Raw genomic sequence first — 57,671 nt, 5'->3', positions numbered from 1 at the left:
TATGGCTCCATACGTTTCACTTATACATGGCGTAGACAGCCTTAAGCTGCTTACCGAGATAAACCGACAAGCTGCGCGTTATCGTAAAACTATTAACTGCCTGCTACAAATACATATAGCGGAAGAAGAAACCAAGTTTGGATTAAGTGAAGAAGAACTAAACATACTATTGACTTCAGATGAGTTTAAGCAAATGCAAAACATTTGCATTAAAGGCATTATGGGTATGGCTACTTTTACCGAAGATGAAGCCCAGATAAAAAAAGAATTCACACATCTGAAAACAATTTTTAACCATCTGAGTGAGCAACCTCAAACTACAAACTTTAAACCTGAAACCCTATCTATGGGAATGAGTGGCGATTATAAAATAGCTGTAGATTGTGGCAGTACTATGGTACGTATTGGCAGTAGTATATTTGGCAGCAGATAATTTTTGTATATTTGCATATAGCGGCTCTTCCCATCCGGTAAACTTTAAACTTAAAACCTGACACTAATTTTTTGTACGCAATACTCGACATAGAAACTACAGGAGGCCAGTTTAACGAAGAAGGTATTACTGAAATTGCCATATACCGATTTGATGGCCATGAGGTAACCGACCAGTTTATAAGCCTTGTAAATCCGGAAAAACCCATACAGCCTTTTGTGGTAAAACTCACCGGCATTAACAATGCCATGCTGCGTAGTGCTCCTAAGTTTTATGAGGTAGCAAAGCGTATTATAGAAATTACCGAAGGTTGTATATTGGTAGCGCATAATGCTCAGTTTGATTACCGTGTACTGCGCACCGAATTTAAAAACCTGGGGTATAATTTTGAAAAGCAAACCCTTTGCACAGTAGAGCTCAGCCAAAAGCTTTTGCCTGAACAACCATCGCACAGCCTTGGTAAACTGGTACGTTCGCTGGGTATACCCATGAGCGACCGCCACCGTGCTACCGGCGACGCTCTTGCCACTGTGCAGCTTTTTAAGCTATTGTTGCAAAAAGATACTGAAAAGGAGATTGTAAAAGGCCTGATTAAAACAGAAGGGCAAAAAGGGATTTCCCCGCGCCTGCTGGATATTATAGAAGGTCTTCCGGCAATAACCGGTTTGTACTACATTTACAAAGAAGACGGCACGCTTATATACATAGGCAAAAGCCGCAACATTCGTAAACGGGTTAACCAGCACTTTACCGGTAGTACTAAAAAATCAAAACGCATACAGCGCGACGCTTTTACGGTTACTTACGAGGAAACCGGCAGCGAACTTATTGCCCTGCTAAAGGAATGTCAGGAAATTAAGGTAAATAAACCTATCCTTAACCGTGCCCAGAAGAAAACGGTATATCCATTCTCTTTGTATACTGAAAAAGATAAAGATGGCTATTTAGCCCTTAAAATACTGAAGACAGACGGCCGTAAAAAAGAAATTATATCTTTTACAGGAGCGCTGGAAGCTAAGAGTGCGCTGTTCAGGATAACCGATAAGTATAAACTGTGCCAAAAAATAAACGGCATGGATCCGTCAGTTAAGCAGGCATGTTTCCCTTATGAAATGGGCGGATGCAATGGCGCCTGCATACACAAGGAAACCCCGCAGGAATACAATGCTCGTGTAGAAGACTTTATAAAGGCAAACAGCTTTTTAAACCAAAGCATAATCATTATAGATCGCGGCCGCGCTATAGACGAGCGTAGCGCAGTGCTTATAGAAAATGGCGTTTACAAGGGGTATGCATTTTTTAACCTGAATTACCAGGTAAATAAAATAGACATCCTAAAAAATATACTCATCCCCATGGAGAACAACCGGGATGTAAAAAAGATTATCCAGGACTACATCCGCAAAAAGAAAGCGCTTAAAACCATCCGTTTTTAACTAATGCCCCATACCCATACAAAATATCTTATCACGGTTGTAGGGCCTACCGCCATTGGAAAAACCGCCATGGCCATACAACTGGCACAGCATTATAACTGCGAAATTATATCGGCAGACAGCAGGCAGTTTTTTAAAGAAATGGCTATTGGTACTGCAGTGCCGTCATCAGAAGAACTTGCCGCGGCAAAACATCACTTTATACAGAACATAAGCATTTTTGACGATTATACGGTAGGCGACTTTGAGCGTGATGCTATAGCGAAGCTAAACGAACTGTTTAAAACCAACGATTATACCGTAATGGTAGGTGGTTCAGGACTGTATATAGATGCGGTTTTAAAAGGGTTTGATGATTTCCCTGATATAGGCCCTGATGTACGCGAACAAATAAGATCGCGCTATGAGGCAGAAGGCATTACCTACCTTCAGGAAGCATTAAAACGCCTTGACCCTGTACATTATGAAAATGTAGCAAAAGAAAACCCACAGCGTATGATGCGGGCCCTTGAGGTGTGTATTGGCAGTGGTAAGCCATACTCATCGTTTCTCAACGTAAAAAAGAACAGCAGGTCATTTACCCCTGTAATCATTGGGCTGGAAGCCGAAAGGGAGCTTATGTACAGCCGCATTAACCAGCGTGTAGACATAATGGTTCAACAGGGCCTTATTGAAGAAGCAAGAACGCTTTATCCTAACAAGCAACTTAACGCGTTGCAGACTGTAGGCTACCGCGAGCTATTTTCTTATTTTGATGGGGAATGGACGCAGGATTTTGCCATTGAGGAAATTAAAAAGAATACACGCCGCTTTGCAAAAAGACAAATGACTTGGTTTAAGCGCACTAAAGGTACCGCCTGGTTTGATTTTACTACACCGGCTTCAGATATTATTAATTACATAGACAACACTACAAAATGCCTATAGCACCTGATTTTACTTCGGTTTACAGCCACGACTGGGATATTAACTTTATTCAGTGTACTCCAAACGGGCTACTGAAACATACTGAACTCTGCAATATACTACAGCTAACCGCCGGTTACCATGCCGAAAAAGGCGGCCTTAGCTTTGCAGATATGCAGGAGCATCATCAGGCATGGGTACTAAGCCGTATGCGGGTTGAGGTAAATGAACTACCCCGCTGGCGCGACGTTGTTACTGTAAAAACGTGGATATACGATTTGCAGGGTTCGCGCTCCATACGCGCGCTGGAACTGTGGCGCGGTGATAAAAAACTCGCTGGCTCTGTTACGTACTGGGCTGTTTTTAATACCAAAACACGCCGTGCAGAAGCCTTGGCACTACCACACGAGCACTTCGAAAAATACCCTGACAGGGAAGCTACCACAACGTCATTTAAAAAAGTAGATTTAAATAGGGAAACAAACACTGCAGCCACGCGAACAACAGTACTGAGCGACCTTGATATTGTAAATCACGTAAATAACGTTAAATACCTGGAATGGTGCCTTGACACCATAAACCCTAAACCCTTGCTAAAACAGCAACTCGCCAGTTTTGATATGAACTTTTTGCGTGAACTGCAACTTAGCGAAACGGTAGATATAAAGACCAATGAGTATGAAAACCAAACGTTTTTTACCATAGACAAAGCCGATAAGCCCATATTTGCATTGGAACTTAACTGGAAATAATCAGTAAAGCAGTTGCACCTCTTTAATGCCATACTCGGCAAGGCTGTCATCTTCAAGCAATACCTGCAGCATACCGGAGTCGGTAACTTTTTGTATGATGCCCATAAAACGGCGCTCTCCTTTTTCAAAAGGCATAGGAACTCCTTTTTTAAACAAAAGTGTATGGTAACGCTCCCATAGCAATTCAGGATTACTTTGCAGTATTAGCAGGTTGCTTTGCAGCGCATCCAGTATGGTATTCAGCACTTCATCTTTATCAAACTCTCGTTGGGTTTCCGCATACATTGATGTCGCTTTTGGCAGGCCTGTAAAATCAGCTTGGTTCACATTAAGCCCTATACCTATAATGGCATAAAAACTGCCATCGCTCTTTATGCTGTTCTCTATCAGTATACCCCCCATTTTTTTATTACCTGCCAAAATGTCGTTAGGCCACTTTATGCTTACTGATGGTATCCCGGTTGCTATTACAGCCTGCGCGACAGATAGTGCCACCGCCACATTCAGCGTAAAAATGCCCGAAACATTAAATGTCTCCTGTTTCAGTAAAACACTAAACGTTAGGTTTTTGCCTGATTCCACCTTCCATTCAGCTCCCATTTGCCCCCTACCCTGCGTTTGGTGCTCTGCCACAACCACGGTAAAGTTTTCGGCATTTGTGTTTAGTACTAATTGCTTTAAGTAGTCGTTAGTAGAGTTTATGGCACTGAGTTTGATAATATTCATACGTAAAAAATACAAGAGGTTTAAGTTTTTCTCGTATATTTAAATTCAAAAGTAAATACAAAAAATGATAACTTTGCGTAACATATAACTTTTTAGATGGCGAAAAAAAATATTAGTAATGATGATCTGCTTGCCAATATCATCAAAGGGATTGAAGAAGTAAAAGGGAATGATATTGATATTCTGGATTTGAGGGAATTAGATAACACCGTGTGCGACTATTTTGTAATATGCAATGGTAACAGTAACACACAGGTAAACGCTATAGTAAATTCTGTTCAAAAAATAGTTTCTAAAGAACTGAAAGATAAGCCTTGGCATGTAGAAGGTACAGAAAACGGCGAATGGGTTCTTATGGATTATGTGAATATTGTTGTGCACGTTTTCCAGAAACACGTAAGGGAATACTACAATATAGAAAGCCTTTGGGGCGACGCCCGCATAACTTCTATTGCAACAAACTACTAAAAGAAGAAAGCAAATTTCATGTCAAACGATAATAAAACCAACAAGTTCAAGGTAAGCCCATGGGTAATTTACGTGGGTATAGCCTTGCTTTTCGTGGGGATAAATTACTTTTCGGGTACCACAACCTGGAGTGACCCTAAACAAACCACGATTTCAAATTTCTATAAGTACTTAGATAAAGGAGAGGTTCAAAAAGTAGTATATAACAAAACTACAACCGAAATTTTCCTGAAAGACAGCGCACTTACGGCAGACCCCGAGCACAAAAACGTACAGAAGGATATGTTCCAAAAGCCTAACAAAGGCCCGCACTACGTGGTAAACGTAGGTAGCGATAACGAACTTTTCCTTAAAAAACTGGACGATGCCAGCAAAGCAGGCAAGCTTGGAGAATATACCTCTCAGCCCGACAGTATGTGGGGTGAGTTGTTTATGGGAATCATTTTACCAATACTAATATTTGTAGTACTGTGGTTATTCCTAATGCGCAGGATGACCGGTGGCGCGCCGGGCGGCGGAGGCCAGATTTTTAATATCGGTAAAAGCCGTGCACGCCTGTTCGACGAAAAGAACGATGTTAAGGTAACCTTTAAAGATGTTGCCGGCCTTGAGGGTGCAAAAGAGGAAATCCAGGAAATTGTTGAATTCCTTAAAAACCCAGAAAAATATACCAATATTGGTGGTAAGATACCAAAGGGCGCACTTCTTGTAGGGCCTCCGGGAACCGGTAAAACACTACTTGCCAAGGCTGTAGCAGGCGAAGCTCGCGTGCCGTTCTTCTCGCTTTCGGGTTCAGACTTCGTGGAGATGTTTGTGGGTGTGGGTGCCAGCCGTGTACGCGACCTGTTTAAACAAGCAAAAGAAAAATCGCCTGCGATTATATTTATAGACGAAATAGACGCTGTGGGCCGTGCCCGTGGAAAAAACAACTTCTCAGGCTCTAACGATGAACGCGAGAATACACTTAACCAGCTCCTTACAGAAATGGATGGTTTTGGAACTAACACTAACGTGATAGTACTTGCCGCTACAAACCGTGCAGACGTACTGGATAAAGCGCTTATGCGTGCCGGTCGTTTTGACAGGCAGATTTATGTAGACCTTCCGGATATTCGTGAGCGTAGGGAAATTTTTGAAGTACACCTTAAGCCGCTTAAGAAATCTGAAGACCTTGACACGGAATTCCTGGCAAAACAAACGCCTGGATTCTCAGGTGCTGATATAGCTAACGTATGTAACGAAGCTGCACTGGTTGCTGCACGTAAAGACAAAAAAGCGGTAGATAAACAAGATTTCCTAGACGCGGTAGACCGTATTGTAGGTGGACTTGAAAAGAAAAACAAGATTGTTTCTACCGAAGAAAAACGTGCCATAGCCATACACGAGGCAGGCCATGCTACGGTAAGCTGGATGCTGGAACACGCGGCTCCACTTGTAAAAGTAACTATTGTGCCACGTGGGCAAAGCCTGGGTGCAGCATGGTACCTGCCGGAAGAGCGCCTTATTGTAAGGCCAGACCAAATGAAAGATGAAATGTGTGCCACTATGGGCGGACGTGCTGCTGAAAAGGTGATTTTTGACACCATTAGTACCGGCGCACTAAGCGACCTTGAAAAAGTTACACGCCAGGCACGCGCTATGGTAACAATATACGGCCTTAACGATAAGCTGGGTAATATTACATACTATGACAGCACAGGGCAAAGCGATTACAACTTCTCTAAACCTTATTCTGAAGAAACAGCAAAGGTTATTGACAGTGAAATATCTGCTCTTATAGAGGAACAGTATCAAAGAGCCATACAAATACTACAGGATAATAAGGATAAAATGCTAAAACTGGCTGATATACTTATAGAACGTGAGGTAATATTTAAAGACGACCTTGAAGATATTTTTGGCAAGCGCCCATTTGAAAGAGGTACCTCTGAAGTGGTAGAAGAAGCATAAAATATCAAAAACATAATAAATCAGTAAAAATCTTAATTCAACGTAAAAATTGAATTAAGATTTTTTTATCTTTGAACCTATAGCATAAACGGGGAATTTTAGAGAGGATGAGCCTATTCAGAAAAATATTTGGCACGGGAGATGTTTCGGGAGAAGAAAAGCAAGGAGATACAAGTCCGTTTTTACCGGAGAAACAACTTCCTGTTGACGAAATGTTTACCTTTAATTTTAAAAAAAACGGAGGCAAGTTTGTGTACTGCGACAGTACTACAGACCTGCACGAACAGTTTTTAAATATACTTGAAGAAAATGACTGGTTTGAGTGTGAAGCAATGACGTTTGAACCGGCATTATACCCGCTACTCGACGAAAATAAGCTGGTTTACAGGAATGCCACCAACCCGAAATTTTTAATTTCGACCTGCGAAAGCCTTGTGGCCGATGAAGGTTCTATCCTTTTTTCGTCTAACCAGTTTAAACATTTTAAACCAAGCGAGCTACCAGATAATATGGTAGTATATGCCACTACGAGCCAAATACTATCGAGCAAGAGCGATTGTTTGCGCCACATAAAAAAACGATACGATAAGGAGTACCCTACTAACATTACTGCATTAAAATACTTTGAAAAATCTAAAGACGAAGACTTTTTACACTACGGCAGTGTACCAAAGAACTTGTATTTATTGCTGTTAGAAGACCTGTAATGATGAGTGAAAGCCTTACCCGTTCTATATCTGGGATTGTATACATAGCGCTTTTACTGGGTGCCACCTTACTTTCAAGCATTTCATTTAAAATATTGTTTGTGGTTTTTATGTTTATTGCCGTGCACGAATACTGCAGGCTGGCAAAACTTAAAACCACTGTCCCCTTTATTATAACCCTTACGGGTTTTGTGCTTTTTGGCATTGTTACCACATCTGCGATTTACGAAAACTTACTACTTAACGCCGCTGCATTATTTGTATCGGGAGGCCTGGTTGTACGCCTGTTTGGTAAGTCACGAGTTGTAGTTTCAGACGACAATACTAAAATTGTTCAACTTATAGGTTATGTGATTATCCCATTCTTACTCATAATAAAACTACCATTTTTAGGGAGCGATTACAACCCTTATGTAATAGTAGGCATGTTTGTTATGATATGGGCTAATGATACCTTTGCTTATATTGTAGGCAAATCAATTGGTAAGAACAAATTATTTGAGCGTATTTCACCAAAAAAAACTATAGAAGGCTTTATAGGCGGCGTACTATTTACTGTTGCCGGCGCATACATATTAGGCTTATATTTTACCTTCCTTACACCGCTACAGTGGATGGGCTTTGCTGCAATAGTGGCTGTATTTGGTACACTGGGAGACCTGGTAGAATCTCAACTAAAGCGTAAAGCCGGGGTAAAAGACAGTGGAAACATTATGCCCGGTCATGGCGGAATTTTAGACCGCCTGGACAGTGTTATATTTGCCGTACCTTTCTTATTTTTGTATTATCAAATCATACTATATGTTTCATAAAGAAGGAGCTAAAATTATCTTTATTGCGCTTTTTACTACAACGGTAATCGCGCTTTTGTCAGAAAAATTTATAGCAGACGACACGCTAAAACTAATCATTCAGCTTATTGCGGTAGGGTTTCTTATCCTGGTGCTACAATTTTTCCGTAACCCAAGAAGACATGTTATAGCTACAGACCATAACATTATAGCCCCGGTAGACGGCAAAGTGGTAGTTATAGAAGAGGTTTACGAGCCTGAGTATTTTAAAGAAAAAAGGCTTCAGGTTTCTATTTTTATGTCGCCCATAAACGTACACGTAACACGCTATGCGGTAAATGGTTTGGTCAAATTCAGTAAATACCACCCGGGTAAATACCTTGTGGCGTGGCACCCTAAAGCCAGCGAAGAAAACGAGCGTACTACCGTAGTTATAGAAAACAATCTTTTTGGAGAGATCCTTTACAGGCAAATAGCCGGTGCCCTTGCCCGCCGTATCGTTAACTACGCGCAGGAAGGCATGCAGGTAATTCAGGGTACCGATGCAGGTTTTATAAAATTTGGTTCGCGCGTAGATATATTCCTCCCGCTTGGCACAGAGGTAAACGTTAAACTTAACCAAAAAGCCATAGGAGGTAAAACGATTATCGCAACAAAAGCGTAACTTATGCCCGATAAAGATTTAGATAAACTCTTTGAGGAAGCGTATGAAAGGGCGTGTAATATAACAGGCCCTCTACCCCCTGACGTAATGCTGCGCATATACGCATATTATAAACAAGCCACGGTGGGTATGAATATGCCAAACCACTATAATACGCACAACCTGCGCGATGCGTTTAAAATGAACGCCTGGATACAGGTAAGCCACCTGAGCCGGGAAGAAGCGCAGCAATTGTACATAGAAACAATAAACTCAATTATTCCATAAAATCGAAAATATGAAAAAGATAAGCATTTTTGTATCAGCATTAGCGCTTACTGCATCGTTGTATTCGTGCAAAGAAAAAAGCAACCTGGAACCTGTAGTTTCGGTTCCTGAAGCTCAAAAACAACAAGCAGCACCGATGGGAAATCCTGACGACGTAAAAGCAGAAGACCCTACAGGACGTTTTCAGATAGCTAAACTGGGCTACAAATATGATGACCTGGCACCAAACGTTGATGCCAGGACTATGGAGATACACTACTCTAAGCATTATAAAAAATATACTGACGAGCTAAACAAGGCCATAAAAGGTACACCTCTTAACACCAAAACTATTGAGGAAATTCTTACCACCCTTAGTGCAGACAACAAAGCTGTAAGAAATAATGGTGGTGGCTATTATAACCACACCCTGTTTTGGGAGATCATGGCTCCGAAGGCCGGTGGTGAACCTACAGGTGCTTTAGCAGAAGCCATTAAGGCAGACTTCGGTAGCTTTGATGCATTTAAAACCCAATTTACAGAGGCTGCAACCAAGCAGTTTGGTTCAGGATGGGCATGGCTGGTAGTTACTAAAGAAGGTAAACTTGCAGTTACCAGCACTGCAAACCAAGACAACCCACTTATGCCGGGGCAAGCTGTACCGGGCAAACCAATTCTGGGTCTTGATGTATGGGAGCATGCGTACTACCTTCAGTATCAAAACAAACGCCCTGATTACATTAATAATTTTTACAACGTTATTAACTGGAACGCTGTAAGCAAAAAATATGAGCAGGCACTTCCAAAATAATAAGTTGAACATAATAATATCAAAAAATCCGCAAATGCGGATTTTTTTGTTTTTATCCCGTTTTGGTAAGTTAAAAAATTTGAAGACTTTTGAACTTTAATACGTAACACAAACCAATGAAATATTTAACAATAGTTATAGCCTGTTTACTCGCTGTTTCCTGCAAACAAGATAAAAAAGAAACGATAAAACCGCCATATGAAAAAACCGACTGGGCATTTTACAAACTGAATGGCGACGTTCAACAAATAAGCACTGTTTCTGAAAAGGTAGACGGGCCGACTCCTGCCTATGGTACAGAATACAGTACGGACACCAATGTTTCGATGACGTTTAATGAATACGGTGATTTGATCTCTGAAAAGAAAACCGGCGGAACTGCTCTATTGGAAGATAATGTATTTGAGGGAAGAAACATCTTGTTATCTAAAAAACAGTATACTAGTGGAAAAATAGCCATTATACTGGAAAATCAATGGGATGCCGCGAAGAAAAATATAACCGCTGTGATTAAGCACAATCCTGATGGTAGCCCAATAGACCAGGTTAAAAACACCTACATAAAAGGTAAGCTAACCGAAACAGTACACCTAAACAACCAGGGTAGCGTAATCAGTAAGAATACTTTTAAATACGATAAAAAAGGGAACCTGATTCAAGAGGAAATTTATCCCGATGGGAACGTGTTGAAATTCAGTGTAAAGTATGAATACGACAGCGAAAGCAGAAAAGTAAGTGAAACACGATACAGTGCTGGTATGCTGGTGTACAAAACAGTTTTTACCTACCAGAACAATTTACTTAAAACTAAGGTAACCACAGACAGCAAAGGCAAAGATGAGTACAAAGAGGAATTTCAATATGATGCGAAAGGAAGAGTAGCCTTACACAAAACTATAGAAGTACCACTAAACTCGACGACAATAGAAAACTATACGTATGATAATGCAGGGAATACGCTGAGCTGGAGTACCGTCATAAAAGGAGAGCCGTCTATAAGTACCGAAAACACTTACGATACCAACAATAATCTTATGGGCATAAAAACCATGAGTGATAGTAAAGTAGTTGAAAGCCGTGATTACCGCTACACCTACGATACCCACAAAAACTGGATACAAAAACAGGTGAGCATAAATGGTAAGCCAACTTATAACGTTACCCGTACAATAACATATTACTCTAAATAAGCACCTGATAGAAATACAGATGAAAAAACACATAAGCCGGAATATATTCCGGCTTATGTGTTTTACTCTATATATATAACAACTTTACTCTTCGGCGGTATGAGATTTGGCATAAGTACGCCATTTGTCTATACAATCAACCATATCCTGAGGAATTTCGCTGTCAAAACGCATAAACTCTTTTGTTACAGGATGCTCAAACCCCAGTGTTTTGGCATGTAGTGCCTGACGTGGCAACGCCTTAAAACAGTTGTCTATAAACTGTTTGTATTTAGTAAACGTCGTCCCTTTTAATATAATATCGCCACCGTAGCGGGCATCGTTAAAAAGGGTGTGGCCTATGTACTTCATGTGTACGCGAATCTGGTGGGTACGGCCGGTCTCAAGCCTGCAGCTTACCAGCGTTACATAACCAAAACGCTCTAACACTTTATAATGCGTTACCGCATGCTTACCCTGGCTGCCATCGGCATACACTGCCATTTGCATACGGTCTTTAGGGTGGCGGTCTATATTGCCTTCTATAGTCCCCTCATCTTCTACAATATTACCCCAAACCAGTGCTACATATTCACGCTCGCTTGTTTTATCGGCAAACTGTTTTGTAAGGTGCGCCATAGCCATTTCAGTTTTAGCTATTACTAAAAGTCCGGACGTGTCTTTATCTATACGGTGTACAAGGCCAGGGCGTTCGCTGCTGTTCATGGGCAGGTTCTCAAAGTGGTACGCCAGTGCATTAACCAGTGTACCGCTGTAATTACCGTGCCCCGGGTGTACAACCATGCCCGGCTCTTTATTTACAATTAGCAACTGGTCATCTTCGTATACAATATCAAGCGGAATATTCTCAGGTTCAAGAAGATATTCGTAAGGCGGATGCTCCATAAGCACACGCACCACATCGTTTGATTTTACTTTGGCATTGCTTTTTACAGCAACATCATTAATATAAATATTCCCAGCTTCGGCTGCCTTTTGTATTTTGTTTCGGGTAGCATTTTCTACCAGATTCATCAAAAACTTATCTACCCTAAGCGGTTGCTGTCCTTTACCTGCCTCAAACCGAAAATGCTCGTACAACTCATCATTTTCAGCATCGATATCTACAATCGGCTTTGTGCTCATCTCTGTCATTTACTCCTTTACTATTCTCTTCCCGTGGTATCTACATCGGTGCTGTCTGTATCGGTAAAGCTTTCTTTACCATCGCCAAGCACAAGGTCAATTTTACTGGCTTTAAGCACTTTAGAGCCCGGCTTCACAGTCTTGCCGTTTACCTGCATTTCAAGCACTACGTCTTTTGCCATATACGGCTTATATATTTTTTCACCTTCTTCAAAACCGGCAGTTTTAAGCATAGGTACCGCCTGTCGATACGATTTCTGGATAAGATCCGGCAGTTTTACCGTGCCGTATCCGCCCGCATTTACCTTAACGTACACTTTACGGTTGTGTTTTACGTTTACCCTAGGCAACGGATCCTGCTCTGTAATGGTATAAGGCGGGAATGACGGATTAAAATCTACCGTGTCCAGCACTACAGCCTCAAGGTCTAATTCGTCCAGTTTTTCCTGGGCTTTTTCAACTGTTGTCTTTCTAAGGTCCGGTACAGGTATTTCTTCACCATGGTTGGTAAAAAAGTCGAGCCAATGCAGCAATACAAATATTACAACTACTATTATGCCCAGCGCTATGGCTACTTGTTTAAAAAAAACCGGACTTTTAAGAAAATTCTTTACACTCATGAATGGATAGATTTTTGCAAAGATACAAATTTATAGCGCATGCACTATATTTTTGGCGGTGTATAGCACCGGTTTAAAACGCAGGATTACTTAAATAGTATGTTTTTAAAATGTTTTTATGCCAAATAATAATACTTTTGTGTAGGCGTAACCGTTGTAGCTACGCCATAAACCTTTTTAATTGTTAAGATGAACGTAGCAGTAGTAATGGGCGGATATTCAGACGAGTCTGTCATATCCATTCGTAGTGGCCAACTGATTTTGAACAACCTGGACCGTAGTAAGTATACGCCTTTTGAAGTACATATTTTACCCGAAGGATGGCACGTGGTTATTGATGGTAAAAAATATCCCGTAACTAAAGCCGACTTTAGCTTTGAAAAAGAGGGTATTAAAACCAATTTTGATGTGGTCATTAATACCATACACGGCACCCCGGGAGAGGATGGTCAAATGCAGGCGTACTGGCAACTGCTGGGCATACCGTACACAGGATGTGGATTTTACCAAAGCGCGCTTACATTTAACAAAAGGGATACATTAAGTGTACTAAATAAATTTGGCATACCACGCGCTGCGAGTATTTACCTTAGCAAAGGCGACCCTGTAAACGCACAGGAAATAGCGGATAATCTTGGGCTTCCGTTTATGGTAAAGCCAAATCAAAGCGGTAGTAGCCTGGGTATAAGCAAAGTAAATAGCCTGGAAGAATTTGACAAAGCACTGGAATTTGCCTTCGCTGAAGACAACGACATACTAATAGAAAGTTTCCTTAAAGGCATGGAGGTATCTGTTGGCGTACTTAATTATAAGGGTCAAACCACGGTACTGGGTATAACTGAAATAGTTTCTCATAACGACTTCTTTGATTACGAAGCTAAGTATCAAGGGAAAAGCGATGAAATTACACCTGCCCGCCTTGATGAAGAAACGGAGAAAAAAGTACGCGAAGTAGCTATTAAAGCGTACGAAGCACTTGGTATGAGTGGCTTTACAAGATCTGAATATATAATAGTAAATGGTGAGCCACATTTTATAGAAATGAATACCAACCCAGGGTTGTCACCCGCCAGCATATTTCCGCAACAGGCTGGTGTAGCTGGTGTTGCAATGAGTGACCTGTTTGAAAACGAGATTGAACTGGCCTTGAAAAGAAAGGTGCTTTTTAAAAATTAGTAATCAATTTAATCACTAAATTTACTATTATGATTGATTATAGAAACTACATATCAATAGATTCAAATGTTCGATTTGGGAAGCCAGCCATTACAGGTACGCGAATAACCGTGTATGATGTGTTAAGCTGGTTTGCAAATGGTATGAGCGTTAACGAAATCATAGAGGATTTCCCAGAATTAAGCGAGATACAAATAAAAGCTTGTTTAGCGTATGCTGCAGATAAAGAGCATAAACTTAATATTGCTTCATGAAACTATTGTTAGACCAAAATATTTCTTTTAGGCTTGTTTCAAAAATACATGATAGTTTTCCTGAAGCGGCACAGGTAAGACAGTTAGGAAGAGAAGGCTACAGCGATATTGATATATGGAATTACGCCAAAAAACACTCATATACTATAGTAACTTTCGATGCAGATTTCTATGATATAAGTAGTTTAAAAGGACATCCGCCCAAAATAATATGGCTCAGAACGGGTAATACAACGACAAACTTCTTAGCAAACTTACTGATCTCAAAATCAAACATTATACAGTCTTTTATCGAATCAGAAGCATACAAAGAATCTGCCTGCCTTGAAATAAATTAACAACCGAAACAACACATGAAAATAGCTGTATTTCCCGGATCTTTTGACCCAATAACCCTTGGGCATGAGGACATTATAAAACGTGGCAGCACACTTTTTGATAAGATAATAGTGGCAATAGGCGTAAACGGAGAAAAAAAGTATATGTTTCCACTGGAAGAGCGTAAGCGTTTTATTGAAGAGGCTTTTAAAGACAGCCCCAACATTGAAGTAGTTACATACGAGGGACTTACGATAGATTTCTGTAAAAAAATCGGCGCTAAATTTATACTCAGAGGCTTGCGCAACCCCGCTGATTTTGAGTTTGAAAAAGCTATAGCGCATACAAACCGTAAACTCAGTAAAATAGAAACCGTATTCCTGCTTACCGCTGCAAACACCTCATACATAAGCTCCAGCATCGTTAGAGATGTACTTAGAAACGGGGGCGACTATACTAAATTAGTACCGGATTCGGTGCGTGTGAAATAAGACTATTTTAATGAAGAACATACTGGTATGGCTGCTGTTTCCGGCAGCCTTATTTGCTCAGAATAAGACCACCTACCCTACTCCTTTTGAGTTGGGAAATGGCAACCAAACCGCTACCTATCAAGAAACTATAAGTTATTATCAAAAACTGGGTAGGGATTTTGAAACCGTACAGGTGATCACGCTGGGTCAGGATGATAACGGCTTGCCTTTTCATGTGGTGCTTTATAGTGCCGATAAAAACTTTGACCTTACCACTGCCAGAAAAAACAAGGCGATACTGTTAATTAACAACGGAATACATCCCGGAGAACCCGACGGCATAGACGCCACGATGATGCTCTACCGCGACCTGGCAACAGGTAAGATAACGGTACCTAAAAACACTGTAATCGCTAACATTGCCGTGTACAATGTTAGTGGTATGCTAAACCGTAACAGCCACAGCCGCGCTAACCAAAATGGGCCTGAAAGCTACGGGTTTAGGGGCAATGCGCGTAATTACGACCTTAACCGTGACTTTGTAAAGTGCGATACTAAGAATGCCCGCAGTTTCGCGGAAATCTTCCATAAAGTAAAACCGGATGTTTTTATAGATAATCATGTGAGTAATGGTGCTGATTATCAGTATACTTTAACGTATATCGCCACGAACCATCAAAAACTGGGTGGCAGGCTTGGCATGTACTTTAAAAACGAAATGATGCCGTCGATACTTGACGCATTGAAGGCAAAAAACATAGAATCAACACCTTACGTTAACGTGCATGATGACGTGCCGGATAACGGTTTCAGTCAGTTTATGGATTATCCACGATACTCTACGGGTTATGCAAGCATGTTTAACGTACCCGGCTCAATGCCTGAAACACACATGCTTAAGCCTTATAAAGACCGGGTAAAAGTAACCTACGAATACATGCTGGAAACCCTTAAATACGTAGACGCAAATTACACTACTATTAAAGAGCAACGCCTTGCCAGCAGGGATAATTATTTACCGGGACATAAATACACATTACTCTGGGAAACAGATAGTTCAGCTGTGTCATTGCTACCGTTTATGGGATACAAGGGCGACTATAAAACCAGTTTGGTTACGGGTGAAAAACGCCTGTACTATGACCGTGCAAAACCATACAAAAAGCTAATAAAATACTACCAGGAATATAGCCCCAAACTGGAAGTAACCATACCCAAAGCATACATTATTCCGAGATGCTGGTGGATAGTCATAGATCTACTGAAAATCAACAACATACAATTACAGGAATTACAAAAAGACACAGAATTTGAAGTTGAAAGCTATACCATAGACCGTTATGAAACAACAAGTTACCCTTATGAGGGCCACTACCCCCACAGCAACACCCAGGTAAATGTAAGTACAGAGAAGGTAACGTTTCAAAAAGGTGATTTTATGATAGATACACAGCAGCCGGGCGTAAAATACTTACTGGAAACACTTGAACCCCAAGGGAATGACTCGTTTTTTAACTGGAATTTCTTTGACTCAATCCTCCAGCAGAAGGAATACTATTCAGCTTATGTGTTTGAAGATACCGCAGCTAAGTTACTGAAAGACAACCCTAAACTTAAAGCCGAGTTCGAAGCCAAAAAGTCGGCAGATCCTAAATTTGCAACCGATGCTAATGCCCAACTCGATTGGGTGTATTATCATAGCGAATATTATGAAAAATCTCACAAAAAATATCCCGTTTACCGCTTGATGAAATAATACACTTTTGTAAAATTTTTCGTATATAGTAGCTTAGCAAGGCACTATTGTTCCGCTTTTGGTATGCTTTTTTTCGACTTTTTCACTGTATAGCGTCACTACAGAAGCTATTTAAAGGCATTCAACCCGCTTAATATTCTACATTCTGTTCATATTTTGCAAAAATTGTAAATGTATAGGGTTTACACTTTACTGAACGAATGATTGCAGTACAATGCAAAAATATCATGGCTACCTTTGCAGTGTTAAAATAATTTCACCCTATCGTCGTTCTAAAACCAAACCACAAACCAAATGAAAAATTTTCAAATCAATCCCCGGTTATTTGCACTACTGGCACTGAGCTTTGTGCTGGCTACCATTGTGGGTACAGTAAGCCATGAATTAGGCCATTTCGCAATAGCCAAATATTACGGGGCCCGCCCTACGCTGCATTATGCCTCAGTATCGCACGATGAACCTCCAGAAGCGCTAATCGCACTCAATCAGCGTCACGATAGAGATAAGGCAAAAATAGATTCGCCAAATCCTTCACCTGAAAAAGAAGCTTATCTAGCTTACCGCAAAAAACTTGCACATAAAAACAACACAATCAAACTATTTATAAATTTAGGAGGCCCACTGCAAACCATGCTCACGGGTTCATTTGGCGGACTGATGCTTTGGCGCCGTCGAAAAAAAATAGCTACACTTGGTATGCGGGCTGCCGATTGGTTTTGGGTCATCCTGGCGTTTTTCTGGTCGAGGCAACTGGCCAATTTTCTCATTGCACTTAAGATATTCTTTATCCGGCACCGCATCCCCGGCGGCGACGAAACAAGAATAAGCCGGTATTTTGGTTGGCATCCACTAACCGTTAATACAATCACAGGCACTGCTGCAGCGGCTGTATTACTATGGGTGGTCTTTATCATCATACCTAAAACACAACGTTTTAATTTCATTCTCGCAGGATTATGCGGTAGTGCCCTGGGCTGGCTCGTATGGATGGAATGGATGGGCCCGGTATTGTTACCTTAATCGTACCATAAAAGCTGGGTACGTACTTTTCATACTTCCGTTGGTTAACAAGAGTAACATTACAGAAAAAAAACTTGATGTTAAGCAGATTTTTTGTTTGGCAAAAAACTTTCACGAGTATTGCTTTACAAAATTTAGCAAGACTAACAACAATTAAAAATTCACAAACACTTAATTTTTAATGGCTTAAAATTTTAATTAAAAACACTACATCGTTGTAGAAAAGTTTGGCACGGCAATTGTAATACTCTTATCAAAGGCAAAAAAACAAAAGCCGATTGCGAAAGCCGAAAAGCACAGAGTAGGCACAAACTTTTAAATTTTTAGGTCATGAAAAACTTTACTCTTTTAGTTGCCGGATTACTTTTAACTGGTAGCCTGGCCTCAGCCTCAGAAGCTAATGTATCATCTGTAGCTGCATATCACACCCCTATAGACTACCGCAACGCGGAACCAGTTATATTTATGGAACGTGGTATAGAATTTATGGTTTTCCCTAACGGTGAAATGGATTTTAATACACAGCCTGCAAGCAGCGGAAGCTACTATTATAAAAATGCCAATGTTGCCGGACGCAGAAACGATACTTACGGTGCCGCTTATGCAAACGGTGGTGTTCGTGTAGAACATGATTATAATGGCCGTGTACGCCGCGTGGGTAACGTGTACATAAACTACGATTACAACGGACGTGTAAAAAGGATAGGTAGTGTGTACATGAGCTACAACCGCTACGCCCTTGCCCAGATAGGTATGCTTACCCTGTTTTACGACCGCTACGGCAGGATAGTAGATGCCCGCGGTTTTGTAAACAATGCCAGCAGGGATTACTACTATGATGCTTGTGGTAATGGTGGTAACAACTACGATGGCGATAACTATAACGGCTACGACAACGATGGCTATTATAACAACGGTGGTTCGGGTAGTTATTATAACAATAACGGTGGTAACAACGACAACACCTACTACCGTAAGGCAAAAGAAACAGACAAGCGTGAGGAGAAACCTGCGCAATCACAAAATAAATAATAGTTTAGGTTAATTGAGTTAGTTATTTAAAACCCCGAAAGCCCAGTGTTTTCGGGGTTTTATGTATTATGTAGGTATTTTCCTGAAAACAATACCCTTAAAACGTATTGTTGTTTTAAAAATAAAGCTTACATTTGTGCTTTGGCACGCAAGTTGCTAAAAGTTTATTATATAAATCTCAAATTAATTTTTGAGGTTTGTTAATAATTGGTTGGTTGGTTTGTTAAGTCCCGCTCATTCCGCTCGGAATAGCGGGGCTTGCTTTTTTACCCCCCCTGCTACTACACCACTACCCTGCTGTAACACCCTCTTTACAATCAATTACAAAATAATTACACTGTGTTGTTTTTACTTTAAAACCCGTTATTCGGTCGTACTATTTTGATGAAGATTCTCGCAATTATAAGCGGTGTAGCGCTTTGGCAAGTTTGTAATTTTTATAACTTAGCCATTAAATCCAAAAACATCTCATTTTATGCGAAATCGTTTTATTGTTGCAGCCATATTAATGGCGGTACCAGCTTTGGCGCAAAAGTACAAAGACGCTAAAGCCCCGGTAGAAGACCGGGTAAATGCACTCTTAAAGGAAATGACCCTGGAGGAGAAAATAGACTACATAGGCGGTTATGAAGATTTTTACATCCGCCCGATAGACCGCCTTGGGCTTCCTAAAATTAAAATGACCGATGGTCCTGTAGGTACACGCAATTACGGCCATACTACCGCTTACCCTGCCAGCGTGCTAACCGCTGCGAGTTGGGATAAAGCCCTGGCTTACAAACTTGGCGAGGCACTGGGTAAAGATGCCCGCGAACGTGGCGTACATATACTGCTGGCTCCCGGGGTAAATATTTACAGGGCGCCTATGAACGGGCGTAACTTTGAATACCTGGGTGAAGACCCGTTTCTTGCCGGGGAACTTGCCGTAGCTTATATAAAAGGCGTGCAGAAAAAAGGCGTGGTAGCTACCGTAAAGCACTTTGCTGCCAACAACCAGGAATGGGACCGCAACAATGTAAGCAGTGACATGGACGAGCGTACCCTGCGCGAAATATACCTTCCGGCTTTTAAAGCAGCCGTACAAAAAGGTAAGGTAGGCGCCGTTATGGACAGCTATAACCTTATTAATGGCGTACATGCCACACAGCAAAACCATCTTAACAACGAAATACTTAAAAACGAGTGGAAGTTTGATGGTATACTGATGAGCGACTGGGTGGCTACTTATGATGGTGTAGCTGCTGCCAAGGGCGGCCTGGACCTGGAAATGCCAAGCGGTGCGTTTATGAATCGTAAAAACCTTTTCCCTGCCATTAAAAACGGTTCGTTAAGTGAGGAAGTTATAAACGACAAAGTAAGGCGCATACTGCGTGTAATATTCAGGTTTGGGTTTTACGATACAAAGTATGAGGCAGTAAAAGAGCTGAAGCCTAACAAGGCAAACGAAGCTGTAGCGCTTGACCTTGCCCGTGGTGGTATGGTACTATTAAAGAATGAAGATAACCTGCTGCCCCTAAACAGCAGTGCCATAAAAACCATAGCGGTAATAGGCCCAAATGCCGATGTAAATGTAGCTGGTGGTGGTAGCTCTTTCACGGAGCCGTTCCATTATACCAGCCTGCTGAAAGGGATAAAAACAGCCCTGCCAAATGCTAAGGTTATTTATGTGGCTAACAGCATACCACAGCTTGAAAACTATGTAGAACAGTCGCCTATTTATACCGAAAAAGGTTCGGTTAAAAAAGGTGTTAAGGCAAGTTACTACAACAACATGGATCTTAAAGATGCCCCGGTTGCCGAGCTTACAGAGCCCAACATTAACCACAGCTGGATACAGGAGCCCGGTATTAAAGGACTGGGAGAAGATAACTTTTCTGCACGCTACACGGGTGTGGTTCGTACCGAGAAATCAGGGAAATATAAATTCAGCGTACGCGGCGACGACGGTTTCAGGCTGTTTGTAGAAGGGGAAAAAGTACTTGACCAATGGGGCGACCATGCCGCTGTGGTGCAAAGCAAAGAGCTGCAACTGGAAGCCGGTAAAGAATACAGTTTTACCTTAGAATATTACGAACACGGAGGTAACGCGCAGATTGCCTTTGCTGTATACCAGGAAAATATAAACTTTACCGATGCTGTAAAAGCGGCTACAGGTGCCGATGTGGCTATAGTATCTGTTGGGTACAATACATCGGCAGAAAGTGAAGGGTCTGACCGTACTTTTGCTCTGCCCGAATACCATGACCAACTGATAAACGCGGTTGCCAAAGTAAATAAAAATACGGTGGTGGTGCTTAATGCCGGCGGTAACGTAGACATGCAAAACTGGCTGGGCAATACAAAAGCCCTGTTACATGCCTGGTACCCCGGCCAGGAAGGCGGTACAGCAATTGCCGATATATTGCTGGGCAAAGTAAACCCAAGCGGTAAACTGCCTGCAAGTTTTGAAAAACGCTGGGAAGATAACCCTACCTACAACAACTACTACGACCCGGATGGCGACAAGCATGTGGAGTATAAAGAAGGCCTTAATATAGGGTACCGTTACTACGACCAAAGCAACGTGAAGCCTCAGTTTCCGTTTGGGTTTGGGCTATCGTACACTACTTTTGAATATTCGAACCTTAAAGTTAGCGGCAAGGGAACCGACGTTTCTGTGAGTTTTACCATTAAAAACACAGGTAAATACGATGGCGCCGAGGTGGCACAAATATACGTGCACCAGGAAAACAGCCCTGTGGCGCGCCCGGTAAAAGAACTTAAAGGTTTTGAGAAATTATTCCTTAAAAAAGGGGAAAGCAAAACCGTTACCGTTAAGCTGGATGCCGATAGCTTCTCGTATTGGAAAAACGAGCAAAATAAATTTGGCTACGATGCCGGTACATTTGAAATACTTGTGGGTGCCTCAGCATCAGATATTAAGCTTAAAGCCAAAACACAGGTTAAGTAACCGTGTTTTGTATAAACATAAGAAAGGGGCCTTCCGGCCCCTTTTGCTATTTACTGCTAATGTATTTTATTTTTTCGGCGGTTAGCTCGCTGAAATCTTTAATCAACATATCGGCAAGCGATGTATCCTGTAGGGTATGTTCATCGTTTTTGTAGCCAATGCAAAACACTCCGGCACCTTTAGCCGCTTTAATACCGTTAGTACTGTCTTCTATAATGATACATTCATCGGCACCATAACCTGATTTGGCTACGGCATCTAAAAATATGGCAGGGTTAGGCTTAGAAAATTCAAAGTCCTGCCCGCTTATTTTATGCGAAAAATAGGGGTTTAGCCCAAAACGGTTAAACACACGCTCTATTTTTACTTTAGACGAAGACGACGCCAGCAATATGGTAAACCCGTTATCATATAAATCCACGATTAGGTCTTTTACACCCGGCATAAGTTCCAGCGACGGGTCGTTGTCAAATTCGGCACAGTAAAAATCAAGGCACTGTTGTAGCAGTGTGGCTTCATCTCCGGCTACACCATAGATGTTTTTAACCTTCTGGATAATATTAATATCACTGTTACCTATAAACGTAGCATACACATCATCGCTAACATCAACCCCCAGCGATTTGTAAAACTTAAGGTTGGCACGGTGGCTCAGGGGTTCGGTATTAACCACTACCCCATCCATATCAAATATTACGGCTTTTATCATTACGGTTGTAGAATTAAGCAAGCTGTTTTACAATCTCGGCATTAAGTTCATCAAAATGGTTGATTACCTTATCGGCCAGGCTCAGGTCTTGCGGTGCAGTATGTTCGCTAACGTAGGCTACACAATAAATACCGGCTGCCTTGCTGGCTTTTATACCATTGTTACTGTCTTCAATAACAATACATTCATCCACTGGTGTTTGCGATAATGAAGCCGCATGCAGAAAAATAGCAGGATTAGGCTTAGACTGCGGAAAATCCTCACCGCTAACCGTATGCGAAAAATACTGATGCAGTTTAAACCTGTCGAACACCCGTTTTATGGTAACCTTTGAGGCTGATGATGCTAGTACCAACTGTAGTCCGCTTTCGTGCAGGTTTTTTATAAGGTTAAAAACCCCGGGTAAAAGTTCCAGGTCTTCCTTGGTATCAAACAAGTCGTTAAAAAAATCCCGCTTTGCCTGTATAAGTTCCTCTACAGTATGGGTAAGCCCGTATAATTCGGTTAATTTCTGATAGGTATTTTTTGTGCTCAGGCCTGTAAATGTGCCGTATACGCTTGCGGGTACATCAATATTTAAGTTTTCAAAATGCTTGTGGTAGGCAATGTAGTGCAGCGGCTCGGTATCTACAATAACACCGTCCATATCAAAAATAACCGTTTTAATCATAGTATAATTGTGTAAGCCGTAAAAATACAACTTGCGGTACTATTACCCTAAAAATACACGTAAACTTTTGTTTAGGATTTTTTATGCCCTGCTCCATTAAACTTTTTGCCTTAACTTTAGTCAAATACATAACAAAGCACAATAAAGGTTGCAGGACGAAAAAGCATTTATATCGGCATTGCTAAATCCGGGCACGCGTGAGGCGGCTTTCAGGCAGTTGGTTTCCCAATACGGAAAGCAACTGTACCACCATATACGTAATATTGTGATAGACCATGACGATGCCGACGACGTTTTGCAAAACACCTTTATTAAAGTATTCAGTAACCTTTCGGGTTTTAAAGGCGAAAGCAAACTGTTTTCCTGGATGTACCGTATTGCTACTAATGAGGCCATAACGTTTATTAACCAAAAGGCAAAAAAATCAGGCGTAACAAACGAGCAGGTGGTACAGCGTGCAGTAGAGAACCTAACAGCAGACGATTACTTTGAAGGCGATGCCCTACAGCTAAAATTACAGCAGGCGGTGGCGCAGCTTCCGGAAAAACAACAACTGGTGTTTAAGATGAAATATTTTGAAGATATGAAGTATGAAGACATGTCAGAAATTCTGAATACCAGCGTGGGCGCGCTCAAAGCATCCTATCACCATGCGGTAAAAAAAATTGAAGATTACATTAATAACCGTTAAACTATCGGTACAAATAAAAGTCTTATAGATATCATGAACGATTTTAAATTAGACAACCATAAAAAAAGCACCGGCTTTAAGGCTCCCGAGGGCTATTTTGCCACCTTAGAAGAGCGTGTGCTGCAACAACTGCCGGTACAGGAACGTAAAACCATTCCGCTGTACCGCAAAAAGCCTGTATGGTTTGGCATGGCGGCAAGTTTTGCGCTGCTTTTTGGTGGCGGGCTGTATTTTAGCGACTACGCTGGGCAGGCAGCCCAACCTACCTCAGGCGAAATTGAAAGTTACCTTGTGTATAACACTAATGTTACCGCCTATGACCTGGGACAGCAGCTTACCGAAACCGACCTTAAGGAACTTAGCGGTAACTTAAAAATAAGCGACGAAAGCATAGAAAATTATTTACTGGACGATGATACAACCGAATACTAAAAGCACCATGAAGATGAAAACGTTTATAATGTGCCTGTTGTTTTGCGTAACTGCAGGTATGTATGCCCAAAAAGGCAAACACGAACAGATTAAAGCACTTAAGGTATCTTTTTTTACTACAGAGCTCAACCTTAGCGCAGATGAAGCAGCAAAGTTTTGGCCGGTGTACAATACGTATGACGATAAAGTGTTCAGGCTACGGCACGATGTTATGCGCCCTATTATAAAAAAGATGGACGCCACGGGTATTGATAAAATATCGGCCAAGGAGGCAGAAATGTACCTGGATAAACTGGAAGATGCCGACCGCGACCTTTTTACCCTAAAGCAAAAACTGGTAGAAGATCTTAAACCTATAATAGGTCCTGTAAAAATACTAAAGCTGAAAAAAGCGGAAGAAGATTTTAAAAGACGTTTGCTGGAGCAATACCGTGATAAAAGAAAAGAGTAACCCAATGGGTTACTCTTTTCTTTTTACAGGCAAAACATAATTTAAATTTTGTTGCCGCCTTTAAGGGCGTTGCCCGAAAATATCTTGTTGAAAAACGTATCAAGGCAGGTAATGTCAGTAACTACATCGGCTGTTTGCTTTATTTTACCGGTTTGTAAAAACGGTTTTTCAGCCGGGGTTTTGGTTTGGCCATTTCGGGAATTGTTAAACGTAACATTGCTTATGGTAACACGATATTTGTCGTTAGCAACCTCGATTTCAAAATCAAAGTTATAACCGTATTTAAACACAGCAGAACAGCCCGAACAGCGGTACATAACCCCTGTAGCCTTGCCTTTGTACAGTTTACCGTCGGTCGAAATTATTTTTAATTTACCGTGTTTCGCTACAATAGCGGGCACATTGGCAGCCGGGGATACAAATACATTTTCCCACACCAGTTTATTATCCAGCGCTACAAAGCCGGTAGACTGGCAATAACCAACGGCGGTTAAAAGTAAAAGTATTAAACTTAAAAACGTTGTTTTCATAAAAGTGATGGTTCTGGGTAGTGCCAAAGTTAAGTTAAAAAACTATTCGTTTAAAATATTTTTCCATATCAACAGCTTTTCCTCAAAGCGCATAGTGGCGTGTGCACCGCTGGGCGAAGGCAGCGCGCTATATACCACTCCCTCATGCTTTTCCGCATAACGACTGTAATATTTTTCAGCATTTTTACTGCTAAAAAACACCCTTTTTATATTAGGATGTGTTTTAAAAAAGGCTTCAAAATCGTTTGGCACCTCATTTTTAATATTGCTGTCCAGGCTTCCCACGCGCTCGCAATGGCTTAAAACATCCCATAATGCTATCCCCTTTTGCTTTAAAAAGGCAATTTTTTCCTCATAAGTCTCAGGCATCGGCTCATTAAATACCGCATACACCAACCTCCAGAACTGGTTTGCCCGGTTACCATAGTACTGCTGCAACTCCAGCGACTTTTCTCCCGGCATGGTGCCCAGGATCAGCGTATGGCTGTTGGCGTCGGCTATGGGCAAAAATGCTTTTTTCATAACGCAAATATATAAGAAAATAATCTTAATATTACTTTAAGAAAGTGTATTGAAACAAACTATTGCGTAACTTTGTAAAAAACAAAAACGCATGAAGTTTCAGGTAGTTTCTGATTATAAACCCATGGGAGACCAGCCCGGTGCCATAAAGCAGCTGGCAGAAGGAATAAGCAGCGGAGAACGCTACCAAACCCTTTTGGGTGTTACGGGTTCGGGTAAAACATTTACGGTGGCTAATGTCGTGCAGGAGGTACAAAAGCCTACTCTGGTGCTGGCGCACAACAAAACCCTGGCAGCCCAGCTGTACAGCGAGTTTAAGCAGTTTTTCCCTAACAATGCAGTAGAGTATTTTGTATCGTACTACGACTACTACCAGCCCGAAGCCTACATCCCCGTAACCGGAACCTACATAGAAAAAGACCTTTCTATAAACGAAGAACTTGAGAAAATGCGTTTAAGCACCACCTCTGCCCTGCTTTCGGGCCGGCGCGATGTGCTTGTGGTAGCATCGGTATCGTGTCTTTACGGTATAGGTAACCCTGTAGAATTCCAGAAGAACGTAATTTCTTTACATAACGGCCAGGTAATAAGCCGCACTAAATTGCTGCACCGCCTGGTGCAAAGCCTTTATGCCCGTACTGAGGCAGAGTTTTCGCCGGGAACCTTCCGCATTAAAGGCGATACAGTAGAGATATTCCCAAGTTATGGCGATGAACCGTTCAGGGTGCATTTCTTTGGCGATGAGATTGAAGAAATCGAAGCCTTTGACAAAGCTACTTCTAAGGTTATAGAGCGCTATGACCGCCTTAATATTTATCCTGCCAATATGTTTGTAACCAGTCCCGATGTATTACAGGGAGCGATTTGGGAAATACAGCAGGATCTTGTAAAACAGGTAGATTACTTTAAGGAAATAGGCAAGCACCTCGAGGCCAAACGACTGGAGGAGCGGACTAACTTCGACCTGGAAATGATACGGGAACTGGGGTATTGCTCTGGCATAGAAAACTACTCGCGCTACCTGGACAGGCGTTTGCCGGGTACGCGCCCATTCTGCCTATTGGATTATTTCCCGGACGATTACCTTATGGTTATAGACGAAAGCCACGTTACGGTGAGCCAGGTACATGCCATGTACGGTGGCGACCGCAGCCGCAAGGAAAATCTTGTGGAATACGGATTCAGGCTGCCGGCTGCAATGGATAACCGACCACTGAAATTTGAGGAGTTTGAAGCACTGCAAAACCAGGTACTGTACGTAAGTGCCACACCTGCCGACTACGAAATGCAGAAAAGCGGTGGTGTTTACGTAGAACAGGTAATACGCCCCACAGGCCTGCTGGACCCGGTTATAGAAGTAAGGCCGAGTGTAAACCAAATAGACGACCTGATTGAGGAAATACAACAACGCGTAGAGGTAGACGAGCGTGTGCTTGTAACCACCCTGACTAAACGTATGGCAGAGGAACTGGCCAAATACCTGACTAAGGTTTCCATCCGATGCCGATATATACACAGCGAGGTAGACACGCTGGAACGGGTAGAGATTATGCAGGATTTGCGTAAAGGCTTATTTGACGTACTTATAGGTGTAAACCTGCTGCGCGAAGGGCTTGATTTACCCGAGGTTTCGCTCGTAGCCATATTGGATGCTGATAAAGAGGGTTTCCTGCGTAGTACGCGTTCGCTGGTACAAACTGTGGGCCGCGCTGCCCGTAACGTAAACGGTAAAGCCATTATGTATGCCGATAAAATCACCGACAGTATGCAGCGTACCATTGACGATACCGCCTACCGCCGTGAAAAGCAGATGAACTATAATAAGGCTAACGGCATTGAACCAAAAGGACTTAATAAAAAGATAGAAAGTGCACTGGTTAAAAGCCCTATTACAACCTTCCACTATGATAATTCGCCGAAAATGGCGGCAGAACCGGATACTGCCTATATGAGCAAACCGGATATTGAGAAACTTATACGCGAAAAGCGCAAAACCATGGAAAAAGCCGCTAAGGAACTCGATTTTATGCAGGCAGCTAAACTACGGGATGAGATAAAAGTGCTGCAGGAGAAAATTTAGGTAAGTAACCCAAAAGGATTTTTTATGAAAGCCACACTTGAACATAACGAACGTATTGCACAGATGACATTTGCATCGGTTTATCCGCATTATATAGCAAAAGTGGAGAAAAAAGGCCGTACAAAAGAAGAACTGCATCAGGTTATTGAATGGCTTACGGGTTTCGAAAAGGACAACCTTCGAAAACTAATCAACGAAAAAACAACATTTGAACACTTTTTTGAAAAAGCTACACTTAACCCAAATGCCAAACAGATTACCGGTGTAATTTGCGGTTATCGGATTGAGGAAATAGATAACGATCTTACACGAAACGTGCGGTATCTGGACAAGCTGGTAGATGAATTGGCAAAGGGAAAGGCCATGGAGAAGATATTGAGAAAATAATGCGGGGAATTTTTCAGCGGTTTTTTAAATGCAATCGAACCTCTTAAAGATTATATAACTCAAATAAAAAAGTTAACTTTGCGTGCTTTTAAAACAGATACGAAATGCGTATATCTTACAATTGGCTAAAACAATTTATTAAACTAGACTGGACCTCTGAAGAAACCTCTGCCCTGCTTACTGACCTGGGCCTTGAAGTTGAAGGAGTTGACAAATATGAATCGCTAAAAGGCGGACTTCAGGGCGTAGTGGTAGGCCACGTGCTTACCTGCGTACAGCACCCTAACGCCGACAGGCTGCGTGTTACTACCGTAGACCTGGGCGATGGCAATGCGCCGGTTCAAATTGTGTGCGGTGCGCCAAATGTGGCTGCCGGGCAAAAAGTACCTGTAGCAACCATAGGCACTACCCTTTATGACAAAGAGGGAAATGCGTTCCAGATTAAAAAAGGTAAAATACGCGGCGAAGAGAGCCATGGTATGATATGCGCCGAAGATGAACTAGGCATTGGCGAAAGCCATGACGGTATTATGATACTTTCAGAAGAACTTACACCGGGCACACCGGCTGCCAAGCTGTTTGACATAGCTACAGACGAAGTGTTTGAAATAGGCCTTACTCCTAACCGTGCAGACGCCATGAGTCACCTTGGTGTGGCACGTGATTTAAAAGCGGGTCTTTCGCAAAAAAATGTCCATACAGAACTTATAACGCCATCGGTAAGTAACTTCAGGGTAGACAAACGTATCCTTAAAATGGACGTACGTGTGGAAGACACCAAGCGTGCGCCACGCTACTGCGGGGTTACCATTTCGGGCGTTACGGTAAAGCCTTCTCCGGCATGGTTACAAAACAGGCTTAAAGCCATTGGCCTTACGCCAAAAAACAATATTGTAGACGTAACCAACTATGTACTGCACGAACTCGGTCAGCCACTACATGCCTTTGACGCAGCTAAAATAAAAGGTAATAAGGTAATTGTAAAAACAGCTACTGCAGGTACAAAGTTTGTAACCCTGGACGATGTGGAGCGCACCTTACACGAAGAAGACCTTGTTATTTGCGACGAAAAAGGTCCTATGTGTATTGCCGGTGTTATGGGCGGCAAGGACTCGGGAGTTACAGATACTACGGCTACCATTTTCCTTGAAAGCGCATACTTTAACCCGGTTTCTATAAGGAAAACGGCAAAACGACACGGCATAAGCAGTGACGCTTCGTTCCGTTTTGAAAGAGGTATAGATCCAAACATTACGCAGTATGCCCTTAAACGTGCAGCACTGCTAATACAGGAAACGGCCGGCGGCGAAATCACATCAGACATTGAAGACCAGTACCCTAAAAAGATAGAAGACCATTCGGTTTTCCTGAGCTTTGAAAATGTAACCCGTGTTATAGGCCAGGAACTTCCGAAAGAAACCATTAAGAAAATACTGGTATCGCTGGATATAAAAATAAGCACCATGTCTGAAAAAGGGCTTGGGCTTGTAATTCCGTGCTACCGTGTAGATGTAGAACGCGAAATAGACGTTATAGAAGAAATCCTTCGCATATACGGCTATAACAATATTGGCTTTACGCAAAAATTAAACGCATCTATATCAAATTCTTCGCGTACCGAAGATTATAAGTTACAAAACATTGTAGCCACCCAGCTTACCTCATTAGGGTTTAACGAAATGATGGCGAACAGCCTTACCAGCCCGGAATACATTGCGCTAAGCGAAAACCTTAAGGAAGAGCATAATGTAACCATGATTAACCCGCTGAGCAGCGACCTTGCCGTAATGAGGCAGTCGTTACTGTTTAGCGCGCTTGAGGCGGTATCGTTTAACATAAACCGCCGCAGGAGCGACCTTAAGTTCTTTGAGTTTGGCAAAAGCTACCATAAAATAGAAGGCAACTATACAGAGAATAAACACCTTACACTAACTGTAACCGGAAACCGCACCACAGAAACGTGGACACAGGCGCAAAAAAGCACTGATTTCTTCCAGTTTAAGGGTATGGTAATGCAGGTGTTATCACGCCTTGGTTTACACAAAGTACAAACGCAGCCACTTACAAATGATGTTTTTGCCGAAGGCATAGCCTTTTCTATAGGCGCTGAGACAGTGGTAGAATTTGGTTCACTTAAAAAGGATGTACTTAAACATTTTGGCATTAAACAAGATGTGCTTTTTGCCGACTTTAACTGGGCTGCCGTAACCAAAATGGTTTCGGGTAAAATTAAATTTACAGAGATTTCTAAGTTCCCTGAGGTACGCCGCGATTTGGCACTACTGGTAAATACAGAGGTTAACTTTGAGGATATTTATAAAACAGCTGTACTTAGCGAAAAAGCATTGCTAAAAGACGTAAGTTTATTTGATGTATACGAAGGAAAGAACCTTCCTGAAGGTAAAAAATCGTATGCGGTAAGTTTTGTACTGCAAGACAGTACCAAGACACTTACCGATGACCAGATAGACAAAATAATGAATAAGATTAGGCAAAACCTGGAAAAAGAAACAGGAGCCACGCTACGTTAATACAGCGCTAGCCATATAAAGGCCTTACACCTTATTTTAGAGTACCCGGTACACTAAATAGGTTGTAAGGCTTTTTTTATGCCGGTAATCGGGTACGCGATTCCACTTTAAACTACCCTTGAAAATACATGTAAGTAAAACAAATTAATTTTTTCAATGAAATATTTGGAAAAATTATGCGTGCATAATATTATTATTGTAATTTTAGTTCGTAATAATTTTTTATTTCATAATTTGCAAGTATAATTTCACCTGACAACTACGATTAATTATGAGTACCATAACCCGTTTGTTTGATTTTCCTTACTACCAACTTGAAAAGTACCCCCTTAAGGCGGCACTGGTTACCAAGTACGGAGACACCTGGGTGCCTACCTCTACACAGGAATATATAAATAAGGCCAACGCTTTTAGCCGTGGGCTGTTGCGCATGGGCGTAAAAAAGAACGATAAAATAGCTGTAATATCGCACAACAACCGCACCGAGTGGAATATTGCCGACATAGGCATACTGCAAACCGGAGCGCAAAATGTGCCGGTATACCCTACCATATCTGAAGAAGATTTTGAATACATACTAAACCACTGTGGGGCAATTTATGTTTTTGTTTCCAACGAAGATTTGTACCAAAAGATACACTCCATAAAAGATAAAATCCCTGCCGTAAAGGAAATATATGCCTTTGAAGCCGTTAACGGATGTAAGAGTTGGGAAGAAGTTTTACAGCTGGGCGAAGACACCGCTAATCAACCCGAAGTTGAGGCTATAAAAAACAGCATATCTACTGAGGATTTGGCTACTATAATATACACATCGGGTACTACAGGGAGGCCAAAGGGTGTAATGCTGTCGCACAAAAACATTGTAAGCAATGTGCTTATGAGCGAAGAGCGTGTACCGTTTGAAAAAGGAAAAAGCGTATCGCTTAGCTTTCTACCGGTGTGCCACATTTATGAGCGCATGATACTCTACATTTACCAGTACGTAGGGGTTTCAATCCACTTTGCGGAAAGTATAGAAAAAGTGAGTGCTAACATTAAGGAGGTTTGCCCTGATGTTATTACCGCTGTGCCAAGGCTTTTAGAAAAAGTGTACGACGCGATTATAGCTAAGGGTAGCGAACTTACCGGTATAAAATACAAGCTGTTCTTTTGGGCAGTAGAAGTCGGCTTACAGTACGAACCGTATGGCGCTAACGGTTGGTGGTACGAGTTTAAACTAAAAATAGCCCGCAAACTTATTTTTAGCAAATGGAAAGCCGGTCTTGGTGGTAAGTTAGGACTTATGGTAAGCGGTAGTGCCGCCATACAACCAAGGCTTGCCCGTGTATTTGCAGCTGCAGAAATCCCTGTAATGGAGGGTTACGGCCTTACCGAAACATCGCCGGTAATATCGGTTAACGATATGCGAAACAGAGGATTTAAAGTTGGCACCGTAGGTAAACCGCTTAAAGGTGTAGAAGTAAAAATAGCTGCTGATGGAGAAATACTTACCAAAAGCGACAGCGTAATGATGGGCTACTATAACGACCCTGAAAAAACCGCCGAAGTGATTACCGACGGTTACTTTCATACGGGAGACATCGGTGAAATAGACAGCGACGGATTCCTGAAAATAACCGACCGTAAAAAAGAGATGTTTAAAACATCGGGCGGTAAATACGTGGCGCCGCAGCTTATAGAAAACGCCATGAAACAAAGTCGTTTTATAGAGCAAATCATGGTTATAGGCGAAGGCGAAAAAATGCCTGCCGCATTTATTCAGCCAGATTTTGCCTTTGTAAAACAATGGGCTACCCGTCACGGACTAAAGTTGGAACACAATGCCGATATAGCCAACAGCAAGGAAGTACACGAACGCCTTCAGGAAGAAATAGAGGCCGTAAATAAAAAATTTGGCCACTGGGAGCAAGTGAAAAAATTTGAGATAACCCCTGAAGTTTGGAGCGTGGAAGGCGGCGAAATGACCCCTACCCTAAAACTGAAACGTAAGCAGATAAAAGAGAAATATAAATCCCTGTATGATAAGATATACGGTGGAGACAGATAAATTTTTTAAAGCAGCCTTCGGGCTGTTTTTTTATACCTTGAGCTAAATTAATCACATGAAGTTTTTGAAACAATACAAGCTATTACCAATAATACTACTAATATCAGTTATACTATATTCATTCACCAGTGGACTTGATCACTCTAATGATAAATTTATCTCCTACACAGCCAACCCCGAGACCGAAAACATCATCCTATATTATAAAGACAATTCGGGTAAGCGTATAGGTACATTGGGCAACCTGAAAACACATATAAGTAAAAAGGGAAAAAAGCTGCTTTTTGGTATGAATGGCGGTATGTTTCAGGAAGATTTTTCGCCGGTAGGGCTATACATAGAAAATGGTAAAACCATTCGGAAACTTAATACACGCAACGCCGGGGGCAACTTTTACATGAAGCCGAACGGTGTGTTTTATATTACCAAAAATGGCAAGGCTACGGTATGCAAAACGGAGGATTTTCGCCCCTCACCTACTGTGCAATACGCCACCCAAAGCGGCCCCATGCTGGTTATAAAAGGAACGCTACACCCTGATTTTAAAGAAGGCTCAACCAACCTGAATATACGTAACGGCGTGGGCATCTTACCTGATGGCAAAGTCCTTTTCGCAATGAGTAAAACCGAAGTGAACTTCTATGAGTTCGCCAAATTCTTTAAAGACAAAGGCTGTAAAAATGCACTTTACCTTGATGGGTTTGTATCTCGTGCTTATGCACCATCCGAGAACTGGCAGCAGATTGATGGAAATTTTGGGATGATGATAGGGGTAAGTGAAAAATAAAGCCCGGAAAACCGGGCTACTATTTTTTACAGGGATTTGATTTTATCTACAAATGTAAAGTCGCTTACAACCTTATCATAACTGGCCTGAGATCCTATGGTTTCTACACCTCCTTCAATAACTCCTTTATGCCATCCCTCATTCTTTCCATAAGCGTACACTTTAGCAGCCACCTGATTTACAAAATCTGTTTCGCCTGCCGCTTTTAGGGCATCGAGTGCAAAGTACAGCGTGGTAAAACCTGTATACTCTCCTTTACAAAGTATATGCACATATTTCTTTAAAGCCGCCACTTTTTCTGCATCCTGCGGATTGTCTTTTACCATCCCGATAAGATCTTTCTTAACAAGTATAATGTAAGCCAATTGTTGCTTTGCTGAAGCTCGTAATGAATTATTATAAAGTTGATCAAAATATTTCCAGCTTACATTTGCATCATCCTGCTTTTCAATAAGATTATACTCCAGGTCAAAAATCCCCAGATCATCATCATTATCTACACTAAGGTACATTAATTGGGTTTTATATTCCTTTGACTGAGTTCCCTGTTTAACAGAAAACAGGTTACCTGATGCATAAGAAACAATAACAAACCCACCTGCTAACAACAGTGTAAGCATACCTAACTTAATAGTATTTTTTTTCATATATGTAAGATTATATAATTGTAACAATACGAGCGTGCCTATGCTAAAGGCATACAAACCATTTTTGAACGATAAAAATCAGAATTAATAAAAGACAGGCGTACCGGAAAGCTCCTGGTACTGGTTGTTGGTTTTTGTCTGTTAATAACACTTACAAAAGTATAATTTTGGTTCTTAAAATAAAAGAAAAAACTTACTGAAAAATGTGTTATTTCACTAACATTGTTGATATTGACGACTATATTTGTAAACCAATAAAACAAACAAATCGAAGCCCAATTAAACCTCACAAAATAACAAAATCTGTAATCAACCCAATGAACGAAAAACACATAACACACCTTAGTAAGTTCCTCAGCCTCGTGCTACGACATGCGCCCGAAACTATAGGCATTATACTTGACGAAAACGGCTGGACGGACGTAGAAACTTTACTGGAACAAATGAACCTAAAAGGTGAACCCATAACACGGGAATTACTTACTGTAGTAGTAGACACCAACAACAAAAAACGTTTTGCCTTTAATGAAGATGGGAGTAAAATACGTGCCAGCCAGGGGCACTCGGTAAATGTAGACCCGGGCTATACCCCACAACAACCACCGCAGTTATTATATCACGGTACAGCATTGCAATTTAAAGATAGTATCGTGAAAAATGGCATCCTGAAACAAAACCGTACACATGTTCACCTGAGTGCCGATACAGAAACGGCTAAAAATGTGGGAAGCCGACACGGCAAACCATTCATCTTCACAATTGACGCTGCTCAAATGCATAAAGAAGGTTACCTATTTTATGTTTCGGAAAACGGTGTATGGTTAACTGATACTGTGCCACCTGTCTACCTAAGCGAATAAACCACGCATAAAGTTAGCTGCAAAACATATAGTACATCGCCTGGCGGGTGATGTTTCTTTTTATGCCTATTTTAAAAAAATCCCTATATTTACGTAGGCATGCATAGCATTATGTGTAATTTTAGCCCAAATATTTTTCATTACACATAAAAATATTTTTAATTTAATATGCATGCATAATATTTTTTTGTATATTTGAAACACCAAGTAGTATGAAAGACAAAACTATTGACTATGTACTAAGGGCTACCTGGCAGGCCGTATCTAGGATGTATAATGAAGAGGCTTCAAAATACGGCGCTACTATGTCGGTAGGATTTGCGCTCTTAAGTATTGATAAAGAAAACGGTATACCCAGTACTGCACTTGGCCCACAAATGGGAATGGAACCTACAAGCCTTACACGTACCTTAAAAAGTATGGAAGAAAAAGGGCTTATTGTTCGGAAAAAAAATCCGGTAGACGGCCGTGGGGTACTTATACACCTGAGCAAGCAAGGTAAGGAAAAACGCGACCTTAGCAAGCAGGTAGTGCTTACGTTTAACGACGTAATTAAGCAGCACATACCGCAGGAAAAACTGGATACCTTTATGGAAGTGGCCGAAAAGATTAATGAACTGATAGCCGAACGCCAGATTTTCAACAACGAAAACGAAACCAAATAGAGCAGGAAACTACCCTTTGGCGTTTCCTCTCTTAAAAGAATAAACAAATAAACTATAACAACAAACTTTATAGATGAAACGCACTATTAAAAAGGCAGCCGTAATAGGCTCCGGCGTTATGGGCAGTGCTATTGCCGCCCATTTAGCCAATATTGGTGTAGAAGTTTTGCTGCTGGATATTCCGCCCAAGGAACTTACAGAAGCAGAACAGAAAAAAGGCCTTAGTTTAACAGACAAAGCCGTAAGGAACCGTATAGTGAATGACCACCTGGCCAATTCGCTAAAGAGCAAGCCCTCTCCTATTTACCACCAAAAATTCGCCAGCCGCATCGCTACCGGAAACACCGAAGACGATATGCAAAAACTTGCCGAAGCGGACTGGATTATAGAGGTAGTAGTAGAAAGGCTTGATATTAAGCAAAAGGTATTTGAACAAGTAGAAAAATACCGTAAACCGGGTACCCTGATTACCTCTAACACATCGGGTATCCCTATACAGTTTATGAGCGAGGGACGCAGCGAGGATTTCCAAAGACACTTCTGCGGTACGCACTTCTTTAACCCTCCGCGTTACCTTAAATTATTCGAAATCATTCCCGGCCCTAAAACCGACCCTGAGGTACTTGCCTTCCTAAACAATTATGGCGAGCAGTACCTGGGCAAAACATCGGTAGTGGCAAAAGATACCCCTGCCTTCATTGGTAACCGTATAGGTATTTACGGTATCATGAGCCTGTTCCACCAGGTCAAAGAGCTTGGCCTTACTATAGAAGAAGTAGACAAGCTTACAGGCCCTGTTATCGGCAGGCCTAAGTCGGCTACCTTCCGTACCGTAGACGTAGTGGGGCTGGATACGCTTGTACACGTAGCCAACGGTTTATACGAAAACTGCCCGAACGATGAGCAGCACGAACTGTTTAAACTGCCAGGATTCATCAGTACCATGATGGAAAACAAATGGCTGGGCAGTAAAAGCGGACAGGGTTTCTACAAAAAAGTAGATAAAGACATCCTGGCACTGGATCTTGATACGCTGGAATACCGTGCGCAGAAGAAAGCGTCGTTTGCTACACTGGAGCTTACAAAAACCATAGACAAGCCTATAAACCGCTTTAAGGTACTTGTAGGCGGAAAAGACAAAGCTGGAGCGTTTTACCGTAAAAACTTTGCGGGAACCTTTGCTTATGTAAGCCACCGCGTACCCGAAATTACAGACGACCTGTATAAGATAGACGACGCCATGAAAGCCGGCTTCGGTTGGGAGAATGGCCCGTTTGAAATTTGGGATGCCGTAGGTGTACAAAAAGGCCTTGAGCTTATCAAAGCCGAAGGACTTGAAGCTGCTGCGTGGGTAAACGATATGCTTGCAGCAGGTATAAGCAGCTTCTACACCATTAAAGAAGGTGCTACATACTATTACGACATCGCATCTAAGTCGCACAAAAAAGTGCCGGGACAAGATGCGTTTATCATACTGAACAACATTCGGGAAAGCAAAAAAATATGGAGCAACAGCGAGGCCATTATCCAGGATCTGGGCGATGGTATCATTAACCTGGAGTTCCAGAGCAAGATGAATACTATAGGCGGTGGTGTGCTTCAGGGCGTAAACAAAGCCATAGACCTTGCCGAAAAAGAATACGACGGCCTTGTTATAGGTAACCAGGCGGCTAACTTCTCGGTGGGTGCTAACCTTGCCATGATTTTTATGATGGCGGTAGAACAGGAATATGATGAGCTTAATATGGCCATTAAAATGTTCCAGGACACCATGATGCGTGTACGCTATTCGTCTATCCCTGTTGTGGTTGCCCCACACGGCATGACACTGGGTGGCGGCTGCGAAATGAGCCTTCATGCCGATAAGGTGGTGGCTGCTGCCGAAACCTACATTGGGCTTGTAGAATTTGGCGTAGGCGTTATTCCGGGTGGCGGAGGTTCTAAAGAAATGGCGGTACGTGCGGCAGATCTTTGGCACAAAGACGACGTGGAACTAAATGTACTGCGCGAACACTTCCTAACCATTGGTACGGCTAAAGTTTCTACTTCGGCATACGAGGCATTCGATCTGGATATCCTTCAAAAAGGCAAAGACGTAGTGGTGGTAAACAAAGACCGCCAGATTGCTGAAGCCAAAAAGTACGCTAAAATTATGGCCGAAGCGGGCTACACTGCTCCTATTCGCCGTAAAGATGTAAAAGTACTGGGCAAACAGGCACTAGGTATGTTCCTTGTAGGTACAGACAGCATGGCTGCGGGTAACTACATAAGCGAGCACGATAAAAAAATTGCCAATAAACTTGCTTACGTTATGGCAGGTGGCGATTTAAGTGAAGCTACTCTTGTAACAGAGCAGTACTTACTGGATCTTGAGCGTGAAGCGTTCTTGTCATTATGTGGCGAACGCAAGACTTTGGAGCGTATTCAGTTTATGCTGACTAAAGGGAAGCCGCTACGTAACTAATCTATTTTGAATGTTGAATTATAACTCGAGCCAAAAGGCGAACTGAACGAAGTTAATTTTAAATGACTCAGAGTCAGGTTCAACATAATTCAAAATTTAAAATTCAAAATTTAGAATAATGACCAAGACCGCATATATAGTAAAAGCATACAGGACCGCCGTGGGCAAAGCGCCTAAGGGTGTGTTCCGCTTTAAAAGGCCCGACGAGCTGGCCGCCGAAACCATACAGCACATGATGAAAGAGCTGCCGGATTTCGACAAAAGCCGTATAGACGACGTGATTGTGGGCAATGCCATGCCCGAGGCGGAACAGGGGCTAAACTTTGGGCGCTTTATTTCGCTTATAGGATTAGATACTGTTGATGTTCCGGGGGTTACCGTAAACCGTTACTGTGCATCAGGACTGGAAACCATAGCCATGGCTACTGCAAAAATACAAAACGGTATGGCCGAGTGTATTATAGCCGGTGGCGCCGAAAGCATGAGCTACATCCCTATGGGGGGTTACAAGCCCGTGCCGGATTACAGCATTGCAAAACAAGGGCATGAAGACTATTACTGGGGCATGGGGCTCACTGCTGAGGCTGTTGCAAAACAGTTTGGCGTAAGCCGTGAAGACCAGGATGTTTTCGGGTATCAGTCGCACCAAAAGGCACTGAAAGCCCAGGCTGAAGGCAAATTTGACAAGCAGATAGTACCTATTACCGTAGAGCAGGTTTATGTAGATGCTAACGGTAAAAAGGCTACCAAATCATACACCGTAACCAAAGACGAAGGCCCACGCGCCGATACCTCGGTAGAAGCATTAGGGAAACTAAAACCGGTTTTTGCAGCCGATGGTAGCGTTACGGCCGGTACATCATCTCAAATGAGTGATGGTGCCGCTTTTCTGCTGATTATGAGCGAGGATATGGTTAAGGAACTGAACCTTGAGCCAATAGCTCGCCTTGTAAGTTACGCCGCAGCAGGTGTAGAACCACGCATTATGGGTATCGGCCCGGTTAAGGCCATTCCTAAAGCCGTAAAAATGGCGGGGCTTACCCAAAACGACATTGAGCTGATAGAGCTTAACGAAGCCTTTGCAGCCCAGTCGCTTGCCGTAATCCGTGAGCTTGGCTTAAACCCTGACATTATTAACGTAAACGGCGGTGCCATAGCATTGGGTCACCCACTGGGCTGTACCGGTGCCAAGCTATCGGTGCAGTTGTTTGACGAAGCAAAACGTCGTGGTAATAAGTACGGTATGGTAACCATGTGCGTGGGTACAGGACAGGGTGCCGCGGGGGTGTTTGAGATACTATAATGATCTATTTTAAATGATGAATTTTAAATTTTAAATGTATGAAGGACAATATAATTGCGGTAAAGACTTTCGACTTTGCCCTGAATATTATAAACCTTTATACCCAACTCAAAAGAGAAAATGAATTCATCATTTCAAAACAGCTGCTCAGGTGTGGAACAAGCATTGGGGCAAATGTTGAGGAAGCCATTGCAGCACAGTCCCGAAGGGATTTTATAAGTAAAATGTCTATCGCTTCAAAAGAAGCAAGGGAAACAAAATACTGGTTACGCCTATTGGACAAATCTCATATCACTCAGATTCCGGTTAACGGTTATCTCGTTGAAATAGAACACATCATCAATATAATTACAAAAATTATAAAGACATCTCAGGAAGCAGCACAATAGTTTACAACTGAGTGGCATTTAAAATTTATAATTCAAAATTTAAAATAAAATAACCTCATGGCTGATACTTTAGATAAACAAATCACTCGCGGCGGACAGTTCCTTGTAAAGGAAACAGCCAGCGAAGACATATTTACTCCGGAGGATTTTTCGGAGGAACAATTAATGATGCGCGACTCGGTTAAGGAATTCATTGACCGTGAAGTATGGCCTTATAAAGACCGTTTTGAGAAAAAAGACTATGCCTTTACCGAAGAAACCATGCGCAAAGCAGGCGAACTTGGCTTCCTTGGTGTAGCCGTACCAGAGGCGTATGGCGGACTGGGTATGGGCTTTGTAAGCACCATGCTTACCTGCGATTACATTAGTGGCGCAACAGGCTCGTTTTCAACAGCTTTTGGTGCGCATACCGGTATAGGCACCATGCCTATTACCCTTTATGGTACTGAAGAACAAAAACTTAAATACGTACCCAAACTTGCCAGTGGCGAGTGGTTTGGCTCTTACTGCCTTACCGAGCCGGGTGCCGGTTCTGATGCCAATTCAGGTAAAACAAAAGCGGTTTTAAGTGCAGACGGTACCCACTACCTGATAACAGGCCAGAAAATGTGGATATCTAACGCCGGCTTCTGTAACCTTATGATTGTTTTTGCCCGTATTGAAGACGATAAAAACATTACAGGTTTTATCGTAGAATATGATCCGGCAAACGGCATAACACTGGGCGAAGAAGAACATAAACTGGGTATACGCGCCTCCTCTACCCGCCAGGTATTTTTTAACGAAACGAAAGTTCCGGTAGAAAACATGCTGAGCGAGCGTGGCAACGGCTTTAAAATAGCCATGAATGCCCTGAATGTAGGCCGTATTAAGCTTGCAGCTGCCTGCCTTGATGCGCAGCGCCGCACGATTACTGGGGCTGTTAAGTATGCTAACGAACGGGTTCAGTTTAAAACGCCTATTGCTAACTTTGGTGCCATACGTGCTAAACTTGCCGAAATGGCTACCAGCTGTTATGCAGGCGAAAGCGCCTCTTACCGTGCTGCAAAAAGTATAGAAGACCGTATTGAAGCCCGCGTAGCAGCCGGTGAAACCCACCAGGATGCAGAGCTTAAAGGTGTAGAAGAGTTCGCCATAGAATGTTCTATACTAAAAGTTGCTGTAAGCGAAGACGTGCAGAACTGTACCGACGAAGGTATCCAGATATTTGGTGGTATGGGCTTTAGCGAAGATACCCCTATGGAAAGTGCCTGGAGGGATGCGCGAATAGCACGTATTTATGAGGGTACAAACGAAATAAACCGTATGCTATCGGTAGGTATGCTGATTAAAAAGGCAATGAAGGGTCATGTAGACCTGCTGGGCCCTGCTATGAAAGTTGCCGAGGAACTTATGGGTATCCCGTCATTTGAGACGCCTGATTACAGCGAGCTTTTCGCTGAGGAAAAGGAAATCATTGGTAAGCTTAAAAAAGCCTTTTTAATGGTAGCAGGTAGTGCGGTACAAAAGTACGGCCCTGCACTGGACGAGCACCAGCAGCTACTAATGGCAGCATCTGACATGCTTATAGAAATATACATGGCAGAGTCTACCATTCTTAGAACCGAAAAACTTGCTAAAGCTAAAGGTGCCGAGAACGTAAAAGAGCAAATAGCCATGGCGCAACTATATCTGTACCATGCCGTAGATTTAATAAATACAAAAGGTAAAGAGGGTATTGCATCATTTGCCGAAGGCGATGAGCAACGCATGATGCTTATGGGGCTTAAACGCTTTACCAAGTATGCTAACCTGCCAAATGTAGTAGCGCTTCGTGAAACGATTGCTGCTAAAATAATAGCAGAGAACTCTTATCCATTTTAAATATATTCTGTTTTTAAGTTTAGTTAAAAGCTGTCCTGAAAAGGGCAGCTTTTTTTATGGCGTAATACAATAATTAACAGGAATAGCCGTTATAAATATAAACCAACTTACAAAACCATGAACAGTATAAAAAACACATTTAGCTAATACTTCCCCTCCTTACTTTTATGCCAATAAATCTGTATGCTGCGTAATACGGACAGGATAAACTATAACTGAAATCAACCACCCAATTATATTTAATTACCCCTTTAAGTTTAGGTCGGCCGCCCTTTAGGGCGGCTTTTTTTGATTTTACACTACCGAGTATTTATCTCTACTTTTATTAAGGCTATACGCACTCTGAAATAAAGTACAGATACGATTAAGGTTTTAAAACGTGATTTCTGTCATATTTTAAAAACCGATATAGCAATAAATTCGCCGGCTTAATTAAAACGGTATGACTACAAGCGGACTAATAGAACTTATGGCACCTGCAGGTGATTTCGAAGCGTTACAGGCAGCGCTGGATAACGGTGCCGATTCGGTTTACTTTGGCGTAGAGCAACTAAATATGCGGGCACGTGCCTCTATGAACTTTACATTGGATGACTTGGAGGAAATTTCACGCCGCTGTTCAGAAAAAAAAGTACGTACCTACCTTACGCTGAATACCATAATTTACGACCACGACCTGTCGCTTATAAAAACCTTGCTGGACAAAGCTAAGGCAGCTAACATTACCGCCGTTATAGCTATGGACCAGGCGGTTATAGCCTACGCAAGACAGATAGGTATGGAAGTACACATCAGCACGCAAATAAATGTAACCAACATAGAAACGGTAAAATTTTACGCACTGTTTGCCGATACCATAGTATTAAGCCGCGAACTGAGCCTTAGTCAGGTAAAAAAAATAACCGAGCAGATAAAGAAAGACAACTTATGCGGCCCATCGGGTAACTTGGTAGAGATAGAAATTTTTGGGCACGGAGCCCTTTGCATGGCAGTTTCGGGTAAATGCTACCTGAGCCTGCACTCACATAATTCATCGGCAAACCGTGGTGCGTGCAAGCAAAACTGCCGTAAGAAATACACCGTCATTGACCAGGAAAGCGGTTTTGAAATAGAGATTGACAACGAATACATGATGTCGCCTAAAGATCTGTGTACGCTGGATTTCCTTGACCAGATTGTAGACAGTGGTGTTAAGGTGGTTAAGTTGGAAGGACGCGGGCGGGCTCCCGAATATGTAGCTACCGTGGTGCGCTGCTACAGGCAAGCTATAGATGCGATTGCAGCGGGAACCTACACACGAGAAAAAGTAGACCACTGGATGCAGGAACTTCAAACAGTGTACAACCGCGGTTTTTGGAGTGGCTACTACTTGGGGCAAAAGTTAGGCGAATGGAGCCCGGCTAGTGGTAGTATGGCTACCCAACGCAAGGTTTATATAGGCAAAGGCAGGCATTTTTACCCGAAGGCAAACGTAGGCGAGTTTTTAATAGAAGCGTATGACCTTAAAATAGGCGACAAGATACTGGTAACAGGCCCCACAACCGGTGCACAGGAAACGGTAGTAAACAGCCTTATGGTGGAAGATACCCCTGCAGAAACCGCTACAAAAGGTGACCGCATTACGCTACCGCTTGATTTTAAAATCAGGCCGAGTGATAAACTGTATAAACTGGTTAAAACCGAATTCGCACAAAACTAATGATTGTAATTACATTGCAAAGAAGCAAGTGCATAGGCTGCAATTACTGTGCTGAACTGGCTCCGCATAAGTTTGTAATGAGTAAAAAAGACGGTAAAAGCGTATTACTGCATTCTGTTGATAAAAAAGGCTTTTTTACGGTAAAAGAGGCTGATCATTCCCAGCTTAACGATATAGATAACGCCGCAAAAGCGTGTCCGGTTAAAATAATCAGTGTAAAAGAAGTATAAGACTACTGATACGGCACCACTTCGGGTTTTCCAATTTGGAAATCAGGAAGTACAATATCGTTATTTTGTATTGCATTAGTTTTTATAACATTATATCCATTACCCGGTATGGTAGGATAATAAGCCAGCGATAATTGGAAACTGTTAAATATAAGGTAGTCATTATACAGCAGTACCCCTACCCCAAACTTGGCATATACATTACTTTTATAGAGCTTATTTTGCTCATCGCCTATTACGCCAAGGGTGGTATTAACGAACGGGTTAATACGGAATCCCCCAAAATTCCATGGAGAAAAAGCCTGGGTTTGCAGGGTGAGCAATGCTTTTTTAGTACCTAATAACATCGGCGCGTTAAAGCCCGAAATACCGTTACGCTCATTAAGGTTAAGTTGGTCCGTATAAATACGCTCGCGGTTATCGCCCATTACAATAACGGGCTTTATAAAGTGGCGCAGCCTCCATCGGCCCCAGTTGCGTATGTTTGTAAAATAGAGCCCTTCTATACGCAAGGTGGTCTGCTGGGTGTAATTTTTATAGAAAAATGAGCCAAGTTCTACATTCATACTCAAAAACCCCCAGCGGTAATAGTTACCAAAGGCATACTGCCCCGCAAGGTAAAGCCTGGTTTGATTATTCTTATCCTGACGGCCCACGGTAGCCGAGTATACCTTACCTATGGGTATGTCTTCTACAATGTCATAATTAAAAAGAAATTTATCCTGAACATACTTACGTGATGTAACACCAAAGCTGGCCATGTAGAGTTTTTCATTGCTATAGAAACCGATAGAATCATACGCTATGCCGGGCCGTTCCTTGTACGTGCGGTTAAAAAAACGGGTAGTACCTACAAGGCGTGTGGTACGGTCTTCTTCCGTAGAACCCTCAAAAATTTTAAAGGCGTAACCTGCCCAGTAATCCTGCGCATCTGACTTAAAGTTTTGCATTGCCCAGCGGTTTTGAACATCGGGCAACGAGTCGCGCATAAAACGGGATTCCATATAAACACCTCCCGCCCATTTTGTATACGGGCTAAAAAATTCGCGTTCTACCCCTACACTCTTAATCCAGTTGTCGCTTCGCTCTATCTGGTACGCCACCGTAGTGTTTACGTAGGAGTTAAAAAGGTTTGGTATGGTATACCGCGCCAGGTAATCGGTTTGCCCGGTATTAAATCGTTTATCGAAATCATTTTCAAATTGATGCCCTAACCCCAGGAAATTTCTCTCTGTAAGTTTAAAAGAAGTAGATGATGTAGAAGCAGAACCGTTTGGTATAAGGCTCCAGGAATCCAGCACACGCACATAAACGTCTACCGAGTCGCTCTTAGGGCTTATTTCGCGGGGGCGGATAACAACACGCCTTATATACCTTTGGCTACGCAGTAAACGTTCTGATTCTTTTACTAACAGCGAGTCGAGTGGGCGGTTGCGTTTAATCAACAGCAGGTTTCGTATGGTAAATTCTTTGGTCTTAAGGTGGATTTTATTACCGGTACGCTCTGCCCAGTTACGTGGTCCGGTAACAGTATCATTAATAGAATACCCAAACGGATCCAGTGTTTGTACTATAATCCGCCTTATAATCTTTCCTTCGTATCGGTCATAAAGGTGTTGCATTTCGGGTGCTTCCTCCTTTATTTTTTTACGTGAGCGCGATTCCTTTTTTTCGCGCACAGGCCTGAATATCAATTTGTGCAGGGCTTTTGTAAACTTTCGTTTTTTACTGTAGTCCTGTATTTTGTTGTACATCTGGTCGTTTTTTATTTTCACGCTGTCGCGCACAGGCTTTACCTGGGCATAAGCCCTTCCTGAAAAAGCAAGCGATAGCAGCAGCAAAACCCAAATAAAAAACCGCATTGATGTACGTAATTAAACCGCCAAAATACGGTATTAAAAACTAAATAAAAACCCAAAACAACTTTCAAAACCTCATATTTACCACAGTTTTAACTATTGTAAAGCAGCAACGTGATATTGTTAACTGTTTTTATGTAACAAAATAAATACATGCTCGTCTTACCTAAAATAGCAATAAATAAAACACCCTTGCCGATATGCACAAAACCATACTTTCAATAAATAACCTTCAAAAAAAATTCCGCCGGGTACACGCTGTAAACGATGTATCGTTTACCATAGAAAAGGGCAATGTATATGGAATACTGGGGCCTAACGGCAGCGGAAAAAGTACCACCCTTGGTATTATACTGAATGTTGTAAACAAAACATCGGGTACATATTCATGGTTTGGGGGCGAAAAAGAAACCCACGAAGCCCTTAAAAAAGTAGGCGCGATTATAGAACGGCCTAACTTTTACCCGTACATGAGCGCCTACGAAAACCTGAAACTGGTGTGCAAAATTAAAAATGTGCCTTATGGCAAAATTCAGGAAAAGCTAACCCTTGTTGGGCTTTGGGAACGAAAGGACAGTGCTTTCAGGACGTTTTCGTTGGGTATGAAACAACGCCTTGCCATAGCAAGCGCCTTATTAAACGATCCCGAAATACTGATACTGGATGAACCTACAAACGGGCTAGATCCACAGGGAATACGCCAGATACGCGACCTTATACGCGAAATAGCCTCAACAGGAACGACCATTCTACTCGCGAGCCACCTGCTTGATGAAGTGGAAAAAGTATGCAGCCACGTGGTAGTAATGCGAAACGGTAAAGTGCTGTATAATGGCAGTGTTAACGGTATGGTAGGCAATGACGGCTTTATTGAAGTTTCGGCACAGGATAACAACGGGCTTGCTGTACTTTTACAACAACACCCTTCGGTGTCGCACATAGAAAAAAGTGAAGATAAAATACTGGTGCACCTTAGCGCACCGCTTGAAGCCTGGGAGCTTAACCGCTACCTGGCCGAAAAGGGCGTGTACGTAAATCATCTTACAAAACGCACGCATAGCCTTGAAGAAGAATTCCTGAAACTAACCGGTAACCAAAACTAAAAAACACCTTACGTACATGAAACGTTTATTAAGCATAGAACTTCAAAAACTTTGGTTAAACCGCGCCAGCCGCGTACTCATAATTTCATACTTTGGCATATTATCGCTTATAGCGCTCATAGCAAATATAGAGTTTGATATTATGGGTGTACACATAAGCATGGCAGACCAGGGTATTTTCAACTTTCCGTTTATATGGCACTTTAACAGCTATGTGGCCGTTTACTTTAAGGGATTCCTGGCCATTATCATCGTATCTATGATGGCCAATGAGTACAGTTACGGCACGCTAAAACAAAACCTTATAGATGGGCTTAGCAAAAAAGAATTTATAGCCAGCAAGGTGGTTACCATTGCCTTCTTTGCATTTGCATCTACTGCCTTTGTATATATAATGACGCTGATACTTGGTTTACGGTTTTCAAGCTACACAGAGGCGGCCATAATATTCAGGGATCAAAGGTATATCATCGCCTACCTTATTAACCTGATGGCATTTTTCAGTTTCTGTTTGTTTGCCGGAATACTGGTAAAAAGATCGGCTTTTGCACTGGGTTTTACTATTGTATGGTACCTTTTAGAAGGCCTTCTTTACGGTCTTATGCGATGGAAACTATTTAACAAAGAAATAGCCGACAGCATTAAACAATTCTTTCCGCTTTCAGCCATAAGTGATTTGCTCATAAACCCTTCTGAACGCTTTAAGGCGGTACGCGCCATTCAAACTAACATAGGTGTAACCTCTCAGGTAGATTATAGCCTGCACTGGACTAACATCGCCATTGTGGCAGTATGGTCAGGGTTGTTTATATATGCATCTTACTTTATCCTGAAAAAGAGGGATTTATAAAATTGTACAGCGTTTTTACACAGGCTTCCTTATGGAAGCCTTATTTTTTTAAAAAACAATGGTTTTTTAGTAATCTTTAACAATTGAATATGCTGCTTTTTGACGTCACTTAGCGTAAATTTGCATCCGCAATGGACAAATGTAAACTACTACTCTTACTAATCACCACCACCCTTTTAAGTGTTTCGGCATCAGCCCAATATATAACCGTAAACGACACCTACACCCCACAGCAGCTGGTAGAAAACATTCTGGTGAACAACCAGTGTGTTTCCATATCAAACGTGCAGGTATCGGGCGGCAATTTTTCAGACGGTTCGCAGAGCTACGGGTATTTTAGTGGTGCAGGCACAGTTTTTCCGTTACAAAACGGTATTATACTAAGCACCGGTAAAGCTACACGCGCCGTAGGCCCTAATACCTCTATACTAAACGACGGTAACAATATGAACTGGGGAGGTGACCTGGACCTGCAACGCGCCCTTAATATAAACAATTCTATAAACGCCACCGTACTGGAGTTTGACTTTGTACCGCTGGCTAATCGCATTAGCTTTACTTACCAATTGTCAAGCGAGGAATACCATGATAACGCACCCTGCCGATATTCAGATGGTTTTGCTTTTTTAATCAAGGTTGCCGATAATACTTCAGACCCTTACACTAACCTTGCTATAGTTCCGGGCACAAACATACCGGTAAAAGTAACCTCTGTACACCCGCAAATAGGCGGCGGAAACGGTTGCCCTGCGCAAAACGAAGAATATTTTGACGCCTTTAACGGCAGCAACTACCCTACTAATTTTAACGGGCAAACTAAAGTAATGACCGCTACTTCCGAAGTATCTCCGGGAGTACGTTATCATATAAAGCTCGTGATTGCCGACGAAACCAATTACCAGTACGATTCGGCTATATTTTTAGGAGGTGGAAGTTTTGAATCGTCTATAGATTTAGGTGCCGACAGGCTTTTTAGCTCCAACAACCCATTGTGTTTTGGCGAATCTTATGTGCTTAATGCAACGGCGAATACAGCCACAGCATACCAGTGGTACAAAGACGGACGCCCCATTGCCGGAGCTACTGCAGCTACCTATACAGTACAGTCGGCGGGAACCTATAAAGTTGTGGTTACCTTTAGCCCTACCTGTAATTCTGAAGGCGAAATTAAACTGGAGTACACAAATGCCCTAAACCTGGGCACCTATACCCTACTACAGTGCGACGACAATAACGACGGGCGCACCGTTTATAACCTTGACACAGCAGGTATACTTGCCCGCAATAACGATGCTAACCTTACGGTGTCGGATTATTTCCTCACGTTAACCGACGCACAGGCAAATACAAACCCTATACAGAACGTTACCGCGTTTAACAATACTGTAACGCCACAACCCGTTTTTGTGCGTTTAAAAAACCAGTACGGATGCAGTGGTATAGCGCAGGTAAACCTCGATGTATCTAACAATACCCTGACACCTCCTACAGCCCTGGCACAGTGCGATACAGATGGAACGTTAGATGGACTGAGCGTATTTAACCTTACCACTAAAGATGCCGAAATAATGCAGGGCTTACCCACAGGTTTACAGCTAAAATACTACGCCACTCAGGCCGATGCCATAAACATGGCTAACGCTATAGCCACTCCAGCCACGTACAGCAACACTACACCGTACAACCAAATTGTGTATGCACGGCTAAACCAGGGAAGCGACTGCTACGGTATAGTGCCGCTACAGTTAAGAGTGCATGATTTTGGTACCGGAATACGAAATGAAGAAGTATTTTTGTGTAACAATACACCTGTTGTGCTCGATGCCGGCAGCGGATTTACCGCTTATAGTTGGAATACGAACCCCGTACAAACCACACAGCAAATCACGGTAACAGCGCCGGGCAGCTACACCGTAACACTTACAAATGCAACGCTATGTACTGCCGATAAAACGTTTACAGTAATGGCCTCAAGCAGGGCGGTAATTAAAAGCATCAACATAAACGACTTTAACGGAGGCTTTAACTCAGTAGAGGTAATGGTTAGTGGTACAGGAATTTACGAATACTCTTTAAACGGCACCGACTGGCAAACGGAAAATACATTTGACAGGGTTGCTTCCGGCATTTATACTGTATATGTTAGAGATAGAAACGAGTGTGGTTTAGTTACCAAAGAAATTTTTGTACTGGATTACCCTAAGTTCTTCACTCCAAACGGAGACGGTGCTAACGATGTTTGGCACATCCCTTACCTAGCCAAAAGGCCGTCGGTAGTAGTAAATATTTTCGATCGTTATGGCAAGTTGATTTATTCGTTTAAAGGCAATAGTTCTGTGGGTTGGGACGGTACCTACAAAGGCAGGCCGCTACCTTCTACCGACTATTGGTTTACCATAACCCTTGAAAGCGGCACTACAGTGCGTGGGCATTTTTCTTTAATCAGGTAGTGCCTTCAGCATCTTTTATGGATTTATGTCATTTATTTGAGCGGTAACTACAACATCCCGTGTTGTGTTTGGAAAAGTGTTGATAAATCGCACTTTAATTTTTCGTTTAGCCTTCTAAATGTATTAATTTAGCAACAACCAATTACAAATAACTAACCAACAATTAAGATTATATCAAACAAAGCTTTTACGGCATCTTCTACTGGAATTATCAACTAATTTTAACAATACCAAATGAAAAAATTACTTATTGCCATGCTGAGTGTAATCAGCATAGCTACTTTTGCACAATCACCAGACTTTCCTGATCAAAACATAGAGCTACTGGAAGGTAAAGAACTACTTTTGAAACCACTAGACGAAAGCTCACAAAAATATGGTTATAAAGAATTCTATTCTGACGAAGCGGCAAAGAAAATATATAAAAAAGGATCCCTATTTACCAAATATAGTGCTTTGGCAGGAAAAACTTTTAAAGTAGTATCGTACAAACCTGAATACAGCGATTATATTATTAAATTATCAAATCCCGATACCGGCATTATCTACTACAAATATAATCCAACAAGACGTTATGACTTTCCTTTTAAAGTTATAGGTGGACTTACATTTCCCGAAAACTTTTTCTGCAAATACATCATTTCTGATCGTAAATTTGATTACGACAAGGCAGAACACTATTATTTAACTCACAGCCCTTGTACTGAGGATATTTGCCTTTACGAAAAAGAAAAAAATTATTGGTTACATGTACTGATAACAGCACCTTCAGACAAGAGGGAAACAGGCTTAAAAGGAGTGAAATTTATACTAGAAAACGGTAAGGAAGTTAGTTTTCCAAACGTAGATGTATCAGTTACAGCGTCATTATCAAAATACGATTACAGCGCCGAGATAAGAGGGCTTAAACCTGAAGAGTTACAACTACTTGCCGAAAGCCCCATTGTTAAAAAAATTGTAGGTACAAAAGAAAAAGAAGTAGAAAACGGCAGGGTTATAATGGAATACATAAAATGTATGACGAAGAAATAAAAAATTTCATTGAGTCGCCCTAAAATAGGTTGACAAGCTTTACAATAGAAATCATATGAACCAGTCAGTATTTACTGACTGGTTTTTTTATGTATAAAGTTATGGGTTTTCATTGATAAGCCCAGGAGAGTTGTTTTTGTTATTATAAGTCTATATTGAATTATCAATATTAACGAGTAAAGTGTATTTCATAGGTTGATAGTTTCAAAGTAATACACATAAAATATGAATTCCCTTTCCATTCCACACTTCGGACTTCAGACTTCAGAATTCGGACTGCCAACAAATAGCCAAATCAACAAATCCACAAATCAACTTTCGCAGAAACAAATAAATCCTTAATTTTGCGTCTTAAAACAACAACACACTATTTATGATTCATTTCTTCGGAAACCAGACCAATACGGTTTTTGCGGTACAGGCGCAAAACGAGCTTTCGGCTGAAGACATAGCAAAACTTAACTGGCTTTTTGGCGACGCACATAAAATAGAAAAATCCGTACTTACGGATTTTTTTGTTGGTCCCCGTGCCACCATGATTACCCCATGGAGTACTAACGCCGTAGAAATTACCCAAAACATGGGTATTGAAGGCATTGTACGTATTGAGGAATTTTTTAAGGTAGAAGAAGCTGAGGCTAAATTCGACCCGATGCTTTCTCAAAAATACAACGCGCTTACGCAAGACATATACACCATAAACATACAACCGGAGCCCATCCTGGAGATAGACGACATAGCCGCCTATAACGAAAAAGAAGGGCTGTCGCTTAGTAGTGAGGAAGTAGACTACCTGAACAACCTTTCTACAAAACTGGGCAGGAAACTGACTGACAGCGAAGTATTCGGCTTTAGCCAGGTAAACTCAGAGCACTGCCGTCACAAAATATTCAACGGTACGTTTGTTATTGATGGCGAAGAAAAACCGTCGTCACTTTTTAAACTGATTAAAAAAACAAGTCAGGAAAACCCTAACGATATTGTTTCGGCATACAAAGACAACGTAGCGTTTATAAAAGGCCCACGCGTACAGCAGTTTGCCCCTAAGAGCGCTGACAAACCTGATTTCTACGAAATCAAGGAATTTGATTCGGTAATTTCTATTAAAGCCGAAACGCACAATTTCCCTACTACGGTAGAACCGTTTAACGGCGCTGCAACGGGCAGTGGCGGTGAAATTCGCGACAGGCTTGCCGGAGGTCAGGGTTCGCTCCCTCTTGCGGGTACGGCTGTGTACATGACAGCATATTCAAGGTTAGAAGAAAACAGGCCTTGGGAAAACGGTATGGCAGAACGCAAATGGCTGTACCAAACCCCTATGGATATCCTTATAAAAGCATCAAACGGGGCGTCTGACTTTGGTAACAAATTCGGGCAGCCGCTGATTACAGGATCGGTACTTACGTTTGAACATGAGGAAGCTAATCGCAAGCTTGGTTTTGATAAAGTGATTATGCTTGCCGGCGGTATAGGTTACGGTAAAGAAAGCCAGAGCAAAAAACAAAAGCCACAGCAAGGCGATAAAGTAGTTATACTTGGGGGTGAAAACTACCGTATAGGTATGGGTGGTGCTGCGGTATCCAGCGCCGATACGGGTGCGTTTGCTTCGGGTATTGAGCTTAATGCCGTACAACGTAGCAACCCTGAAATGCAGAAACGTGCTGCCAATGCCGTTCGCGGTTTGGTAGAAAGCGATACCAACCCTATAGTGTCTATCCACGACCACGGTGCGGGCGGACACCTAAACTGCCTTTCTGAGCTTGTGGAAGAAACCGGCGGACTTATAGACCTTGATAAACTGCCTGTAGGCGACCCTACCCTTTCTGCCAAAGAAATCATTGGCAACGAAAGCCAGGAGCGTATGGGGCTTGTTATTGGCCAAAAAGACATTGACACCCTGCAACGCATAGCCGACCGCGAGCGCAGCCCTATGTACACCGTAGGCGACGTTACCGGAGACCATCGCTTTACCTTTAAGAGTGCTACCACAGGTGCCAAGCCTATGGACTTTGCCCTTGAGGATATGTTTGGCTCATCGCCAAAAACCATAATGACAGATAAAACCGTTGCTGCTAATTACAGCGACCTTGAATATACCCAGGAAAACATACACACCTACCTTAACCAGGTGCTTCAGCTTGAGGCTGTGGCCTGTAAAGACTGGCTTACCAATAAGGTAGACCGCTGTGTAGGCGGACGCGTAGCCAAGCAGCAATGTGCAGGGCCAATCCAACTTCCGCTGAACAACGTGGGTGTTATGGCACTTGACTTTGCGGGTAAGGAAGGTATTGCAACGACAATAGGTCACTCGCCGGTATCGGCACTGGTAGACCCAGCTGCGGCAAGCCGTACTGCTATTGCAGAATCACTTTCTAACATCGTTTTTGCTCCGCTTAAGGATGGCCTTAAAAGTGTATCGCTTTCAGCTAACTGGATGTGGGCGTGTAAAAACGAAGGCGAAGATGCAAGGCTTTATGAGGCTGTGGAAGCGTGTTCGGATTTTGCTATCGAGCTGGGCATCAACATACCTACAGGTAAGGACTCGCTTTCTATGAAGCAGAAATACCCTGATGGCGATGTAATTGCTCCGGGTACTGTGATTATTTCGGCTGCAGGTAACTGTAATGATATTACTAAAGTGGTAGAACCGGTTTTAAAACGTAACGGTGGCAGCATCTACTACATTAACCTGAGCAACGACAGCTTTAAACTGGGTGGATCTTCTTTTGCACAGATACTAAACAAAGTAGGTAACGAAGTACCAACAATTACAGATGCTGCCAACTTTAAGTCGGCTTTCAACACCATTCAGGATTTAATACAGAACGGCAAAATCGCTGCCGGTCACGATATAGGAAGCGGTGGCCTTATTACCACCCTGCTGGAAATGAGCTTTGCCGAAGTAAACCTTGGCGCGGCGTATGACCTTACCAACCTTGAGGAGGCAGATACAGTAAAAGTACTATTTGCTGAAAACATAGGCCTTGTTATCCAGGCAGATGCCTCAATTGAAGCACAGCTTGCCGCTAATGGCGTTAACTTTACCAAGATAGGTGAAGTGAAGGAAGGTACTGTAGTTACTGTGAAAAACGGTGCCGCCGAGCTTACCTTTAACATTGCCGAAACCCGCGATACATGGTACAAAACATCGTACCTGCTAGACCGTAAACAAACGGCTAATGAAAAAGCGACTGAGCGTTATAACAACTATAAAGTACAACCGCTTAGCTACAACTTCCCGGCGCAGTTTACCGGTAAGAAAGTTGCCATAGACAGCAGCAAACCAAGGCCAAAGGCAGCCATTATCCGCGAAAAGGGTAGTAACTCAGAACGCGAAATGGCAAACGCCATGTACCTTGCAGGCTTTGATGTAAAAGACGTACACATGACCGACCTTATCAGTGGTCGTGAGACTCTGGAGGATATACAGTTTATAGGTGCTGTGGGTGGTTTCTCTAACTCAGATGTACTGGGTTCGGCTAAGGGCTGGGCAGGTGCGTTTTTGTATAACGAGAAGGCTAAAACCGCCCTTGAAAACTTCTTTAAGCGCGAAGACACCCTATCGGTAGGTATATGTAACGGTTGCCAGCTGTTTATAGAACTTGGCCTGATTAACCCTGACCACGAAAACAAACCGAAGATGCTGCACAACGACAGCCACAAGCACGAAAGCGGCTTTACATCGGTTACGGTACAGGAAAACACATCGGTAATGCTTAGCACGCTTGCGGGCAGCACACTGGGTGTATGGATAAGCCACGGCGAAGGTAAATTCAGCCTGCCGTACAGCGAAGACCAGTACAATGTAGTAGCCAAGTATGCTTACGAGGGCTACCCTGCTAACCCTAACGGTTCGGCGTATAACGTAGCCATGATGGCAAGCAACGACGGCCGCCACCTGGTTATGATGCCGCACATAGAGCGCTCTATGTTCCAGTGGAACTGGGCGTACTACCCGGAAGGCCGCCAGGATGAAGTAACGCCTTGGCACGAAGCGTTTGTGAATGCACGCCTTTGGATAGAACAACGTTAATTTGTGGATTTGTTTATTCGTTAATTCGGAAGAGACTGAAAGACGTACGATAATAGATGAAAGACGCCTCCAGGAATGGGGGCGTTTTTTTTGGTATATTTGAACGAACCACTATTTGTTGGTTTTTTGTAATCTTATTAAACAAATTTAATATGAACCCTAATTTTAAAGCCAACAGGATATACTTAGGAAAATTGCAATTGAAGAAAGAAAGTAAATCTCAATCCGAGACTGTTGTTAAAAATGCCATTGAAAAATTTAAAGATTTTCTACCTATTGTCACACTTCTACTGTACGTTTATGGATATATATATCTAACAAATTATTACAACTTTTTCAATATCTCAATTGTATATTATTTAAATTTAACTGACTTAACATTTGTCGCATTAAGTCAAATAATTTCATTATCAATTATTATATTTATAACTGAAATGATATTTTTCTTGATATCGACAGGATTGGTATATATTTTAAATGAAATGTTTGGTAAGAAACTGAACTTAGAAATTTCAAAACAGATAAGATATTTTATTATCCTCGCTTTATACTGCACAATTAAATTCTTAAGGCCTGAATACAGTTACCTAATAGTATCATACTTAATTATTTCACTGCTATATGATGCATTTTGTTCACAGAAATTAGCAAAAAGCCAAAAAAAATATCAATCTTATATGCTAATTACTTTGATTTTACTATTCTCCTATCAGTTAATACAAAGCTATGCCTGCTACCATGCAAATGAAGTTAAATTTAAGTATGATAATAATGATAGAATGTCAATAAAAACGGATGCTCATGAATTTAAAATTAATGGAATCACATTGAAAAAGATTGGAGAAACTAATTCAAATTTCTTTATCTATGATTCAAAACATAAGTCAACATTAATTATAAATAAAAGTGATATAATTGAAACAACTTACACAGACAATAGCCCCTTTCCGGTACCAAATCTAATTGAAGATATCCGAATAACAAAAATTAGTAATAAAACAACGAAAAAGTAAAAATAGCTGATTTAATCTTCCCCCCAGTAGACTGATTTTGTAAACCCATTGAAGCAAATTTACAGTTTTTTCGTTTGTTAACGCCCTCCCGATAGCGCGGATTTGCAATCCGCACCCAGCTATATAATATAAGCATTCATTTTAAATTCTTCAAAACACTTTACAAGCTCCATCGGAGCGGTATAATTGTAGAATAAACAGTCCAATTACCAACGAGTTCCATAGGAACGGCATATAATCATAAAGATATATCGCTCTTCCGGAGCTAATGTTACACTTGACTAATCATTTGCTAAAAATATTACACCCCTACGGGGTTTACTCAAATAGACACGATTGACCCGATTTACAATCAGCAAAAAGAGCTAAATGCCGTAATCAGATATTATCAAACAATTACAGCTCACAGAGGGACGTGTATATGCGTATCAGGTATTGAAAAAACGAGCCGTAATCTTCACATTTAACATTATCCGATAAGGGTTTACACTCGGAATATTATATTTTTACCGCTAAACCAATATATCCCAATAATGAAAATTTTCAGTTTAGCAGCCATTGCTGCGGGGCTAGCTGTATGTATATCCTGCAGTAGCGACAAGCCCGATAATACCAATCACTATCTTCAAGAAATGACCGGGCGTTACAGGTTATCAAAAATTTATACTGATGAGCCTGTAGACATAGACCTTAACGGCACCTATAATACCGACCTTACGCAGGAAATATGTATGGCTGTGTGGCCCTTTGAGTTTCTTACAGCAGAAATAACAAACAACTATTATACACGAGTAAGTTATAATGTACCTGTATATAGCCTGCCTGAAGTATATCCTGCTGAACCGTGTTTTGCCACAGCATCTACAGGCTACTACTTAGATGTAAGCAAATCAAATGGCGCTGTTACCATTACCAAACGTCCTGATAATTTAGAACAGGAACGAGGAACATTGCAAACCATTAGTTATAACAATGATACCCTACACCTGATAATGAGCAGGGAATTTATAACTGCTGACGGATGGAAGCCTTTTGTTTTACACATGGTTTACAAAAAAGACCCAAGTTTAAATTAATACAAAAGGCTGCCCGAGGGCAGCCTTTACTTTATAACACAATGCAAAATTAGTTGTGTAGTATCTTTTGGGTAAAAGCACCGTTAGCTGTTGTTACCTTTACCATGTAAATCCCCGAGGCTATATTACTTAAATCCAGTGTGCTTGTTAACTGCTTTGGAGCGGTTTGCAGCAATAACTTGCCAAAAACATCGTATACGCTAACGCTTTCTATAACAGCAGTGCTCTTTATGTTAAGTTGGCTCCCCGCCGGGTTAGGGTACAGCACTATGCCCTGCCCTTTCGCAAAGTTAGCCGTGGCAAGTGCCGATTCTGCTTCAAGTGACCAGTTTTGCCCCAGGCTGTTGTCAAGGGTGGTATCGGCTAAGTTCAGGTAAAAACCACTGCCATCGGCATCCGGCCAGGGGGCTTCATCGTCGTATTGCACGGCATCTATAACATCTCCCATACCATCGGCAAGTACCAGGTTTTGTGTGTTGTTTGATAAATCC

General features: G+C 42.0%; 53 protein-coding genes (2 of these 53 cut by a window edge). 43 read left to right on the top strand and 10 right to left on the bottom strand.

Annotated elements, in window-relative coordinates; genetic code table 11:
- The 4 genes from ACLI08_RS08760 to ACLI08_RS08745 form a co-directional block, all read left to right on the top strand.
- Positions 1 to 433: the 3' portion of a YggS family pyridoxal phosphate-dependent enzyme gene (locus ACLI08_RS08760; protein WP_411428104.1), read on the top strand. The gene continues 230 nt to the left of window position 1, outside the view; the window shows 433 of its 663 coding nt (coding positions 231-663); its start codon lies off the left edge, out of view; the stop codon is at positions 431 to 433.
- Positions 434 to 504: 71 nt separating this feature from the next.
- The gene (locus ACLI08_RS08755; protein WP_411428103.1) at positions 505 to 1,869 is read left to right on the top strand and encodes an exonuclease domain-containing protein; all 1,365 of its coding nucleotides are present in this window, start codon (positions 505 to 507) and stop codon (positions 1,867 to 1,869) included.
- Positions 1,870 to 1,872: 3 nt separating this feature from the next.
- A complete protein-coding gene (gene miaA, locus ACLI08_RS08750; RefSeq protein ID WP_411428102.1) occupies positions 1,873 to 2,796 on the top strand; it encodes a tRNA (adenosine(37)-N6)-dimethylallyltransferase MiaA in 924 nt (307 codons plus the stop codon).
- Positions 2,787 to 3,527: an acyl-[acyl-carrier-protein] thioesterase gene (locus ACLI08_RS08745; protein ID WP_411428101.1), complete on the top strand. Its 741-nt coding sequence runs from the start codon at positions 2,787 to 2,789 to the stop codon at positions 3,525 to 3,527. Before miaA ends, ACLI08_RS08745 begins: the two co-directional genes overlap by 10 nt.
- On the opposite strand, the gene ACLI08_RS08740 is transcribed toward ACLI08_RS08745, so the two are convergent.
- Positions 3,528 to 4,253 carry a biotin--[acetyl-CoA-carboxylase] ligase gene (locus ACLI08_RS08740; RefSeq protein WP_411428100.1) on the bottom strand — a complete coding sequence of 242 codons (726 nt, stop codon included), beginning with the start codon at positions 4,251 to 4,253 and terminating at the stop codon, positions 3,528 to 3,530.
- A gap of 96 nt (positions 4,254 to 4,349) precedes the next feature.
- Between ACLI08_RS08740 and rsfS the strand changes: the two genes are divergently transcribed.
- From rsfS to ACLI08_RS08700, 8 genes are all read left to right on the top strand, one after another.
- On the top strand, positions 4,350 to 4,721 hold the full coding sequence (rsfS, locus tag ACLI08_RS08735; RefSeq protein WP_411428099.1) for a ribosome silencing factor: 372 nt from the start codon (positions 4,350 to 4,352) through the stop codon (positions 4,719 to 4,721).
- 18 nt (positions 4,722 to 4,739) lie between these two features.
- Positions 4,740 to 6,671 carry an ATP-dependent zinc metalloprotease FtsH gene (gene ftsH, locus ACLI08_RS08730; RefSeq protein WP_411428098.1) on the top strand — a complete coding sequence of 644 codons (1,932 nt, stop codon included), beginning with the start codon at positions 4,740 to 4,742 and terminating at the stop codon, positions 6,669 to 6,671.
- 107 nt (positions 6,672 to 6,778) lie between these two features.
- Positions 6,779 to 7,378 (top strand): lactate utilization protein B/C, encoded by a 600-nt coding sequence (locus tag ACLI08_RS08725; RefSeq protein ID WP_411428097.1) that lies wholly within the window; start codon positions 6,779 to 6,781, stop codon positions 7,376 to 7,378.
- 2 nt (positions 7,379 to 7,380) lie between these two features.
- Entirely contained in the window at positions 7,381 to 8,190 is an 810-nt protein-coding gene (locus ACLI08_RS08720) for a phosphatidate cytidylyltransferase (protein WP_411428403.1), read from the top strand.
- Positions 8,180 to 8,833, top strand: coding sequence for a phosphatidylserine decarboxylase family protein (locus ACLI08_RS08715; RefSeq protein ID WP_411428096.1), 654 nt, complete (start codon positions 8,180 to 8,182; stop codon positions 8,831 to 8,833). The genes ACLI08_RS08720 and ACLI08_RS08715 overlap by 11 nt, the downstream gene beginning before the upstream one ends.
- A gap of 3 nt (positions 8,834 to 8,836) precedes the next feature.
- Entirely contained in the window at positions 8,837 to 9,100 is a 264-nt protein-coding gene (locus ACLI08_RS08710) for an acyl-CoA-binding protein (RefSeq protein WP_411428095.1), read from the top strand.
- Positions 9,101 to 9,110: 10 nt separating this feature from the next.
- Positions 9,111 to 9,890, top strand: coding sequence for a superoxide dismutase (locus tag ACLI08_RS08705; protein ID WP_411428094.1), 780 nt, complete (start codon positions 9,111 to 9,113; stop codon positions 9,888 to 9,890).
- A 116-nt stretch (positions 9,891 to 10,006) separates the two neighbouring features.
- Positions 10,007 to 11,080: an RHS repeat domain-containing protein gene (locus ACLI08_RS08700; protein WP_411428093.1), complete on the top strand. Its 1,074-nt coding sequence runs from the start codon at positions 10,007 to 10,009 to the stop codon at positions 11,078 to 11,080.
- 84 nt (positions 11,081 to 11,164) lie between these two features.
- Here ACLI08_RS08700 and ACLI08_RS08695 read toward each other — a convergent pair whose 3' ends face one another.
- Together ACLI08_RS08695 and ACLI08_RS08690 are read right to left on the bottom strand one after the other, a co-directional pair.
- Positions 11,165 to 12,205: an RluA family pseudouridine synthase gene (locus tag ACLI08_RS08695; protein ID WP_411428092.1), complete on the bottom strand. Its 1,041-nt coding sequence runs from the start codon at positions 12,203 to 12,205 to the stop codon at positions 11,165 to 11,167.
- A 20-nt stretch (positions 12,206 to 12,225) separates the two neighbouring features.
- Positions 12,226 to 12,825, bottom strand: a complete 600-nt coding sequence (locus tag ACLI08_RS08690; protein ID WP_411428091.1) for a PASTA domain-containing protein — start codon at positions 12,823 to 12,825, stop codon at positions 12,226 to 12,228.
- A gap of 189 nt (positions 12,826 to 13,014) precedes the next feature.
- On the opposite strand from ACLI08_RS08690, the gene ACLI08_RS08685 reads away from it, so the two are divergent.
- The 8 genes from ACLI08_RS08685 (at position 13,015) to ACLI08_RS08650 (ending at position 21,804) form a co-directional block, all read left to right on the top strand.
- The gene (locus ACLI08_RS08685; RefSeq protein ID WP_411428090.1) at positions 13,015 to 14,001 is read left to right on the top strand and encodes a D-alanine--D-alanine ligase; all 987 of its coding nucleotides are present in this window, start codon (positions 13,015 to 13,017) and stop codon (positions 13,999 to 14,001) included.
- Positions 14,002 to 14,030: 29 nt separating this feature from the next.
- The gene (locus tag ACLI08_RS08680) at positions 14,031 to 14,255 is read left to right on the top strand and encodes a DUF433 domain-containing protein (protein ID WP_411428089.1); all 225 of its coding nucleotides are present in this window, start codon (positions 14,031 to 14,033) and stop codon (positions 14,253 to 14,255) included.
- The gene (locus tag ACLI08_RS08675) at positions 14,252 to 14,593 is read left to right on the top strand and encodes a DUF5615 family PIN-like protein (protein WP_411428088.1); all 342 of its coding nucleotides are present in this window, start codon (positions 14,252 to 14,254) and stop codon (positions 14,591 to 14,593) included. Before ACLI08_RS08680 ends, ACLI08_RS08675 begins: the two co-directional genes overlap by 4 nt.
- Before the next feature lie 15 nt (positions 14,594 to 14,608).
- A complete protein-coding gene (gene coaD, locus ACLI08_RS08670) occupies positions 14,609 to 15,064 on the top strand; it encodes a pantetheine-phosphate adenylyltransferase (protein WP_411428087.1) in 456 nt (151 codons plus the stop codon).
- 10 nt (positions 15,065 to 15,074) lie between these two features.
- A complete protein-coding gene (locus ACLI08_RS08665; RefSeq protein WP_411428086.1) occupies positions 15,075 to 16,802 on the top strand; it encodes a M14 family metallopeptidase in 1,728 nt (575 codons plus the stop codon).
- A 294-nt stretch (positions 16,803 to 17,096) separates the two neighbouring features.
- The gene (locus ACLI08_RS08660) at positions 17,097 to 17,822 is read left to right on the top strand and encodes a hypothetical protein (protein WP_411428085.1); all 726 of its coding nucleotides are present in this window, start codon (positions 17,097 to 17,099) and stop codon (positions 17,820 to 17,822) included.
- 330 nt (positions 17,823 to 18,152) lie between these two features.
- The gene (locus tag ACLI08_RS08655) at positions 18,153 to 18,854 is read left to right on the top strand and encodes a hypothetical protein (RefSeq protein ID WP_411428084.1); all 702 of its coding nucleotides are present in this window, start codon (positions 18,153 to 18,155) and stop codon (positions 18,852 to 18,854) included.
- 475 nt (positions 18,855 to 19,329) lie between these two features.
- On the top strand, positions 19,330 to 21,804 hold the full coding sequence (locus ACLI08_RS08650; RefSeq protein ID WP_411428083.1) for a glycoside hydrolase family 3 C-terminal domain-containing protein: 2,475 nt from the start codon (positions 19,330 to 19,332) through the stop codon (positions 21,802 to 21,804).
- A 46-nt stretch (positions 21,805 to 21,850) separates the two neighbouring features.
- On the opposite strand, the gene ACLI08_RS08645 is transcribed toward ACLI08_RS08650, so the two are convergent.
- Complete coding sequence (locus ACLI08_RS08645) at positions 21,851 to 22,513, bottom strand: HAD family hydrolase (protein ID WP_411428082.1); 663 nt, start codon at positions 22,511 to 22,513, stop codon at positions 21,851 to 21,853.
- A gap of 13 nt (positions 22,514 to 22,526) precedes the next feature.
- Positions 22,527 to 23,183, bottom strand: a complete 657-nt coding sequence (locus ACLI08_RS08640; protein WP_411428081.1) for an HAD family hydrolase — start codon at positions 23,181 to 23,183, stop codon at positions 22,527 to 22,529.
- Between the two features lie 148 nt (positions 23,184 to 23,331).
- Here ACLI08_RS08640 and ACLI08_RS08635 point away from each other — a divergent pair, with 148 nt between their 5' ends.
- The 3 genes from ACLI08_RS08635 to ACLI08_RS08625 are packed head-to-tail and all read left to right on the top strand — an operon-like array spanning position 23,332 to position 24,757.
- The gene (locus tag ACLI08_RS08635; protein WP_411428080.1) at positions 23,332 to 23,874 is read left to right on the top strand and encodes an RNA polymerase sigma factor; all 543 of its coding nucleotides are present in this window, start codon (positions 23,332 to 23,334) and stop codon (positions 23,872 to 23,874) included.
- Positions 23,875 to 23,907: 33 nt separating this feature from the next.
- On the top strand, positions 23,908 to 24,306 hold the full coding sequence (locus ACLI08_RS08630) for a hypothetical protein (protein ID WP_411428079.1): 399 nt from the start codon (positions 23,908 to 23,910) through the stop codon (positions 24,304 to 24,306).
- A 13-nt stretch (positions 24,307 to 24,319) separates the two neighbouring features.
- Positions 24,320 to 24,757, top strand: coding sequence for a sensor of ECF-type sigma factor (locus ACLI08_RS08625; RefSeq protein WP_411428078.1), 438 nt, complete (start codon positions 24,320 to 24,322; stop codon positions 24,755 to 24,757).
- Between the two features lie 41 nt (positions 24,758 to 24,798).
- On the opposite strand, the gene ACLI08_RS08620 is transcribed toward ACLI08_RS08625, so the two are convergent.
- Positions 24,799 to 25,287, bottom strand: coding sequence for a hypothetical protein (locus ACLI08_RS08620; protein ID WP_411428077.1), 489 nt, complete (start codon positions 25,285 to 25,287; stop codon positions 24,799 to 24,801).
- A gap of 42 nt (positions 25,288 to 25,329) precedes the next feature.
- Positions 25,330 to 25,809, bottom strand: coding sequence for a DNA-deoxyinosine glycosylase (locus ACLI08_RS08615; RefSeq protein ID WP_411428076.1), 480 nt, complete (start codon positions 25,807 to 25,809; stop codon positions 25,330 to 25,332).
- Positions 25,810 to 25,900: 91 nt separating this feature from the next.
- Here ACLI08_RS08615 and uvrB point away from each other — a divergent pair, with 91 nt between their 5' ends.
- The 5 genes from uvrB (at position 25,901) to ACLI08_RS08590 (ending at position 33,644) form a co-directional block, all read left to right on the top strand.
- Positions 25,901 to 27,889, top strand: a complete 1,989-nt coding sequence (gene uvrB / locus ACLI08_RS08610; protein ID WP_411428075.1) for an excinuclease ABC subunit UvrB — start codon at positions 25,901 to 25,903, stop codon at positions 27,887 to 27,889.
- Between the two features lie 24 nt (positions 27,890 to 27,913).
- The gene (locus ACLI08_RS08605) at positions 27,914 to 28,276 is read left to right on the top strand and encodes a DUF2200 domain-containing protein (RefSeq protein WP_411428074.1); all 363 of its coding nucleotides are present in this window, start codon (positions 27,914 to 27,916) and stop codon (positions 28,274 to 28,276) included.
- A gap of 104 nt (positions 28,277 to 28,380) precedes the next feature.
- A complete protein-coding gene (gene pheT / locus ACLI08_RS08600; RefSeq protein WP_411428073.1) occupies positions 28,381 to 30,807 on the top strand; it encodes a phenylalanine--tRNA ligase subunit beta in 2,427 nt (808 codons plus the stop codon).
- 271 nt (positions 30,808 to 31,078) lie between these two features.
- Positions 31,079 to 32,857 carry an AMP-dependent synthetase/ligase gene (locus ACLI08_RS08595; RefSeq protein WP_411428072.1) on the top strand — a complete coding sequence of 593 codons (1,779 nt, stop codon included), beginning with the start codon at positions 31,079 to 31,081 and terminating at the stop codon, positions 32,855 to 32,857.
- 55 nt (positions 32,858 to 32,912) lie between these two features.
- A complete protein-coding gene (locus ACLI08_RS08590; RefSeq protein ID WP_411428071.1) occupies positions 32,913 to 33,644 on the top strand; it encodes a phosphodiester glycosidase family protein in 732 nt (243 codons plus the stop codon).
- Between the two features lie 26 nt (positions 33,645 to 33,670).
- On the opposite strand, the gene ACLI08_RS08585 is transcribed toward ACLI08_RS08590, so the two are convergent.
- Complete coding sequence (locus tag ACLI08_RS08585; RefSeq protein WP_411428070.1) at positions 33,671 to 34,291, bottom strand: hypothetical protein; 621 nt, start codon at positions 34,289 to 34,291, stop codon at positions 33,671 to 33,673.
- Positions 34,292 to 34,608: 317 nt separating this feature from the next.
- On the opposite strand from ACLI08_RS08585, the gene ACLI08_RS08580 reads away from it, so the two are divergent.
- The 8 genes from ACLI08_RS08580 (at position 34,609) to ACLI08_RS08545 (ending at position 43,764) form a co-directional block, all read left to right on the top strand.
- The gene (locus ACLI08_RS08580; RefSeq protein ID WP_411428069.1) at positions 34,609 to 35,151 is read left to right on the top strand and encodes an RNA 2'-phosphotransferase; all 543 of its coding nucleotides are present in this window, start codon (positions 34,609 to 34,611) and stop codon (positions 35,149 to 35,151) included.
- A 212-nt stretch (positions 35,152 to 35,363) separates the two neighbouring features.
- A complete protein-coding gene (locus tag ACLI08_RS08575) occupies positions 35,364 to 35,816 on the top strand; it encodes a MarR family winged helix-turn-helix transcriptional regulator (protein WP_411428068.1) in 453 nt (150 codons plus the stop codon).
- A gap of 73 nt (positions 35,817 to 35,889) precedes the next feature.
- Positions 35,890 to 38,280 (top strand): 3-hydroxyacyl-CoA dehydrogenase/enoyl-CoA hydratase family protein, encoded by a 2,391-nt coding sequence (locus tag ACLI08_RS08570; RefSeq protein WP_411428067.1) that lies wholly within the window; start codon positions 35,890 to 35,892, stop codon positions 38,278 to 38,280.
- 118 nt (positions 38,281 to 38,398) lie between these two features.
- Positions 38,399 to 39,583, top strand: coding sequence for an acetyl-CoA C-acyltransferase (locus ACLI08_RS08565; protein ID WP_411428066.1), 1,185 nt, complete (start codon positions 38,399 to 38,401; stop codon positions 39,581 to 39,583).
- Between the two features lie 38 nt (positions 39,584 to 39,621).
- Positions 39,622 to 39,972: a four helix bundle protein gene (locus ACLI08_RS08560; protein WP_411428065.1), complete on the top strand. Its 351-nt coding sequence runs from the start codon at positions 39,622 to 39,624 to the stop codon at positions 39,970 to 39,972.
- A 57-nt stretch (positions 39,973 to 40,029) separates the two neighbouring features.
- The gene (locus ACLI08_RS08555) at positions 40,030 to 41,835 is read left to right on the top strand and encodes an acyl-CoA dehydrogenase family protein (RefSeq protein WP_411428064.1); all 1,806 of its coding nucleotides are present in this window, start codon (positions 40,030 to 40,032) and stop codon (positions 41,833 to 41,835) included.
- A gap of 442 nt (positions 41,836 to 42,277) precedes the next feature.
- Positions 42,278 to 43,534 carry a peptidase U32 family protein gene (locus ACLI08_RS08550; protein ID WP_411428063.1) on the top strand — a complete coding sequence of 419 codons (1,257 nt, stop codon included), beginning with the start codon at positions 42,278 to 42,280 and terminating at the stop codon, positions 43,532 to 43,534.
- Complete coding sequence (locus ACLI08_RS08545) at positions 43,534 to 43,764, top strand: ferredoxin (RefSeq protein WP_411428062.1); 231 nt, start codon at positions 43,534 to 43,536, stop codon at positions 43,762 to 43,764. Before ACLI08_RS08550 ends, ACLI08_RS08545 begins: the two co-directional genes overlap by 1 nt.
- A gap of 2 nt (positions 43,765 to 43,766) precedes the next feature.
- Here ACLI08_RS08545 and ACLI08_RS08540 read toward each other — a convergent pair whose 3' ends face one another.
- Positions 43,767 to 45,626 carry a hypothetical protein gene (locus ACLI08_RS08540; protein WP_411428061.1) on the bottom strand — a complete coding sequence of 620 codons (1,860 nt, stop codon included), beginning with the start codon at positions 45,624 to 45,626 and terminating at the stop codon, positions 43,767 to 43,769.
- A gap of 197 nt (positions 45,627 to 45,823) precedes the next feature.
- On the opposite strand from ACLI08_RS08540, the gene ACLI08_RS08535 reads away from it, so the two are divergent.
- From ACLI08_RS08535 to ACLI08_RS08505, 7 genes are all read left to right on the top strand, one after another.
- Positions 45,824 to 46,726, top strand: coding sequence for an ABC transporter ATP-binding protein (locus ACLI08_RS08535; RefSeq protein ID WP_411428060.1), 903 nt, complete (start codon positions 45,824 to 45,826; stop codon positions 46,724 to 46,726).
- A gap of 16 nt (positions 46,727 to 46,742) precedes the next feature.
- Positions 46,743 to 47,576 carry an ABC transporter permease subunit gene (locus ACLI08_RS08530; protein ID WP_411428059.1) on the top strand — a complete coding sequence of 278 codons (834 nt, stop codon included), beginning with the start codon at positions 46,743 to 46,745 and terminating at the stop codon, positions 47,574 to 47,576.
- A gap of 131 nt (positions 47,577 to 47,707) precedes the next feature.
- On the top strand, positions 47,708 to 50,026 hold the full coding sequence (locus ACLI08_RS08525) for a choice-of-anchor L domain-containing protein (protein WP_411428058.1): 2,319 nt from the start codon (positions 47,708 to 47,710) through the stop codon (positions 50,024 to 50,026).
- 234 nt (positions 50,027 to 50,260) lie between these two features.
- Positions 50,261 to 51,058, top strand: a complete 798-nt coding sequence (locus ACLI08_RS08520) for a hypothetical protein (protein WP_411428057.1) — start codon at positions 50,261 to 50,263, stop codon at positions 51,056 to 51,058.
- A gap of 373 nt (positions 51,059 to 51,431) precedes the next feature.
- The gene (gene purL / locus ACLI08_RS08515; RefSeq protein WP_411428056.1) at positions 51,432 to 55,091 is read left to right on the top strand and encodes a phosphoribosylformylglycinamidine synthase; all 3,660 of its coding nucleotides are present in this window, start codon (positions 51,432 to 51,434) and stop codon (positions 55,089 to 55,091) included.
- Between the two features lie 152 nt (positions 55,092 to 55,243).
- On the top strand, positions 55,244 to 56,104 hold the full coding sequence (locus tag ACLI08_RS08510) for a hypothetical protein (RefSeq protein ID WP_411428055.1): 861 nt from the start codon (positions 55,244 to 55,246) through the stop codon (positions 56,102 to 56,104).
- Between the two features lie 533 nt (positions 56,105 to 56,637).
- Complete coding sequence (locus tag ACLI08_RS08505; RefSeq protein ID WP_411428054.1) at positions 56,638 to 57,180, top strand: hypothetical protein; 543 nt, start codon at positions 56,638 to 56,640, stop codon at positions 57,178 to 57,180.
- 49 nt (positions 57,181 to 57,229) lie between these two features.
- Here ACLI08_RS08505 and ACLI08_RS08500 read toward each other — a convergent pair whose 3' ends face one another.
- On the bottom strand, positions 57,230 to 57,671 hold the 3' end of the coding sequence (locus ACLI08_RS08500; RefSeq protein ID WP_411428053.1) for a CotH kinase family protein. 1,628 nt of this gene lie beyond the right edge of the window; 442 of the gene's 2,070 nt are visible here — the last part of the coding sequence; the start codon falls outside the window, past its right edge; the stop codon is at positions 57,230 to 57,232.

This window comes from Flavobacterium sp. RNTU_13 (assembly GCF_046614455.1).
Taxonomy (GTDB): domain Bacteria; phylum Bacteroidota; class Bacteroidia; order Flavobacteriales; family Flavobacteriaceae; genus Flavobacterium.
The sequence above is the reverse complement of the archived record's forward strand: the minus strand, read 5'-3'. Positions and strand labels throughout refer to the sequence as shown.

Excerpts from the sequence above, each read along its gene's own strand:
- uvrB (WP_411428075.1), top strand. The coding sequence starts at position 25,901 with ATGAAGTTTCAGGTAGTTTCTGATTATAAACCCATGGGAGACCAGCCC.
- ACLI08_RS08640 (WP_411428081.1), bottom strand. The coding sequence starts at position 23,183 with ATGATTAAAACGGTTATTTTTGATATGGACGGTGTTATTGTAGATACC.
- ACLI08_RS08690 (WP_411428091.1), bottom strand. The coding sequence starts at position 12,825 with ATGAGTGTAAAGAATTTTCTTAAAAGTCCGGTTTTTTTTAAACAAGTA.
- pheT (WP_411428073.1), top strand. The coding sequence starts at position 28,381 with ATGCGTATATCTTACAATTGGCTAAAACAATTTATTAAACTAGACTGG.
- ACLI08_RS08570 (WP_411428067.1), top strand. The coding sequence starts at position 35,890 with ATGAAACGCACTATTAAAAAGGCAGCCGTAATAGGCTCCGGCGTTATG.
- ACLI08_RS08535 (WP_411428060.1), top strand. The coding sequence starts at position 45,824 with ATGCACAAAACCATACTTTCAATAAATAACCTTCAAAAAAAATTCCGC.
- purL (WP_411428056.1), top strand. The coding sequence starts at position 51,432 with ATGATTCATTTCTTCGGAAACCAGACCAATACGGTTTTTGCGGTACAG.
- rsfS (WP_411428099.1), top strand. The coding sequence starts at position 4,350 with ATGGCGAAAAAAAATATTAGTAATGATGATCTGCTTGCCAATATCATC.
- ACLI08_RS08555 (WP_411428064.1), top strand. The coding sequence starts at position 40,030 with ATGGCTGATACTTTAGATAAACAAATCACTCGCGGCGGACAGTTCCTT.
- ACLI08_RS08540 (WP_411428061.1), bottom strand. The coding sequence starts at position 45,626 with ATGCGGTTTTTTATTTGGGTTTTGCTGCTGCTATCGCTTGCTTTTTCA.
- ACLI08_RS08560 (WP_411428065.1), top strand. The coding sequence starts at position 39,622 with ATGAAGGACAATATAATTGCGGTAAAGACTTTCGACTTTGCCCTGAAT.
- ACLI08_RS08695 (WP_411428092.1), bottom strand. The coding sequence starts at position 12,205 with ATGAGCACAAAGCCGATTGTAGATATCGATGCTGAAAATGATGAGTTG.
- ACLI08_RS08740 (WP_411428100.1), bottom strand. The coding sequence starts at position 4,253 with ATGAATATTATCAAACTCAGTGCCATAAACTCTACTAACGACTACTTA.
- ACLI08_RS08720 (WP_411428403.1), top strand. The coding sequence starts at position 7,381 with ATGAGTGAAAGCCTTACCCGTTCTATATCTGGGATTGTATACATAGCG.
- ACLI08_RS08710 (WP_411428095.1), top strand. The coding sequence starts at position 8,837 with ATGCCCGATAAAGATTTAGATAAACTCTTTGAGGAAGCGTATGAAAGG.
- ACLI08_RS08580 (WP_411428069.1), top strand. The coding sequence starts at position 34,609 with ATGAACGAAAAACACATAACACACCTTAGTAAGTTCCTCAGCCTCGTG.
- ACLI08_RS08745 (WP_411428101.1), top strand. The coding sequence starts at position 2,787 with ATGCCTATAGCACCTGATTTTACTTCGGTTTACAGCCACGACTGGGAT.
- ACLI08_RS08545 (WP_411428062.1), top strand. The coding sequence starts at position 43,534 with ATGATTGTAATTACATTGCAAAGAAGCAAGTGCATAGGCTGCAATTAC.
- ACLI08_RS08575 (WP_411428068.1), top strand. The coding sequence starts at position 35,364 with ATGAAAGACAAAACTATTGACTATGTACTAAGGGCTACCTGGCAGGCC.
- ACLI08_RS08525 (WP_411428058.1), top strand. The coding sequence starts at position 47,708 with ATGGACAAATGTAAACTACTACTCTTACTAATCACCACCACCCTTTTA.
- ACLI08_RS08620 (WP_411428077.1), bottom strand. The coding sequence starts at position 25,287 with ATGAAAACAACGTTTTTAAGTTTAATACTTTTACTTTTAACCGCCGTT.
- ACLI08_RS08565 (WP_411428066.1), top strand. The coding sequence starts at position 38,399 with ATGACCAAGACCGCATATATAGTAAAAGCATACAGGACCGCCGTGGGC.
- ACLI08_RS08685 (WP_411428090.1), top strand. The coding sequence starts at position 13,015 with ATGAACGTAGCAGTAGTAATGGGCGGATATTCAGACGAGTCTGTCATA.
- ACLI08_RS08660 (WP_411428085.1), top strand. The coding sequence starts at position 17,097 with ATGAAAAATTTTCAAATCAATCCCCGGTTATTTGCACTACTGGCACTG.
- ACLI08_RS08530 (WP_411428059.1), top strand. The coding sequence starts at position 46,743 with ATGAAACGTTTATTAAGCATAGAACTTCAAAAACTTTGGTTAAACCGC.
- ACLI08_RS08680 (WP_411428089.1), top strand. The coding sequence starts at position 14,031 with ATGATTGATTATAGAAACTACATATCAATAGATTCAAATGTTCGATTT.
- ACLI08_RS08595 (WP_411428072.1), top strand. The coding sequence starts at position 31,079 with ATGAGTACCATAACCCGTTTGTTTGATTTTCCTTACTACCAACTTGAA.
- ACLI08_RS08605 (WP_411428074.1), top strand. The coding sequence starts at position 27,914 with ATGAAAGCCACACTTGAACATAACGAACGTATTGCACAGATGACATTT.
- ACLI08_RS08725 (WP_411428097.1), top strand. The coding sequence starts at position 6,779 with ATGAGCCTATTCAGAAAAATATTTGGCACGGGAGATGTTTCGGGAGAA.
- ACLI08_RS08645 (WP_411428082.1), bottom strand. The coding sequence starts at position 22,513 with ATGATAAAAGCCGTAATATTTGATATGGATGGGGTAGTGGTTAATACC.
- ACLI08_RS08715 (WP_411428096.1), top strand. The coding sequence starts at position 8,180 with ATGTTTCATAAAGAAGGAGCTAAAATTATCTTTATTGCGCTTTTTACT.
- ACLI08_RS08630 (WP_411428079.1), top strand. The coding sequence starts at position 23,908 with ATGAACGATTTTAAATTAGACAACCATAAAAAAAGCACCGGCTTTAAG.
- ACLI08_RS08550 (WP_411428063.1), top strand. The coding sequence starts at position 42,278 with ATGACTACAAGCGGACTAATAGAACTTATGGCACCTGCAGGTGATTTC.
- ACLI08_RS08520 (WP_411428057.1), top strand. The coding sequence starts at position 50,261 with ATGAAAAAATTACTTATTGCCATGCTGAGTGTAATCAGCATAGCTACT.
- ACLI08_RS08705 (WP_411428094.1), top strand. The coding sequence starts at position 9,111 with ATGAAAAAGATAAGCATTTTTGTATCAGCATTAGCGCTTACTGCATCG.
- ftsH (WP_411428098.1), top strand. The coding sequence starts at position 4,740 with ATGTCAAACGATAATAAAACCAACAAGTTCAAGGTAAGCCCATGGGTA.
- ACLI08_RS08510 (WP_411428055.1), top strand. The coding sequence starts at position 55,244 with ATGAACCCTAATTTTAAAGCCAACAGGATATACTTAGGAAAATTGCAA.
- ACLI08_RS08675 (WP_411428088.1), top strand. The coding sequence starts at position 14,252 with ATGAAACTATTGTTAGACCAAAATATTTCTTTTAGGCTTGTTTCAAAA.
- ACLI08_RS08615 (WP_411428076.1), bottom strand. The coding sequence starts at position 25,809 with ATGAAAAAAGCATTTTTGCCCATAGCCGACGCCAACAGCCATACGCTG.
- ACLI08_RS08505 (WP_411428054.1), top strand. The coding sequence starts at position 56,638 with ATGAAAATTTTCAGTTTAGCAGCCATTGCTGCGGGGCTAGCTGTATGT.
- ACLI08_RS08585 (WP_411428070.1), bottom strand. The coding sequence starts at position 34,291 with ATGAAAAAAAATACTATTAAGTTAGGTATGCTTACACTGTTGTTAGCA.
- ACLI08_RS08590 (WP_411428071.1), top strand. The coding sequence starts at position 32,913 with ATGAAGTTTTTGAAACAATACAAGCTATTACCAATAATACTACTAATA.
- ACLI08_RS08625 (WP_411428078.1), top strand. The coding sequence starts at position 24,320 with ATGAAAACGTTTATAATGTGCCTGTTGTTTTGCGTAACTGCAGGTATG.
- ACLI08_RS08655 (WP_411428084.1), top strand. The coding sequence starts at position 18,153 with ATGAAAAACTTTACTCTTTTAGTTGCCGGATTACTTTTAACTGGTAGC.
- coaD (WP_411428087.1), top strand. The coding sequence starts at position 14,609 with ATGAAAATAGCTGTATTTCCCGGATCTTTTGACCCAATAACCCTTGGG.
- miaA (WP_411428102.1), top strand. The coding sequence starts at position 1,873 with ATGCCCCATACCCATACAAAATATCTTATCACGGTTGTAGGGCCTACC.
- ACLI08_RS08665 (WP_411428086.1), top strand. The coding sequence starts at position 15,075 with ATGAAGAACATACTGGTATGGCTGCTGTTTCCGGCAGCCTTATTTGCT.
- ACLI08_RS08650 (WP_411428083.1), top strand. The coding sequence starts at position 19,330 with ATGCGAAATCGTTTTATTGTTGCAGCCATATTAATGGCGGTACCAGCT.
- ACLI08_RS08700 (WP_411428093.1), top strand. The coding sequence starts at position 10,007 with ATGAAATATTTAACAATAGTTATAGCCTGTTTACTCGCTGTTTCCTGC.